Here is a 57,094-nt window from a genome sequence, read left to right as displayed (position 1 = left end):
GTTCGAGGTGGAAGTGCAGCAATGCATGCAGCTGACGAATACTAATCGGTCGAGGGCTTATCCTACGAACATTCGCTCGGATGTTCAACTTCGGATCAAGATCAGCTAAATAAGACCTTCGCAAAGGTTCGTATCCAGTTTTCAGGGCGTAAGTTAACCTGATTATTGCGGCTGCCTCAGCCGTGATGGACAAGCAGTACTTTGAGGCAATTGTGTGGCGGTGTAGCTCAGCTGGCTAGAGCATTCGGTTCATACCCGGAGGGTCGGGGGTTCGAGTCCCTTCGCCGCTACCACACCTATATGGAGGCTTAGCTCAGCTGGGAGAGCATCTGCCTTACAAGCAGAGGGTCGGCGGTTCGATCCCGTCAGCCTCCACCATAATTTTTAAATGCGGAGCCGTGGTGTAGTGGCCCAACATGCCTGCCTGTCACGCAGGAGACCGCGGGTTCGAATCCCGTCGGCTCCGCCATTTAACTAAACTGTAAGGCTCGGTAGCTCAGTCGGTAGAGCAGAGGACTGAAAATCCTCGTGTCGGCGGTTCGATTCCGTCCCGAGCCACCATTTTCTTGTGGAGGGCTAGCGAAGTGGCCAAACGCGGGAGACTGTAAATCTCTTCCTCACGGTTCGGTGGTTCGAATCCATCGCCCTCCACCATTCCTTTAAAGTAAGAGCCATTAGCTCAGTTGGTAGAGCACCTGACTTTTAATCAGGGTGTCGTAGGTTCGAGTCCTACATGGCTCACCATTTCATAAACCATTCACCTGTAGGTCATTGACCTGCAGGTTTTTTTGTTGTTTTCTGCACAATATTACATGGGAAGTCAGAGTATTTCATACTGCTGCGGGTAAACTGAACACAAAGGGCTGTTCAGGGGGTACAAACAGAGATGAGATACGTATTAGCTGCCGTGCTTTGTTTTGCGATTGTTGCTGTATTGGTGCCGATTCTGAGGAAATACGCGATTCGTATGGGATTTGTAGACAAGCCATCTTCGCGTAAAATCCACCGTACCCCCATTCCGCTGATGGGCGGGGCTGCGCTTTATGCCGGGATCGTAATAACCTTGTTTATATTCCAAGGGGCAACCCCGCTAAGCATGACGATCAGTATTGGGGGCTTGATTCTCGTCATCATTGGTTTAGCGGATGATGCGGCGAAAGCGAATGGAGCAGAATTCCCGGTATGGCCACGGGTACTGGTTTATTTGGCTGCGGCGATCCTGCCGTTGTTCTTTGGGATTCGAATCGAGGGACTGTCGAGCCCGAACGGCTTGATTCATTTTCCGACATGGCTCGGCATAATAAGTTCAATAATATGGGTGTTTGCCCTGATCAATATGATTAATTTCATTGACGGTGTGGATGGACTTGCTTCAGGTGTTTCGACATTATCTTCATTAACTTTATTTATAGCCGCGCTGTTGAAGCATCAGCCATCGACTGCAATGCTCGCCGTTATTCTGGTTGGAGCCTGTTTGGCGTTTCTGATCTATAATTTCTATCCGGCAAGAATCTTCATGGGGGATGCCGGCGCGGCCTTCCTCGGCTATGCACTTGCTGTTACTGCGGTCGATGGTGCTTTCAAGAGCGCTACGCTTGTCACCGTAGCTGTACCACTGCTTGCGCTTGGCGTGCCTATTCTGGATACGGCAGTCGTCATGCTCCGCAGACTGCTTTCCGGCAAAGGGCTACATCGTGCAGACAAGCTGCATACTCACCATGTGTTGATGCGCTGGGGGTTAACCCAGATTCAAACCGTATCCTTTATCTACCTTATTGCGGCGCTTTTCTCCTTATTATCCATTGTTCTACTGCTTGCCCTAAGCTGAAATAGATCCCAATCTATGGTACAATGTCCCAAGAAGAAACAGCTTTCGCCATCAACATATGGTGGTGATATCCATTTCTTCCTAGAATATATAAGCGAAGGATGATCAGTACTTATACTTCCTTATATAATAAAGCGCATTTTTGCGTGGATAGGATAGGGGCAAGCCGATGAGTGAAGCAAAATGGATAGCGCAATTGCAAACTGTTCTGGATTGCCCGGTCCGAGAGCATCAATTGCCAATGCAAGATTGGAGAATGCTGGCCGAAGATCGGACAAGCACAGAAGAGCAATCATCACTTAAAAATAATACGGTTTCCATTGGCGATTATGTCCATGGCACCGAAGGTACCGTTTGGTTCGTCATGAATGTTAATTTGCATACGGTCGATCTGCTTGAAATCGAGCGGAGTCAGCTGTCTGAGAAAGAACAGCGTCTTATCAGCTGGACGTTATCCGAAATGCTTGCCGTACGCTCTAAGAGCTACGAGGGCGTTACGGAATCTGAGCGTTATGCGCGAGAACTCGGTGCTTGGATTGATGAGCAGCTGGACTCCGCTGAGCCGAAGCATTCGCTGCCTGAACGACTAATTGCACGCGGAAGATTATTCTCTTCCATGATTCCATTCATGCTCGTCTGTGAGCAGGCCGAATCCGGGCGCTCAAACTACAGCGAATTGGAGAAGCTGCTGCGTACGTTCCTAGCGGAAGAGGTCATTATCATTCCGCTTAAGGAGCAGGAGTGGCTTGTACTGGGTCCGGTTTCGCTTATCCACGAAGCCCAGTCTGAAGAACGCGATGATGAAGAAGAGGAATCCGTCGAGGAAAGCTTGGCTTCCATCGTCAATGGTTTGAATGAAATGCTGACCAGCGAGTGGATGGGGGAGTGCCATCTTGCTGTTTCTCAGCCGATCTCTCCTGCTAATTCATTAGTTGGAACGACTGCACTGCTGCGTGAAACTGTTCACCTTGGGAGAACATTTCATATCGGATCCAATATTCATTTGCCATGGCTGCTTCATTTAGAGCGTCTGCTAAACACCATTCCTGAAACGCACCGTCTTAAGTTTGTAGAGCAAGCGTTGAAGCGTACGGATGCTTTTCTAGACCCGGAGATCTTAACGACGTTGGAAACCTTCTTCAGTCTAGACTGCAATGTAAGCGAAACCGCGAAGAAACTCTATATTCATCGGAATACACTTCTGTACAGACTCGATAAGCTAAAACAGGAGACAGAACTCGATGTTCGGCAGTTCCGTGATGCGGTATTAGTCAAAATTATTTTACTATTGTATAAAGTGACGAAAAGGTCGTAGTTTTTTTGTAAAGTATGTGCATAGTCATTAGGACAGCACTGATATACACTAAGGTTATTGAATTACACTATTTCTTTTAGGGGGAAATACAATGGCTGGTGTACGCTTAGAGCACGTTTACAAAAAATACGCGGGAACTGATCTCGCTTCCGTAAAAGATTTCAACCTCGACATTAAAGACAAAGAATTTTTGGTTCTTGTCGGTCCATCGGGTTGCGGTAAATCCACAACACTTCGGATGATCGCAGGTCTGGAAGAAATCTCCGAGGGTAAACTGTTCATCGGCGAGCGTCTTGTTAATGACGTTGCCCCTAAAGACCGCGACATCGCGATGGTATTCCAATCCTACGCTTTGTACCCACACATGAACGTATACCAAAACATGGCTTTTGGTCTTAAACTTCGTAAATTCAAAAAAGCGGAAATCGACAAACGTGTTCGTGAAGCCGCTAAAATTCTTGATATCGAGCATTTGCTTGACCGTAAACCAAAAGCATTGTCCGGTGGTCAACGTCAGCGTGTTGCCCTAGGCCGCGCAATCGTTCGTGAACCACAAGTATTCTTGATGGATGAGCCGCTTTCTAACTTGGATGCTAAACTTCGTGGTCAAATGCGCGCGGAGATCTCCAAACTGGCTAAACGTCTTGAAACAACTGTTATCTACGTAACGCATGACCAAATCGAGGCAATGACAATGGGTGACCGTATCGTCGTTATGAAAGACGGTATCATTCAACAAGCTGCTTCCCCGGAAGAGCTGTACAACCACCCAGTTAACATTTTCGTAGCAGGCTTTATCGGCGCTCCTTCGATGAACTTCATCACGGGTACGCTTAGCGAAGCTAACGGTGCAATTCGTTTCAAATCGACTGGTATCGACGTTCTTGTTCCAGACGGCAAAGCACAACAATTGAAAGATAAAGGCCTTCTTGGTAAAGAAATCATCCTTGGTATTCGTCCTGAGGATCTTCACGAAGAGCCTGTGTTCCACGAAGCTTCCCCGCAAACAATCGTGAACGCTCACGTTGAAGTTGCTGAGAACCTTGGTCACGAAATGTTCTTGTACCTGAACGGTCTTGGCAAAGACACAGTTATCGCTCGTGTTGACGGCCGCTCCGGCGTTAAAGAAGGTACAAACGTGAAGCTTGCTCTTGATATGAACAAAGTTCATGTCTTCGACAAAGAGAGCGAACTGAATGTATTTGAAGTATAAGATAAGGCGCTGAGCCTTTACTGACAACCGCCCGAATTATCGGGCGGTTGTTTTTATTTGTTATTTCCGATACGATAACGATATCTGGTTAATTAATCTAACAACTCGTAGCTGGCTGCGATTTTGAGGAGGCCGAAATAGTGGCTAAGAAAGTGAAAGTGTCCGATCTGGTAAGTCAATTTCAGCTCGAAATACTAAGTGGAGAAGACGGACTCCGCCGCAGCATTACGCTAGACGATTTATCACGCCCAGGCCTTGAGGTAGCAGGTTATTTCGACTACTATCCGAAGGAACGCGTACAAATTCTGGGGAAAACCGAAATTACGTTTATGGACACGCTTAGCAAACAAGAACGGGTAGATCGCATGGAACGTCTATGCGATGATGAAACGCCATGTTTCATTATCACTCGTGGGATGGAGGCGCCGGCTGAGCTGCTCGAGCAATCGAATTTGAAGCAAATTCCGGTACTTCGCAGCAACGCGGCTACGACGATATTTTTAAGCCGAATTACCAACTTCCTTGAACGGAAATTGGCACCATCGGCTACTATTCATGGTGTTCTTGTCGATGTCTATGGCGTCGGTATGCTCATAACGGGCGGCAGCGGGATTGGTAAGAGCGAGACAGCACTTGAGCTCGTGAAGCGAAGCCATCGCCTTGTAGCGGATGATGCTGTTGAAATTCGTCAAACCTCCGATGGACAATTACATGGTACGGCACCTGAACTTATTCGCCATTTACTTGAAATTCGCGGTCTGGGTATTATCAATGTCATGACGCTGTTCGGCGCGGGCGCTGTTCGCAACATGAAGAGGATCAGTGTAGTTATCAAGCTCGAGAACTGGCAAGCGGACAAGCAGTATGACAGACTCGGCTTGGATGAGGAAACAACGAGAATTATCGATACGGATGTACCGATCGTTACAGTGCCGGTTCGTCCGGGCCGAAACTTAGCGGTTATTATCGAAGTGGCTGCGATGAACTTCAGGTTGAAACGGATGGGCTACAATGCGGCGCTGCAGTTTACGAACAAGCTGACAGAAACCATTGCCGAGGATTCCGATGATTTTGATTGATTCCGATGGATCCAAATGATCATGATGATTTAATTTCGAAAATGGAGAGAGAAGGAGCCGTTGACGCATGTATGGATTACGTTTAGATCCGATTGCTTTTTCGCTGGGCCCTATTACTGTGCATTGGTACGGTATTATCTTGGGTACGGCAGCGCTTGTGGGATTGCTGCTTGCAGTTCGTGAAGGTAAACGATTCGGGTTATCGCCGGATTTCTTCATGGATTTACTGCTGCTTGGTGTACCGTCTGCTATTCTAGGCGCGCGGATCTATTTTGTGGCGTTCAAGTGGGATGAGTATAAGGGCAATCTGCTTGATTTCTTCAAGATTTGGAATGGCGGTATTGCGATATTTGGAGCGCTCATAGGCGCTTTCATATGCGGTATTATTTATTTCCGATATAAGGGCTACAGCTTCTGGAGAATCGCGGATATCTGTGCGCCATCGCTTATTGCCGGTCAGATGATTGGGCGTTGGGGAAACTTCGTCAATCAGGAAGCCTATGGCGGACCTGTTGAAGAGAGCTTCCTGCGTGACACGCTTCATTTGCCGAATTGGATCGTAAACGAAATGAATGTGAACGGCGTATTCCACCATCCGACGTTCCTTTACGAATCGCTCTGGAACCTGCTTGTACTTGTAGTGCTGCTTGTCCTTCGCCGTCGTCCGTTCTTGCGGGCAGGCGAACTGCTGATGACTTACTTTATCGGTTACTCCATCGGACGTTTCTTTATTGAAGCGCTGCGTACAGACAGCTTGGCTTTCCATGGCGCTTCGTGGGCGGCTTCCGTTATGAATGCATTATGGTCCCCAATGGGCATTGTTTTCGATCAAGGTTATTTGAATCCTGCAGAAGGAAACATTCGGATTTCGCAGCTGGTTTCGGTATTGCTGATTATCGCAGCGATCGCTATGATCATTGGACGCCGTACTACGGGTGAAGCGAATGTCCGTTATAACGATCCGATTATCAATTACAAAACCGGTTTACCGGCAGGGGCAACACCTGAGAAAAAGGCTGATCGTACGGGATTGGATAAGGAATCCGCCGGCGGTCACGGAGAATCGACATTAAAGGAGTAATTAACAATCGCATGGCAGCAGTAGTGAAAACAATGTTGTTTGACTTAGACGGCACGATTATGGATACGAATGAGCTGATCATTCAGTCGTTCTTGCATTCGCTTAAAGGAATTGTTCCTCCTGAGTTTGATCGGGAGCATATTATACCAAGCATGGGACAGCCGCTTACGATGCAGATGCAGCTGTTCTCAGGCCGTGAAGATGTTACGGACCTCGTTGCAGCTTACCGTGAAATCAATCTTCAGATGCATGATGATTACGTATCGGCATTCCCACAAGTAGTGGAAGTGTTCGCACGGCTTCATGAAGCTGGGATAAAGATCGGAATCGTTACGACCAAAATGAGATTGACGACTGAGCGCGGGTTACGTTATGTAGGCTTATACGATTACGTAGAGCCGGGCGCGATCGTAACGATTGAAGATGTTGAGCATCCGAAGCCGCATCCGGAGCCGGTTCTGAAAGCGTTAGAAGCAATAGGCGCAGATCCGGCGACGACATTGATGGTTGGCGATAGTGTTGTCGACATCGAAGCTGCTGAGGCGGCAGGGGTTATCTCCGTTGGCGTGGCGTGGTCACTGAAGGGTGAAGCGAAGCTGAAGGAAAGCGGTGCGCGTCATGTGATTCATAACATGCGCGAGCTGTACGCATTCGCGGGATTGGAGTAGAGCACCACTTGAGAAACGTTGAGCGTTATCCGGTAGAAGGGCCTAATGCCCTGTGGCAAGTATACCGTACGGTCAGCAGATTTAAGGCCGTACGGAATTTTATCTTCATCCAGATAGCGCGTTATTGTCCCTCATTGCCAGTGAAAAATTGGATTTATCGGCATGTGCTTGGCATGAAAGTAGGGCGCCACTGTGCGTTTGCACTCATGGTAATGGTGGACGTGTTCTTCCCGGAGAAGATCAGTATCGGGGAGAACTCCATCATCGGCTACAACACGACGATATTGACGCATGAGTATTTGATCAAGGAATACCGCCTAGGCGAGGTTCGAATCGGTTCGGGTGTCATGATCGGTGCGAATACTACGATTCTTCCCGGCGTTGTCATCGGAGACGGTGCGGTTATCGCGGCTGGATCGGTTGTTCATAAGGATGTGCCGCCCGGAGCTTTCGTTGGTGGCAATCCGATTGCGGTTATACGCAGTGGGATGGATCAAGGTACATAATGGCACTCTTTGCGGGTCAGAAACGGAGAGCGATGCTCTCCGTTTTTTCTATATCTACAGGCTTCGGCAGTTGGATACAACCGGTTGCAGGTGTATTGACGAATAGGGGGACGCGTGTTATTATTACGACTAATCCTTTATTTTGGCAGTATGGTAATATGGTAACACGTTAACTAACTAAAGCATTGTGGGTGAAAATAGAATGTCTAAACCGAAGGTATTTGAGAAGCCGATTGGCGTAAAAGATTATTTGCCTCATGCCGTCACGAAGCTGAGACAAATTGAGAATCAAGTGCTTGCCTGCATGAGCTCTTGGGGATATGAACAAATCATGACCCCTACTATGGAATATTACGATACAGTAGGTGTCGCCAGTTCGACCTCCGACCAGAAACTATTCAAGCTGCTTAACAATCGCGGTACGACGTTGGTGCTTCGCTCCGACATGACGGCGCCGATTGCACGTGTCGTTAGTTCCGTATTGAAGGATGCGCAGTTCCCAGTGCGTCTCTCCTATCATTCCAATGTGTTCCGGGCGATTGAAGAGGAAGCCGGCCGTGAGGCGGAATTCTTCCAAACCGGCGTTGAGCTTGTCGGAGACGCTTCCCCTGAGGCGGATGCCGAAGTGGTCGCGCTTGCGATCGCATCGCTTAAAGCAGCAGGCGTGAACCGTTTCAAGATAGCCATCGGGCATGTTGGCTTCCTGAACGGACTGTTCGAGGAAGCATTGCCGGGGCAGGCGGCTGCTCAAGAAGAGCTGAAGGCTTATTTGCTCGGGCGGGATTATGTCGGGTACCGCGAGGGCCTGCGGAAGCTGACGCTGCCTGATGCGATGCGCAGCGAGCTCGAAGGCATTACCCGTTTGCGCGGTGGGCAGGAGATTTGCAGCCAAGCGATGGCGCTTAGCCTCGATCAGACGGCGCAGGCTTCGATTCAGCATCTCTGCGAGATGTGGGATGTGCTTGAGGCGTATGGCGTGTGCGAGCATGTGTTGATTGATTTAACGATGATTGGCGATTTTAAATACTACACCGGCATGACGTTCGAAGGCTATGCGGCGGATCTTGGATTCCCGGTAGCGAGCGGCGGCCGCTATGATAACTTATTGAAACAGTTTGGTCGTCCTGCGCCTGCAACAGGTTTTGCGCTTAAGACCACTCGAATTCTGGAGCTAATCGGGGACCATGCAAGCGAAGCGAGAACGGAGCGCGTACTGATTGGCTATGACGCTGCCGGTCGTGCTGCGGCGCTCAATAAAGCGCGTGAACTGCGTGAAGAAGCAGAAACGGTTAGCAGCGGGAACAGTGGCGATGCGATTATAGTGGTGACGGAGAAAATGGACGGGGCTGATGCTCAGCAGGCAGTGCTAGCTGCATCGGATTCGGTCGACGGACAGGTGAACTACAAAGGCGTCACGTTTACGAAGCTGTTGACGTTCTTCGGCGGCGCACAGGGAGGGACTTCAAGATGAGCAACGGTATATACACCGGCGAAACATCGGGACGCGAGCTGCTCAAGGTCGCGATGCCGAAGGGGCGTATCTATAAAGTGGCATCGAATCTGTTTCGGGAAGCAGGCGTGCCGATCCCAAGTGATTTTGACGACACGCGGAAGCTTATTATCGAACTGCCGGAGCTGGGCATGTCCTTCATCATGGCGAAACCCGTCGATGTACCGACCTATGTCGAGTACGGCGTCGCGGATATCGGCATCGTAGGCAAGGATGTGCTCATGGAAGAAAATAAAGACGTCTATGAACTGCTTGATCTTGGTATCGCCAAATGCCGCATGTCCGTTATCGGACTGCCGGATTGGAAGCCGGTCATTCAGCCTCGTGTGGCGACGAAGTATCCGAATGTGGCCTCGCAATATTTTCGCGAATTGGGGCAGCAAGTGGAAGTGATCAAGCTGAACGGCTCTATTGAGCTGGCGCCGCTGATTGGGCTTGCTGACCGTATAGTCGATATGGTCGAGACGGGGCAAACGCTTCGCGAGAACGGACTCGTGGAGATGGAGACGATTTTTGGCATTACAAGCCGGTTGATTGCCAACCGTGTAAGCTACCGGATGAAAAATGATGCGATTCAAAGCCTGTGTGATAAGCTGCAGACTGCGATTGCGGCTAAAGCAGGCGTATAGATAGCGAAAAAGAGCGGCCGCTAAGCATAAGCTAGGCGCTTATGAGGCGGTGAAGTGAAAAGGAGCGGGTGGCGTTATGCGGAAGCTGCGTGCGGAGCAGTTTGGATTAACACGTAAGGTGGACTACGGCTCACCGGAGCAAAATGAATCGGTACGTCAAATCGTAGATGCGGTACACACCGAAGGAGATGCGGCTTTGCTGCGTTATACAGAGCAGCATGACCGCGTAAAGCTGGATGAGTCGCAGCTGCGTGTCACGGAGAACGAGATACAAGCCGCTTATGATCGCGTGGATGAGGGCTTTCTGACGGCGATTCGTGAAGCGGCGGCGAACATTCGGAAGTTCCATGAGAAGCAAATGCGCCAATCATGGGTAGATGTACAGCCGGACGGCACGATGCTGGGACAATTGCTTAGACCGCTCAAGCGTGTAGGCGTCTATGTCCCAGGCGGGAAAGCAGCTTATCCTTCTTCGGTGCTCATGAACGTCATTCCGGCACAGGTTGCCGGTGTACCGGAAATCGTGATGGTGACGCCTCCGGCAACGGGCGGTAAAGCAGGAATCGATCCTTATATTCTTGTAGCGGCTGCAGAAGCGGGCGTGAAAGAGATGTACCGCGTTGGCGGTGCGCAGGCGATAGCGGCACTGGCTTATGGCACAGCGACGATTCCGCCGGTTGATAAAATTTGCGGACCGGGCAACATCTACGTAGCTCTCGCAAAGCGTTCGGTATATGGCGTTGTCGCGATCGATAGCATCGCCGGACCGAGCGAGATCGTTGTATTGGCCGATGAGACGGCCGACCCGGCTTATGTGGCCGCGGATCTGCTGTCGCAGGCCGAGCATGATGAGATGGCGTCTGCGATTCTTGTGACGACATCGGAAGCACTTGGCGATGCAGTCGCTATTGAAGTTGAGCGGCAGCTGGCGCTGCTTCCCCGCGAAGGCACAGCTAGGCAGTCTATTGACGGCTACGGCGCCATTCTGATCGCCGAAACGATGACTGAAGCGATCGACGCGGTGAACCGTATGGCGCCTGAGCATTTGGAAATTATGACGGCAGAGCCGATGGCGCTGCTCGGCCGGATCGAGAACGCCGGTGCGATCTTCGTCGGACCGTACAGCTCGGAGCCGGTCGGCGATTATTATGCCGGTCCGAATCATATTTTGCCAACGAACGGCACGGCTCGATTCTCGTCTCCCGTGAATGTGGATGACTTCGTGAAGAAGTCTAGCTTGATTTACTATAGCAAGGATGCGCTGCTCGCTAATGGCGATAACATTATGACGCTTGCCCGGCATGAAGGGCTTGAGGCGCACGCCAGGGCGATCGAAATTCGACTCGAGCGGGAGCGTAACGCTTAATCTAGTCATTCGTGATGAACATCATCGTCAAAAATATAGGGTAGAGCGGAAAGAAGGATGAGTGCTACATGGCAGAGAACCTCGCAGTCCGCGCGGCTGAAGTTGCGCGTAAGACGAATGAAACGGACATTAAGCTGGCTTTTGGAGTGGACGGAACCGGGATCTCCAAGATCGATACCGATGTTCCTTTCCTGAACCACATGCTGGATTTATTCACGAAGCACGGTCAATTCGACCTTACCGTGGAAGCGCGCGGCGATGTAGATATTGACGATCACCACACGGTTGAAGACATCGGCATTTGCCTAGGTCAAACGCTTCGCGAAGCACTGGGCGACAAACGCGGCGTTAAGCGTTACGCTTCCGTGTTCGTACCCATGGACGATGCGCTGGCACAGGTTGTCATTGATCTGAGCAACCGACCGGCTTTCGAATATCGCGCGCAGTATCCGTCCCAGCAAGTAGGCAGCTTCCAAGTCGAGCTGGTTCACGAGTTTCTGTGGAAGCTGGCGCTTGAAGCGCGCATGAACCTGCATGTAATCGTTCATTACGGGGTGAATACTCACCATATGATCGAAGCGGTATTCAAGGCGCTTGGCCGTGCGCTGGATGAAGCGACAAGCATTGACCCGCGCGTGCAAGGAGTGCCTTCGACGAAAGGAGTGCTGTAGGATGATCGCGATCATCGATTACGGCATGGGCAATCTGCACAGCGTCAGCAAAGCCGTTGAGCGGCTCGGGTATGAAGCGGTCATTACCGCCGATGCCCAGGTGATCATGGAGGCGGATGGTGCGATTCTGCCGGGAGTTGGCGCTTTCGGCGACGCGATGCAGAATTTGCAGAATACCGGCCTTGAAGAAGTGACGCGCTTCTACGCTGCATCCGGCAAACCGCTGCTAGGCATTTGCCTTGGCATGCAGCTGCTGTTCAGCGAAAGCGAGGAGTACGGACAGCATCAAGGCTTGGGGCTGCTCCCCGGCAACGTCATCCGCTTCCGCGGCGACTTCAAGGTGCCGCATATGGGCTGGAACAAGTTGTCGTTTAAGCAGCAGGAAAGTCCATTGTTTAAAGGGCTTGAGGAGGGACATGTGTACTTCGTCCATTCCTTCCATGCGAAGCCGCAGCGCGGCGATGATCTGCTCGCCATTACCGACTATAACGGTCCGGTGACCGCCATTGTCGGCAGAGGCAATGTGTACGGTATGCAATTCCATCCGGAGAAAAGCGGCGAGCTCGGCATGAGCCTGCTGCGGAATTTCCTCGCGTTGACGACGGAATCTAGAGAAACCGCTCGATAGATGCGAGTGGTGTTCTACATATCAAGCTAGAAGGGAGGCGGTATTCGGATGCTGGCTAAACGTATTATTCCATGTCTGGACGTGAAGGACGGCCGGGTCGTGAAAGGCGTCAACTTTGTCAACTTGCGCGATGCAGGCGATCCCGTGGAGCTTGCGGCAATTTACGACAAGGAAGGCGCGGACGAGCTTGTTTTCCTTGATATCTCCGCTTCGGTTGAAGGCAGAGCGACAATGATCGAGGTCGTCAAACGAACGGCCGGAGAAATTACGATCCCGTTTACGGTAGGTGGAGGCATCTCTCACGTCGATGATATGAAGCGGCTGCTTCGTGCCGGCGCCGATAAGATCGGCATCAATACGGCAGCGGTCAAGAATCCGTCGCTTGTGAAGGATGGCGCGCGCAAATTCGGTTCGCAGTGTATCGTCGTTGCAATCGATGCCAAGTTCAACCCGGCTTGGGGCGAATGGGAAGTGTACACGCACGGCGGCCGTACAGCGACCGGTATTAAGGCGCTTGCTTGGGTGAAGGAAGTGGAGTCGCTTGGAGCGGGAGAAATTTTGCTCACGAGTATGGATGCGGACGGAACGAAGGACGGCTTCGATATTAAGCTGACACAAGCGGTATCGCAGTCGATCAGTATTCCGGTTATCGCATCCGGCGGTGCGGGCAAGGTGGAGCATTTCTACGATGTATTTCAGCAGGGTCATGCGGATGCGGGTCTTGCGGCAACGATTTTTCATTATAAAGAATTGACGATCCGCGATGTGAAGGATGACTTGCGGCTGAAAGGAGTCGAGATCAGATGAGTACTGGACAAGGAAATGAAACAGTTGCTGCAGCGATTAAATGGAACGAGGCTGGCCTCGTGCCGGCAATCGTGCAGGATGCTAACAGCAAAGAAGTTCTCATGATGGCTTATATGAATGAGGAATCGCTTGGTCGTTCAATCGCAACGGGCGAGACCTGGTTCTGGAGCCGTTCGCGCAATGAATTGTGGCATAAGGGAGCGACAAGCGGCCATACGCAGCGAATCGTCTCGATGCACTATGATTGCGACGGCGACACACTCTTGCTTCGTGTTGAGCAGACCGGACCGGCTTGCCACACAGGCTCGTACAGCTGCTTCACGAATGAAGTGAACGGCATTCAAGGTGTGGATGCGAATGCGACAACGCTGACTCGCGACCGTTTCGCCATGCTGAATCAGCTCGAAGCCGTAATCGCGCAGCGTTATACAGAGCGCCCTGAAGGTGCGTATACAACGTATCTGTTCGAGAAGGGCGTCGATAAGATTTTGAAGAAGGTCGGCGAAGAATCGGCAGAGGTCATTATTGCGGCCAAGAACAAAGACAATGATGAGCTCCGCTGTGAAACGAGCGATCTGATCTTCCACTTGATGGTGCTGCTCCGCGAGCGCGGCTTGTCCTTGGATGAGGTCATGGCTGAGCTTGGCCGCCGTCACAACAAATCCAAGCAGCCGAAGTAAATTAAGCCGCAGCTGCTAATATGAGGAACCGAGCCTGATTGCCAGTGCTCGGTTCTACGACGTTTTGCCATAAAACGTTCATAAATCGGGACAAACCGCGCTAGATGTTGAAAGACGCCGAGAACGCGCAATTGTAGCGGATAATGGGTCTTTTTGCGCATTTGATCGTTTTTTGAAATATTACGATTTCCATGTATAATGAAGGGTGTCGAATCAAGCGGTGTTTTTGATGCATGTAAATAAAAAGTGGTCTAATCGCTCAGGAGGGTATTATGTTGTTTAGCGACAAGCTGCGTATTTTCTCGGGGTCCTCGAATCCCAAACTTGCGGAACGGATCTGCGAGAATCTAGGTATGGAGCTCGGTAAAATCAAAGTGTCTCGTTTCAAAAGCGGTGAAATTTATGTTCACTACGAGGAAACGATCCGTAATTGTGATGTATTCCTTGTACAGTCGTTCTCACATCCGATCAATGATCATTTTGTCGAATTGCTCGTCATGATCGATGCGGCGAAGCGTGCTTCCGCGCGTACCGTCAACATCATTGTGCCGTACTACGGTTATGCACGCCAAGAGCGCAAAGCTGCTCCGCGTGAACCGATCTCGGCTAAAATGCTTGCGGACGTACTGACGACCGTTGGTGCAAACCGCGTTATTACGATTGATCTGCACGCACCGGCGATCCAGGGCTTCTTCAATATCCCAGTGGATCATCTGACGGGTCTTGATCTAATCAGTGATTACTTGAAATCGAAGAACATTAAGAATCCGATTGTAGTATCTCCGGATGCGGGCCGTGCCTCAACTGCTGAGAAGCTGGCTAACTATCTGGATGCTCCGTTTGCGATTATGATTAAGAAACGTCCGGCACACAATGAATCCGTTATTACCCATGTTATCGGTGATGTTGAAGGCCAGACTCCAATAATCATCGAGGACTTGATTGATACGGGCACAACAATCGTCAACGTTGTGGAAGGTCTCAAAGAACGCGGCGCTGAAGATGTGTACGTGTGTGCAACGCACCCGCTCTTCTCCGGCCCTGCAGTGCAGCGATTAGACCATCCGAATATTAAAGAAGTCGTGGTAACGGACTCTATTGCGCTGCCGGATAACTGTTCCGACCGCTTCACAGTATTGTCTGTAGCGCCAATCTTAGCCGAAACGACTCGCATTATTATCGAGGGCGGCTCCATCAGCACGCTCTTCAAGAATGCCGGAATCTAGGCGACATACGGCCTGTACGTAAGGCCAAACTCCGAAATCGCGGGCGAATGCCCGCGATTTCCCACATATTCTTTCGTGTAAGGATAGGCCGCGCTATGGTATAATCGTAGAATATTTGTTTGTACCGGGGAGGTGCCTTTTGTTATGAAAGAAAAGAAAATTGCGGTAGCCAGCCACAGCACGAAAGTCATTCCGATTCAATGGGACGCAACGTTCTTCTTCGAGCGAGCGGTTCGGTCGATGGATCGTTATCATTATGACAAGGCACTGAAGTATTTCCGCCGCGCGGCCGAGTATGAACCGGATAACCCGGTGAATCATTGCAATATGGCCGGCATTTTGTCAGAAATGGGCAATTACGAGGAATCGAATCGAATCTTGTCGTCGATTGTGAACGAGCTCGATCCGGAGATGACGGAATGCCATTTCTATATGGCGAACAACTTCGCCAACATGGAGAATTACGAAGCAGCTGAGGATTCACTCGTGCGCTACCTGGAGGAAGATCCCGAGGGTCAGTTTCTCGATGAAGCCGAAGAGATGATGGAGCTGCTCCAATTCGAATTGGAGCGCCCGATGAAGCTGGCGTATATTAAGGCTCGCGAAGGATTCTTCGAGCATGACCGCGCGAGGTCCATGCTGGAAGAAGGCAAGTTTGTCGAAGCGGTGCGACTGCTGGAGAGCATTGTCGAGAAGAACGGCGAATTTCTCGCGGCTCGCAACAATCTAGCGCTAGCTTATTACTATATGGGGATTTTCGACAAAGCGATGGTCACCATTCATCAGGTGCTGGACATTGAACCAGGCAATTTGCATGCATTATGCAACCTGGCGATCTTCCACCAGCATGCCGGTGACCAGGAGCAGTTGAAACCGCTCGTGGAGATGCTATGCAGAACCGTGCCATTCCATCAGGAGCATGTGTTTAAGCTGGCTACCACAATGGGTATTCTAGGGGAACACGGCGAGGCCTATCGTCACTTCATTCGTCTTCTGAAGGACAATGCGCTGAAGTCGGATCCGTGTCTATACCATTATGCAGCCGTTGCGGCCTGCAATATGGGGCGCTACGAAGAGGCTAAGAAGCTATGGCATCAGGTCAGCAAGCTGGACAGTGAGTCGCATGTACCGGGCTACTATCTGGAACAGCTTTCGCTTATGGAGAAGGGTTTGAATGCGGCGCCTACAAGCTACCATTATCATCTACCCTTCGAAGAGCAGTTTAAGCTGTGGGAGAAATCAACCGAAGCGCTGCCCGATCATATGAAGCGGGATCCGCTCGTTCGTTCTTCCTTCTTCTGGGCGCTGCGCCATGGCGACAGACATACGAAGCTGCAGGTTATCCAAGCTCTTGGTATGATTGCCGACAATGAAGTGAAGGATGCGCTGCGTGATTTCATCGTGGAGCCGCAGGAAGATGACTATTTGAAACGGATTGCGATCTTCGTGCTTCGTTCCATCGGTGTGCATGAGTCCCTTAAAGCGGTGCTTGAAGGGAAAGAAACGGTTATCGAACATAGCCGGATGCCTTCAAGACTTCCGATTTGGGAGGATAAATGGCAGTCGGTCCTTGAAGCAGCACTGATGCGGATGAACAAGCATTATGATCTGGTTCAGCAACATGACCTGTTGACGCTTTGGATTGAGTTTCTTTCGCGGATTTACCCCAATGTGCCGAAGCTTGGAAAAGTGGAGGGCTGGGCTGCAGCGCTCGAGTATTTGACGGCCAAAATGCACCGGAGAGAAATTTCGTACCATGAGGTTTCCCAGCGGTATGGGACGTCGATTGCGACTGTAAGTAAATGCGCCAAACGCATTGATGAAATATGTGGCATTAAAGAAAAAATGAGAATGACATTCCCGGGACTTGCGGAACATCGCGACTAGGGGAGTCCATGTTTAGGAGGTAACAACTGTGCATAAAGCAATTATTATCGGAACAGGCCCCGCAGGGCTGACAGCCGCGATTTACTTGGCTCGTGCGAACATGAACCCGCTTATTATTGAAGGTCCTGAGCCGGGCGGTCAATTGACGACAACGACAGAGGTTGAGAACTTCCCGGGTTTCCCTGAAGGTATCATGGGTCCTGATCTGATGGCCAACATGCGTAAGCAAGCGGAGCGCTTCGGTGCAGAATTCCGTACAGGCTGGGTTAATTCGGTAGACACTTCGAAGCGTCCGTTCACCCTTCAAGTTGAAGGTCAAGGCGAGCTTCAAGCAGAATCCCTTATTATCTCGACAGGGGCTTCGGCTAAATACCTCGGTATTGCTAACGAGCGCGAGAACGTTGGACGCGGCGTAAGCACATGTGCAACTTGCGATGGATTCTTCTTCCGCGGTAAGAAAATTATCGTGGTTGGCGGCGGCGACTCTGCCATGGAAGAAGCTAACTTCTTGACTCGTTTCGCATCGGAGGTTGTACTCGTTCACCGCCGCGCAGAAATGCGCGCATCCAAGATCATGCAGGATCGCGCGCGCGCGAACAGCAAGATCACTTGGTCGCTTGACCGTACACCGCTGGAGGTTGTCGCGAACGACATGGCTGTAACCGGCCTTAAAGTGCGCAACAACCAAACGGGTGAAGAGGAAGTTATCGAAACCAACGGTATCTTCGTTGCAATCGGCCACACGCCGAACACGAAATTCCTTGGCGGCCAGCTGGAAACGGATGAGACAGGCTATCTGATCGTGAAGCCGGGTACATCGGAAACGAACATTCCTGGTATCTTCGCTTGCGGCGATGTACAGGACAATAAGTACCGCCAGGCGATTACAGCTGCGGGAAGCGGTTGTATGGCTGCACTCGATTGCGAGAAATTCCTTGAAGGTCATGCCGTGCATGACTGGAGTCAATCGGTATAATAGCAAGCCGGCAAGCTGCATCAAGAGTGTATCTGCACAAGTGAATGACGTAGGGATGACGCTGTCCGTAGCAACGGACAGCGTCACTTCATGTTAGCGCGGACGGGGCATTTTCATCCTATTTTATTCCATACCATAGACCCGTTAAAGTATTCGTTCTCCGGATTGAAACACGTTGTGCCGTCGAAGGGAAGGCGGCAGTCGTTTCACCTTGACCAGTTGGAAGCGTTCGCTTATAGTTTAGTTGGAACAGAAGTAACCCCAGATCCTTATATTATAGAGGTGGCCTATTATGTCTGAGAAAATAGTCGTTGGTGTAGATATTGGCGGTACAACAATTAAAGTTGGTATTTGCAGTATGGAAGGCGCTTTGTTGCATACGTATGAAGGAGCAACTGAGGTTGAGAAAGGCTCTGACGTCGTTTGCTCGAATATCGCTGATTATGCCAAGCTGATCGTCGAACAGTCCCCATACTCGTGGGAGCAAGTAGAAGGCGTAGGCATCGGTATTGCCGGTTTCCTCGATATCCCGAACGGGATCGTGAAGCAGTCGGTTAATCTGTTCTTTGACCATGTCCCTCTGAAAGCGATCCTTGAAGAGAAGCTTGGTAAAAAGGTACTAGTCAATAATGACGCGAACGTTGCAGCACTGGGCGAAGCATGGGCAGGAGCAGGCCGTAACATTTCGGATTGCGTATGCTACACGCTTGGAACAGGTGTAGGCGGCGGTGTAATTATAAACGGTAAAATCGTAGAAGGCTTCGCAGGTATGGCGGGCGAGCTTGGTCATATTCCAATCGTGCCGGATCTGGAAGCTATTCAATGCGGCTGCGGCAGAATGGGCTGCTTGGAGACGGTATCTTCCGCAACGGGTATTATCCGCATGGCGAAAGATGCTGTCGAACGTGGAGATCGCACTTCGCTTTCGTTCGTTCCGAACATTATGGCGAAGGATGTCGTAGATGCAGCTAAAGCCGGCGATGAAGTAGCAGCACGCATCGTAGCTCGCGCAGCTCATTACTTGGGCAAGTCGATGGCTACCGTAGCGGTTGTTCTTAACCCGCAGCGTTTCATCATCGGCGGCGGCGTATCCAAAGCCGGCGAGTTCCTGTTTGAACAAATTCGCGAAGCTTTCAAGAAGTCAGCTCCTGAAATGGCGCAAGAAGGCGTTGAAATCGTGCCAGCTATTCTTGGTAACGATGCAGGCGTTGTTGGCGCAGCAGGTCTAATTATTCGTGCGTAGAAAGTCATGGTAGACGGTGGGAGGGATTGAGTGTGGAAGCGGGAACAGCGATGGCAAAGCTAGTCATCATTACAGGCATGTCCGGTGCAGGTAAAACGATTGCGGTACAGAGCCTGGAGGATCTCGGATTTTTCTGCGTAGATAATCTTCCGCCGGTGCTCATTCCGAAGTTTGCGGAGCTCATAGAACAGTCCAATGGCAAAATCGGTAAAGTCGCACTCGTCATCGATTTACGAGGACGCGAGTTTTTCACGGCCTTGTCAGAGTCGCTGAATTATATGAAAGAGCACTACACGATTGGGTACGAGATTCTCTTCCTGGATGCAACGGATGGCGTGCTCGTGCAGCGTTATAAGGAAAGCCGCCGGCTTCATCCGCTGGCTCCGGAAGGATTGCCGCTGGAAGGCATCAAGCTGGAGAGACGTATTCTTGAGGATTTGAAAGGCTGGGCGACGCAGGTTATTGATACAAGTAATCTGAAGCCGGCTCAACTGAAAGAACGAATCATGTCTCGCTTCACGAACTCGGACCTTAATACGATCTCTATCAATGTCACGTCATTTGGATTCAAATATGGAATCCCAATCGATGCCGATCTCATATATGATGTTCGTTTTCTCCCGAATCCGCACTATGTCGATCATCTGCGTCCCAATACAGGTCAAGATCCTGAAGTGTTCGAGTATGTGATGAAATGGCCGGAAACACAGGCGTTCCTCACGAAGCTGCTCGACATGCTGCAGTTTCTTATTCCCCTTTATCGGAAAGAAGGCAAGAGCCAAGTGGTCATCGGGATCGGTTGTACGGGCGGGAAACACCGTTCGGTCGCCATTGCCGAATATTTAGGCCGCATGCTTGGCAGCAGTGACACAGAGCTCGTTCGAGTCAGTCATCGAGATTCAGATCGTGATCGGAGCTGAGGTAAGCGTGGCAGAACGGAGAAAAGAACAGAAGCCCCGAATTGTCGTCATCGGCGGGGGCACAGGGCTATCGGTCATGCTGCGCGGATTGAAAGAGAAGCCGCTTGATATTACGGCCATCGTCACGGTGGCAGATGACGGCGGAAGCTCCGGTATTCTGCGTAATGAACTGCAGATGCCGCCTCCGGGCGATATCCGCAACGTTTTGATTGCCCTTGCTGACGTTGAGCCGCTTCTCTCCGATTTGCTGCAATATCGGTTTAATACCGGAACCGGACTTGCGGGTCACAGCTTAGGCAACTTGATGTTAGCTGCTATGACCGACATATCCGGTGATTTCGTGTCCGGCGTCCGGATGCTCAGTAAAGTACTTGCAGTTCGCGGACGTGTGCTGCCGGCTGCAGGTGAAGCGATTGTGCTGAAGGCGGAGACGGTGGATGGCACCATTATTACAGGCGAGTCGAATATTCCGAAGGCAGGTAAAGCGATCAAGCGGGTATTTATTGAGCCCGCAGATGTCGAGCCGCTGGAAGAAGCCGTTGAGGCGATCCGTGAAGCCGATGCGATTTTGATCGGTCCGGGCAGTCTCTACACCAGCATTATCCCGAATTTGCTAGTGCCTAAACTGGCGCAAGCCATTGTCGATTCGAATGCGGTGAAGATGTTCGTCTGTAATGTGATGACGCAGCCGGGAGAAACGGACAATTATTCGGTAAGCGACCATTTGGCTGCAGTACATGCGCATATCGGTCATCATCTGTTCGATTATGTTATCGTCAACGACGGTGAGATTCCCGAACAGGTGCAAAATAAGTACGCCGAACGAGGTGCAAAAGCTGTACATCTTGATCTCGAAGAAGTGAAACGGCGCGGCTATGAAGTTATTGCAGACCGGCTCGTCCTTTTTCGCACGTATTTACGTCATGATGCAGCTAGGTTAAGTCATCATATTTATCAGCTTGTGGAAAACTGGATGGAACGAAAGAGGTGAGTTACATTGTCTTTTGCGGGACAAACCAAAAAAGAATTGACGCTCATCGAAGCCGATCCGTGCTGTGAGAAGGCGGAGCTCTCTGCACTGATTCGAATGAACGGCTCGGTTTCGTTGTCGAGCCGAAAGGTTATACTCGATATATCGACGGAAAATGCGGCGATCGCAAGACGGATCTATTCACTCATTAAGAAGCAATTCGCGGTTCATACGGAGCTGCTGGTGCGCAAGAAGATGAGATTGAAGAAGAACAACGTTTATATCGTGCGGATTCCGGCCAACGTGCAAGAGATATTGAGCGACCTCAAAATTGTCTCCGAGGGCTTTATGTTTAACCAGGGCATCGACCGAGACATAATTCGCAAGTCATGCTGCAAACGCTCCTATCTGCGCGGCGCGTTCCTGGCCGGGGGTTCCGTAAATAACCCGGAAGGATCGTCCTACCACCTGGAGATTGCCACCATGTATGAGGAGCACTGTCAAGCGCTTGTGGAGCTGGCGAATAAGTTTGATCTCAACGCCCGCTGCATCGAACGTAAGAAAGGGTTTATCTTCTACATGAAAGAGGGCGAGAAAATTATTGAGCTCCTCAGCATCATCGGTGCCCACCAAGCGCTCTTCAAATTCGAGGATGTGCGTATCATGCGTGATATGCGTAACTCCGTCAACCGGATCGTGAACTGCGAGACGGCGAATTTGAATAAGACGATTGGTGCCGCTGTGAGGCAGATCGATAATATCAAGCTGCTCGAGCGTGAGGTGGGGCTGGATACACTGCCTGATAAGCTTCGCGAGGTGGCCAATATACGGCTTATGCATCCGGATTTGAATTTAACGGAAGTCGGCGAGATGCTCAAAGGCAAGGTGAGCAAGTCAGGCGTGAACCACCGTTTGCGCAAAATCGACGAGTTGGCCGAAAAATTAAGGAACGGTTAGGCAGAAGGCTAGTGTAGACTTTAGAAAAGTGATATAATAGCGAATAAAATGACTTGGTGCAAATGATCGCAGGATTGAATTTCGTATAGGGGGTAAGGTTTCCATGACAAGGCATCCGGTTGTCGTTCGACTGAAGACAGGTCTTCATGCAAGACCGGCCGCACTTTTTGTTCAGGAAGCGAACAAGTTTTCTTCCGAGGTGTTCGTAGAGAAAGACGATAAAAAAGTGAATGCAAAATCGATTATGGGTATTATGAGTCTTGCTATCAGCTCAGGTACTGAGGTTACAATAAGCGCGGAAGGTTCCGACGCCGATCAAGCTGTAACCGCTTTAGTCAACCTGGTTAGCAAGGAAGAGCTAGAAAACCAATAATCAGACATAAACGACTCGAAGAAGCTCCCTATTGGGGGTTTTTTCTATTTTATGGTCCAATTTATGGATGTACGGCGCAACAAAGCGTGAGGGAGCAGCGTCTGAGTAGATAGAACCAAATATGGAGATTGAAGGGGGCTGAACGTGATGAAGAAGATGCAATCCAAATGGCTGTTGGTACCTGTACTGGCACTGGCGGTAGGTGTAGGGGCTATGTTTGGAGCAAGCGGTCATGGCAGCAATGAGGTGTATGCGGTGGATAATGGGAGTCTTGTTCAGAAAAGCACGATTACTGTAGCAGGTACAGGCAAGCTGGAAGCGGCACCGGATGTGGCGTACTTGAGCGTGGCGGTTGAGGCGCGCGCGGCAACGGCGAAGGAAGCTCAGTCGAAGAATGCGACACAGTTTGCAGGCTTGAAGAAAGTGCTGTTCGATACGTACAAGATGAATGCCAAGGACGTGAAGACGGTCGGCTTCTATGTGCAAGCGGAATACGAATACAACAGCAAAGACGGCACAAACAAAATCAAAGGCTATGTATCCGTGCATAACATTCAAATTACGACACGTGACTTAGAGGGTATCGGCAAATTGCTGGATGATCTGTCGGAGAATGGCGCAAATCGGGTAGATGGGGTACAGTTCAACACAGAGAAGCAGGAGCAATATGAGATTCAAGCGCTTGAGAAAGCAATGGCTAATGCCAAAGCGAAAGCGGCAGCGCTTGCGAAGGCTGCAGGCAAACAAGTGAAGGAAGTCATCAGCATCTCGCAAAACGGCACTAGCAGCGGACCAATCTACTATGGCCGAGATCAAATGGCTCCGGAAGCAGCAGGTATGGCCGATAAAGCGGAGACAAGTGTGCAAACAGGCGTCATTAACGTTTCTGCAGACGTTACAGTCGTCTATGAAATGCAATAATAATACAGCGGATTATTAGGCGAAAAAATAAGGCAGACCTCTCTCCGGCGTGGAGAAGGGTCTGCCTTATATGATGAACTGGCAGTTATGCGATCTGGAACATAAGTTAGGCTAACGATTTCCGATCATCAGTGGTGGACAAGCCGCGCTGCTCAATGGCATGTTCAATCAATGCAATAAACTCTTCGGATAAACGCATCGCTCTAGCTTCATGGTAGACTTCAATTAAGTGAGTGTCGCTAAGCGGACGCAGCAGGAGAGACTTGTCCTGCATGGGCAAGAAGAGATTCTGATTATCTGTGTTAACTGGGGCATGCTGAAAAGTAGGCTCAAACGATGGCGTGTAAGAAGTATATACGCTGCCAGAATCACTGGATCGAATGAAATTTCGCACGCTTGCGAATGGGTTCGTAAGTTTCATGCGTGTGCAACTCCGTTTATATTAGATTTCCGAAACGTAACCTAAGTGACGGTGGATATGGAATCATTTAGTACATCTTATCATGATTTATTGGAGCAGTCCGCACCCATTCAGCGCTTCAAATTGTCATTGACAGACTGTGTGAACTGTGTTAATGCAAATAAAAAGAGCGTTAATCCGGCGAAGGATTAACGCTCTTTCATGTTCTTATGAACAAAGACTTACAGTTTCTCGATAACCTTGTCAACGAGGCCGTAAGCTGCCGCTTCAGCAGCGGACATGAAGTAATCACGGTCGGTGTCGCGCTCGATCTTCTCAAGCGTTTGACCCGTGTTCTCCACCAAAATCCGGTTCAGCGTATCGCGAGTTTTCAAGATGTGCTTCGCACGGATCTCGATATCGCTCGCTTGACCTTGCGCACCGCCAAGCGGCTGATGAATCATCACTTCGCTGTTAGGAAGCGCGTAACGCTTGCCTTTGGCACCGGCCGCAAGCAAGAATGCCCCCATCGAAGCAGCCATGCCCACGCAGATGGTGGAAACAGACGGTTTAATGAAATTCATCGTATCGAAAATGGCGAGACCTGCAGAGACCGAACCGCCAGGGCTGTTGATGTAAAGCGAGATGTCCTTATCCGGATCGTCGGCTGCAAGGAATAATAGCTGCGCGATAATGGAGTTAGCTACCATATCGTTGACTGGCGTGCCTAGGAATACAATTCGATCCTTCAGCAAACGGGAGTAAATGTCATATGCGCGTTCGCCGCGGTTGTTCGATTCGATAACCATTGGTACGAAACTCATCGTAAGTCCCTCCTCAAGAACATTCATTTAGTGGTGAAACGCAGAACCGGCAATCGGAGTGGAATAGCCTTCGATTGTGGAGCTGCTAATAAATTCATCATAACGGATTACGGATTAAAAGTCAAAGATGGTCAAATTGTCTGTAAACAGGCAAATAAGGCCCAGATGAAGGTTACATTCAAGCAGAAATGGGGATGCTGTTTGAGGTGAGCTTTCTGCCTGGAACATGAAGAAGGACCCTCCGATTAATCGGAAGGTCCTTCATTATGAGTCATTCATTATTGTTATAATGGCGCGCCCGCGAGGAATTGAACCTCGATCTCAGGCTCCGGAGGCCTACGTCATATCCATTGGACCACGGGCGCAAAGTGACAGCGAAGATAAGTATATGTGATTGAGGGTAGAAAAGCAAGATCATTAGATAAATTAATTTTGTGCAAATCGTGACGGGAAACGGTTTCATTAGGCAAACTGATCTTGCCCCTGCCATGAGTTTGGGTTACAATAGGTGTGGGACTTAAAAAGAGCATATGGGACGAAACGTGTCCCTGCAATTGTCCCAAGAGATACGAAGCCTCTCTCTGCAACAGGAGTTGATGTTGGAAGATGCAATCTCTCATCGAAATACAGCAGCAGCTTCTGCCAGACTTACTTATCGTCATGAGGAAAAGGTATCTTATTCTCCGTCAGGTCATGCTATCAGATATGATCGGCCGGCGCACATTAGCAGCTTCACTCGATATGACAGAGCGGGTGCTGCGCGCGGAAACGGATTTTCTCAAAGCACAGGAGCTTCTCCTCATTGATGCTGCAGGGATGCGGATCAGTGATGCCGGTAAACGGCTGCTTGAGGATATGGAGCCTTTCTACAAAGCGATGTTCGGATTGTCGGAGCTGGAAGAGAGAATTCGCAAGCATTTTGGATTAAAGCAAGTTGTGATCGTCTCGGGCGATTCCGATGCTTCCCCTCATACGAAGCGGGAGCTGGGCCGAGCAGGATGCGCGGTGCTGAGCAAAGCGATGAAGAACGACGATGTCATTGCCGTAACCGGCGGATCGACATTGGCCCAAGTCGCTAACCAGCTGAATTCGCAAACACCGCTCAAAGGCAATTGGTTTGTACCGGCACGCGGCGGACTGGGCGAAAGCTTGGACTACCAAGCTAACACGATTGTTTCGACAATGGCTAAGCGAACAGGTGCGCAATACCGGATGCTTCATGTGCCGGATCACTTGGGCGAAGAAGCGTACACCTCCTTGATGCAGGAACCTAATGTGAGGGAGATCGTGGAAGTTATTCGCAAAGCCCGCATCGTCATTCATGGGATCGGGGACGCTATGGTAATGGCTCGTCGCAGACGGGTGGATGCGGCGGTTGTCGACGCACTCAAGGCAGAAGGAGCGCTTGCGGAATCATTCGGGTACTATTTTGACCGGAGCGGTTCTGTCGTTCATAAGATGCTTACCGCGGGTCTTCGAATCGAAGACATTATGGAAACTGAGGTTGTCATTGCGATTGCAGGCGGCCGCAGTAAAGGCGAGGCGATCGCAGCGGTGATGCGCTTCGGACATGATGATGTACTCGTCACCGACGAGGCAGCTGCCCTTGAAATTGCAGCGATCATCGATCAGGAACAGTAAGTGATGTGATCTTGACGAGTGGACCGCCGGAAACCGGTGTCCAACGCCTCGTCTTGAGATAAATGAAATTATGCCTAGGAGGAAACTAAAATGGTAAAAGTTGGTATTAACGGATTTGGTCGTATCGGCCGTAACGTGTTCCGCGCAGCATTGAACAACCCGAATGTACAAGTGGTGGCTGTTAACGATTTGACAGACACCAATACACTGGCTCACCTGCTTAAATATGACACTACACATGGCAAGCTGGAAGCTACTGTAGAAGCTAAAGAAGGCGCGCTGATCGTAAATGGCCGTGAAATCAAGGTTTTTGCTGAACGTAACCCTGAGAACCTTCCATGGGCTTCTGTAGGCGCTGAAATCGTTGTTGAATCCACTGGTATTTTCACAGCGAAAGACAAAGCTGAGCTTCACTTGAAAGGCGGCGCGAAGAAAGTAATCATCTCCGCTCCAGCTACTAACGAAGACATCACAATCGTAATGGGCGTTAACGAAGATAAATACGATGCTTCCGCTCACACAATCATCTCCAACGCTTCTTGCACAACGAACTGCCTTGCACCATTCGCTAAAGTAATCAACGACAAGTTCGGTATCGTAAAAGGTATGATGACTACAATTCACTCGTACACTAACGATCAATCCGTATTGGACGTTCCACATAAAGACCTGCGCCGTGCTCGCGCTGCTGCAGAAAACATCATTCCTTCATCCACAGGCGCTGCTAAAGCAGTATCCCTTGTACTGCCTGAGCTGAAAGGCAAACTTAACGGTATGGCTATGCGTGTTCCTACGCCTAACGTATCCGTAACCGATCTGGTTGCTGAACTGAAAGTTAACGTAACTGTTGACGAAGTAAACGCAGCATTGAAAGATGCAGCCGAAACTTCCCTTAAAGGCATCATGAACTACTCCGATGAGCCGCTTGTATCGAGCGACTACAACAGCGACCCAGCTTCCTCCACAATCGACGCTTTGTCGACTATGGTTGTTGAAGGCAACATGGTTAAAATCATTTCTTGGTACGACAACGAGTGGGGCTACTCCAACCGTGTAGTTGACCTTGCTGCTTACATCGCATCCAAAGGTCTGTAAGACATCCCCTTAAGTCCCCCTTGAATTTGGGGGTACCAAGGGACTCTATGAGGACCCAATAACCGTCGAAGGAGCTGCTTGTGGCAGCTCCTTCGCGATAGTTTGCGGATGCCTGCCATACGACTTAGAGTTCAAGAGATTTTAACGCATCTGCGGGTCCCTTTATTGGGATCCGGATGCTTCTTTTTATTAACGGTTGCCCGTTGCAACCTGCAAGAGCCGGTTTCCCTGGGGGAAACTAGAGCAAAAACATATAGATATAAACCTGCAACAGACTGCGGGATGGATAGCAAGCGGAGAATTTAAATATACTTAAGACCTTTATCATGGGGTTCCCGGGAGGATTTCACTAATGAACAAGAAGAGTGTGCGTGACGTTGAAGTAGCCGGTAAACGTGTATTTGTTCGTGTGGATTTTAACGTACCAATGGAGAACGGTGCGATTACGGATGATACGCGTATTCGCGAGACGCTGCCTACCATCAAGTATCTGATCGAGAACGGTGCGAAAGTGATTTTGGCGAGCCACCTGGGACGTCCAAAAGGTCAAGTCGTTGAAGGCATGCGTTTGACTGAAGCCGGCGTGCGGTTATCGCAATTGCTTGGCAAGCCGGTTGTCAAAACAGACGAAGCGGTTGGCGAGTCTGTTAAAGCGCAAGTAGCTGCTCTTAAAGAAGGCGACGTGCTCTTGCTGGAGAACGTTCGTTTCTATGAGGGTGAAGAGAAGAACGATCCGGAACTGGCGAAAGCTTTTGCCGAGTTGGCTGATCTGTTCGTAAATGATGCTTTCGGCGCTGCTCACCGCGCTCATGCATCGACTGAAGGTATCGCACACTATCTGCCGGCTGTATCCGGTCTTCTGATGGAGAAAGAGCTTGACGTGCTTGGCCGCGCGCTCTTGAAACCGGAACGTCCATTCACGGCGATTGTCGGCGGATCTAAAGTTAAAGACAAAATCGACGTTATCAACAAAATGATCGAAATCGCGGATAACATCATTATCGGCGGCGGTCTTTCCTATACGTTCTTCAAAGCACAAGGCCATGAAATCGGCCAATCGCTCTGCGACAACTCCAAGCTTGACCTGGCACTTGAGTTTATCGAGAAAGCCAAATCGATGGGCAAGCAGTTCCTGCTGCCGGTTGATATTGTCATTACGGACGAGTTCAGCGCGAAAGCAAACACGCAAATCGTTGATGTTGACGGCATTCCTGCTGAATGGGAAGGCATCGACATCGGTCCGAAAACACGTGAGCTGTATGCAGATGTAATCAAAAACTCCAAGCTGGTTGTATGGAACGGACCGATGGGCGTATTTGAAATCGAGCCATTCTCGCACGGTACGCGTGCGGTTGCGGCAGCTTGCGCTGATACAGCAGCTTACACGATTATCGGCGGCGGCGATTCCGCGGCAGCTGCAGAGAAGTTTGGTCTGGCTGACAAGATGGACCACATCTCCACTGGCGGCGGCGCATCTTTGGAATTCATGGAAGGCAAGGCGCTTCCGGGCGTTGTTGCACTGAACGACAAGTAAGGGATAAGAGGAGCGAATAACGATGCGTAAACCAATCATTGCAGGCAACTGGAAAATGTTCAAAACGGTTTCTGAAGCGACGGCATTCTTCGCAGACGTTAAAGGCAAAGCAGAGGTTGACGGTGTTGAAACGGTCATCTGCGCGCCATTCACAACATTGCCTGCGCTTGTAGAAGCGGCTAAAGGCACAGCGATCGCAATTGGCGCACAAAACGTTCACTTCGAGGACAACGGTGCGTTCACGGGCGAAATCAGCGGCGTTATGCTGAAAGACCTCGGCGTTCAATATGTCATTATTGGTCACTCGGAGCGCCGCGCATATTTTGCGGAATCCGATGAGATTGTAAATAAGAAAGTCCATGCTGCATTCAAACACGGCCTAACGCCTATCGTATGTGTGGGGGAGAAGCTGGAAGAGCGTGAAGCAGAGCAAACGAAATCGGTTTGTAAAGTTCAAACCGAAGCTGCCTTCCAAGGCTTGTCCGCAGCACAAGCGGCAGAAGTAGTTGTTGCCTATGAGCCAATCTGGGCGATCGGCACAGGCAAATCTTCGACTTCCGCTGATGCGGAAGACGTAATCGCGTTCATCCGCGATGTTATCGCCGGCCTGTACGATGCGGCAACAGCAAACGCGGTTCGCATTCAATACGGCGGCAGCGTGAAGCCGAACAACGTAAGCGAATATCTGGGTCAATCCAATATCGACGGCGCATTGGTCGGCGGTGCAAGCTTAGAGCCTGCATCCTTCATCGCACTTGTCGAGGGGGCGAAGTAAGATGACAGCTCCGGTTGCACTCATTATTTTGGACGGATTCGGTTTGCGTAACGATGTTACCGGCAATGCGGTTGCACAAGCGAATAAACCGAACTACGATCGCTACTGGAACACCTACCCGCACACGACATTAACGGCGTGCGGAGAGGCGGTAGGCTTGCCGGAAGGTCAAATGGGCAACTCCGAGGTTGGCCATCTGAACATCGGCGCAGGTCGTATCGTATATCAAGACCTGACTCGCATCAGCAAGTCGATCCGCGACGGTGAATTCTTCGACAACGAGACGTTGATGGGCGCCATCCGCCACGTGAAAGAGAATGGCAAGAAGCTGCACTTGTACGGCCTGCTGTCTGACGGCGGCGTACACAGCCATATTGCGCACTTGTTCGCATTGCTTGAGCTTGCGAAGAAGGAAGAAATCGAGGAAGTGTACATCCATGCGTTCCTGGACGGCCGCGACGTGTCGCCGGACAGTGCAAAAGGATACCTCGAGCAGCTAACGGCGAAGATCGCAGAACTCGGCGTAGGCAAAATCGCGACTGTACAAGGTCGCTACTACGCGATGGACCGCGACAAACGTTGGGAGCGTACCGAGAAATCGTACCGCGCCATGGTTTATGGAGATGGACCGCAATATAAAGATCCGATCCAAGCCGTTGTGGAATCCTACGAGAAATCAGTCTATGACGAGTTCGTCATGCCGACTGTAATCGTGAAAGAAGACGGCAGCCCGGTAGGCGTCGTGGAATCCGAAGATGCGGTTATCTTCTTCAACTTCCGTCCTGACCGTGCCATTCAGCTGTCGCAAGTGTTTACAAACAGCGACTTCCGCGGTTTCGACCGTGGTCCGAAAGCGCCGGAGAATCTCTACTTTGTCTGTTTGACGCTGTTCAGTGAAACCGTAGGCGGATTCGTTGCGTATAAGCCGAAGAACCTCGATAACACGCTGGGTGAAGTGCTCGTGCAGAATGGGAAGCGTCAGCTTCGCATTGCCGAGACGGAGAAATACCCGCATGTGACGTTCTTCTTCAGCGGCGGCCGCGACGCAGAGCTTCCGGGCGAGACACGTATTCTGATTCCTTCTCCGAAGGTAGCCACGTACGATCTTCAGCCGGAAATGAGCGCCTATGAAGTAGCGGCTGCAGCCGTGAAAGAAATCGAAGCAGATCGTCAAGATGTGATCATCTTGAACTTCGCGAATCCGGATATGGTAGGCCACTCCGGTATGCTTGAGCCGACAATCAAAGCGGTTGAAGCGACTGACGCGTGTCTGGGCCAAGTAGTAGAAGCGGTGCTGGCAAAAGGCGGCGTATGTCTGATTACGGCTGACCACGGCAATGCTGATATGGTGATCGATGAGAACGGCCGTCCGTTCACAGCCCATACGACAAACCCGGTTCCATTCATCGTGACGAAGCAGGTTGGACCTCTTCGTGAAGGCGGCATCCTTGCGGATATCGCGCCGACTATTTTGTCTCTTGCAGGTCTTCCGAAGCCTGAAGAGATGACAGGCACACCTCTTGTGCAAGGATAAGCCACGCCACCGATGGATGGCGACAGCCGGTTCACCGGGTTTACTATAATCATTCATGCGTTTAATGGTTAATGACGATAAAAAAGTAAAGAATCAATCAAAATTAAAGGAGTGTTTTCGAATATGTCTATCATTACTGACGTTTATGCACGCGAAGTACTTGATTCCCGCGGTAACCCTACAGTTGAAGTTGAGGTTATGCTGGAGTCCGGCGGCAAAGGCCGCGCAATCGTTCCATCCGGTGCTTCCACTGGTGCCTACGAAGCTGTTGAGCTTCGTGACGGCGACAAATCCCGTTACCTGGGTAAAGGCGTTCTTCAAGCAGTAGAGAACGTAAACACAATCATCGCTCCTGAAATCATCGGCCTGGATTCGCTTGACCAAGTACTGATCGACCGTAAAATGATCCAGCTTGACGGCACGCACAACAAAGGCAAATTGGGTGCTAACGCAATTCTTGCCGTATCCATGGCTTGCGCGCGTGCAGCAGCTGACGCGCTTGATGTACCTCTTTACACATACCTTGGCGGATTCAACGCGAAAACACTGCCAGTACCAATGATGAACATCGTTAACGGCGGCGAGCACGCAGACAACAATATCGACGTTCAAGAGTTCATGGTTCTGCCGGTTGGCGCTGAAAGCTTCAAAGAAGCGCTTCGTATCGGTACGGAAATCTTCCACAACCTGAAATCGGTTCTGAAAGATAAAGGCCTGAACACAGCAGTAGGCGACGAAGGCGGTTTCGCACCGAACCTTGGTTCCAACGAAGAAGCAATCACTACAATTATCTCCGCTATCGAGCGCGCAGGCTACAAGCCGGGCGTTGACGTATTCCTCGGTATGGACGTTGCTTCCACTGAGTTCTACAAAGACGGCAAATACCACCTCGAAGGCGAAGGCCGTTCGTTCACTTCCGCTGAGTTCGTAGACCTGCTTGCTTCGTGGGTTGAGAAGTACCCAATCATCACAATCGAAGACGGTTGCTCCGAAGACGACTGGGAAGGTTGGAAATTGCTCACTGACAAATTGGGCGGCAAAGTCCAACTCGTTGGCGATGACCTGTTCGTAACAAACACAGAGCGTCTGTCTGACGGTATCGACAAAGGTGTAGGTAACTCCATCCTGGTTAAAGTAAACCAAATCGGTTCCCTGACGGAAACATTCGATGCGATCGAAATGGCAAAACGCGCTGGCTACACAGCTGTAATCTCCCACCGTTCCGGTGAGTCCGAAGACAGCACAATTGCAGACATCGCAGTAGCGACAAATGCTGGCCAAATCAAAACAGGCGCTCCGTCCCGTACGGACCGCGTTGCAAAATACAACCAATTGCTTCGCATCGAAGACCAATTGGGTTCCACAGCACAATACGCGGGCAAAAGCGCGTTTTACAACCTGAAAAACTTTAAGTAAGTTTCAAAGGAAAAACGGCTAAAGCCAAAATGGCATAAGAGTGTCCCAAAAGGTGAGGTAGTTTAAGCCTAGGCATTCGCTATAATTAGGGAGAGATAACAGGGCGCAAGACCTGTTGCTCTCCCTTTTTGCATGGAAAGAACAGGAAGGGCAGAACAAAAAACTATAGAGCTATGAGGTGGAAGCATTGGCTAAACCGGTTGTTGGCTTACAGTTGTATACGCTTCGTGATCAAACGGAGAAGGATTTCATCGGTACGATTCGCAAAGTAGCCGAAATGGGCTACAAAGCAGTAGAATTTGCAGGGTACTTCAATACGCCTGCGAAGGAATTGAAAGCATTGCTGGACGAGCTTGGCTTGCAGGCGCCATCGGCGCATGTCGGACTAAACTTCGGTGAGCCTGAGAAAATCGAAGCCGATCTGGCAAAGCAAATTGAATATGCGAAAGAAATCGGCCTTCAATATATCGTGACACCATGGGCACCGCTGCCTGAGAACCCAACGGCAGAAGACGTGAACAAGCTCGCGGACATTCTGGCTGCAGCTGGTAAGCAAGTAAAAGAAGCCGGACTGATCTACGGCTATCATAATCATGATTTCGAATTCAAACTGGTTGACGGCAAGCCGGTTATTGATCTGCTTCTGGAGAAAGTGCCTGCAGAATACCTCATAGCTGAATTTGATTTCGGCTGGGTACACATGGGCGGACAGAATCCGGTTGATTATGCAAACCGTTATGCGGGCCGTTTGCCTTTGGCGCACTTTAAAGATTTTGGCCAAGGCCGCAGCGACACCGAGGTGGGCAAAGGGATCGTGAATTTGAAAGGCGTCCTGGATGTAGCCGAGCAATCGGGCATTCAATACATTTTCGTGGAACAAGAACAGTTCGTTTCTTCGTCGCTGGAGAGCGCGAAGATCAGCCTTGATTTCTTCCGCGAGAACGGCTATCTATAAGCGATCAATGAGAAAGGCTCTGCGGTTCCCGTTTAGGGGACTGCGGAGCTTTTTTTGGCATGGTGCTAAATAAACCGGGAAAGCTTGCGGAATTGGCCAGGAGGCACACCGGTGTGCTGTTTAAACCATTTGGTAAAGTTGTGGATGGAACCGGCTTGAAGCTCATCGGCGATGGTAAGGAGCGAGTGCTCGGAATGAGCGAGCAGCTCCTTGGCAAGCTGCAGCTTACGGCTCATGAAATATTCGTAAGGCGTTGTTCCCAGCTGTGCGCGGAAGAGTCTTGCAATATGATCAGGGTGGTAGGAGCTCCACTGTCCAAGCCAGTTGTGGCTGTAGCGCTCGCGTGCGTGTTCGTCGCATTTGGCCGCAATCGCGCTGATGATCGGGGATAGCGGCTGCTGATTGCTGACCGTGCGAAGTTCCTCTTGCTTCATTGCAGCAAGCAGCTCCAGCAGCAGACCACGAAGCAGGGGAGCCGTATACGCTCGCGGTTCGGCACTATAGCATTCGGCTAGGCGAGCGAAGCGGGACTCGAACCGCTCAACAGACAGCTGGCGCACATCTTGGAACAAGAGGCTGTCCTCCGGTTGCAGAGCGCTTCCAACCAGCATCCGGTTATCTTGCTTCGTGTCTTGCGCCGGGTCGAATTTGGCGGTATCGCGAATCTTAATCCCTGTGCTTCTTTCGGAGGGGTTATATTCTTCCCAGCTGAAGTGTAAGCCGTACAAGAGAAACGGAGCTGCTTCATCGGCGATGAAATGATGTACCGTATCAGGGCCATAGTAGAATAAGCTCCCGGGGAGAGCACTATAATGCTCGCCTTGTATATTGGCTGTTCCATGGCCAGCGGCAACGAATATAAATTGATGCTCATCGATGACCCTGGGACCGAAGGAGAAGCCCGGCAGACACTGCAGTTTATTGGCATACCACACAGCAGGCTGAAGCGACTGCCAGCTTACAGCCGGCATGGAACTATAATTCAAGATGACTGCCTCCTCAAAGGAATCAGGATGTCGGTAAGAGTTAAAAAGGCGTCGGATGCAAATAAATACACCGCTTTCACCTAAGCATATAATGGAATTATGAAGTCGACAATCGACAAATTCCTAATGGGATGAAAGGGCGGGATGGCGATGGATCCGGCGATCAAACCGGCAACGCGGTCTTTCGAAGATGCAACACCTTTATTGGCGGTACCTGAGGAATTGAGACGTGAAGCAGAGAAGAAAGGGTATTTGTTCTTTAAGCATTTCTTCACACGAGAAGAAGTGATAGAGCTTCGGGGGCAAATGCTGAATGTTCTGCATGATGAAGGGCTCCTGGACCCTGCGGCGCCGCTGCTTGATGGTATTGGCAATCAACCAATCATTGACGAAATGACGGTCGAAGAGCTGAACTGGAATGGGATCGGGACGACGCAGCAGGTCTATCATAAGGTTCAGAAGCTGGAATCGTTCCACGCTGTAGCTCATCATCCCAAGCTTCTCGGGTTGTTTGACACGTTATTCGGAGAACGCACCTTCCCGCATCCCCGTAATATTGCCCGTATCATGCTGCCAAGCGACAAGCTGAACGTAACGCCGCCTCATCAGGATTTTCTCCATATTCAAGGCAGTTACACAACATGGACCTGTTGGGCTCCGATCGGGGATGTGCCTAGAGCACTCGGCGGTCTATCGGTTCTTGAAGGCAGCCATGATACCGGTTTGCTTGGCGTTACGGCTAATCCAGGTGCCGGCGGACTGGAGTCGATTCTGTGCGGGCTTGGCTATGAGTGGGCAGAGACGGACTATGAAGCGGGCGATATTCTGATTTTCCACAGCTTGACGGTGCATAAGGCGCTTGCGAATACGATCCCGGGACGGGTGAGGCTGTCACTGGACTTGCGTTTCCAACCTGCGAGCCAGCCGATCGAGAATGCATCCTTGCTGCCGCACGGGCCTTTCGAATGGGATGAACTGTACGAAGGCTGGACACGCGAGGAGCTGCAGTACTATTGGAAGAAGGAGCAGTTCACGTTCCTGCCGTTCAACGAGGAGATCCGCTGGCAGAAGGACAAAATCTGTTAGCTTGTATTAGCCACCTTGCTATGGTACAATAATATTGCTGTTTCTAGGTCTTGTCTCCTTAGGCAAGGCACGGCAAACTTTAAATTTGCTCCTTGTGCGCAGGAGGTGGAACTATGGAAATCACTTTTAAAATTTTGCTTATCATTTTCTCCTTGGCTCTGATCTCAGTTGTACTTTTACAAAAAGGGAAGAGCGCTGGGTTGTCGGGTGCTATTTCCGGCGGTGCTGAGCACTTGTTCGGTAAAACGAAAGCACGCGGCTTGGACCTATTCTTGCAGCGTATGACAATCGCAGTCGCAGCAGGCTTCTTCATTACTGCTCTGATTGTTGCGTACCTAGTTAAGGCGTAAATGAAATAAGATGTACAGAAAGCGGGCTTAGGGCTCGCTTTTTTTGTTGCTTATGCAAACTGGAAAAAGTTTACTCAATACATGCGGCAGGCGAAAAATGTTATTTTTGCCGGGCTGGCGCGGATGGTGGCCATACCTTTCGTGTATACTATATAGTATATGGCAATCTATCAACCGACTGCTGCATAAACGTTGATTGGATTGAACGAACCTCGGGATCGTTCAGCATTCAGCAAAATGGGATTGACGGCATCGCGGTACATGAGGTGAGAAGTTATGGTAACAGAGCAGCAGCTGCTGGAGTTTATGCGTGAGCAGGCGTACAAGCCGATGACCTACCAAGAGCTAGATAAGCAGCTGGGCGGAGAGGGAGATGCGGCGTCGTTCCGCAATTTCCTGGTAGTCTTAAACGAGCTGGAGAATGAGGGTAAAATCGTACGGAATTCCAGCGACCGCTACGGGCTTCCGGAGCGGATGAATTTGGTGCGCGGACGGGTACAGGCGCATGCGAAAGGTTTTGCATTCCTAATCCCTGAGGACAAGGGACATGGCGATGTGTACATTAACGCCAACGATTTGAAGAGCGCGATGAACGGCGATATCGTGCTCCTGCGCGTCACTTCGAAGAGCGCATCCGGCGGCCGCATGGAAGGCGAAGTCGTGAAGATTATCGAGCGTGCCGTGACGCAAATTGTCGGAACATTTGATCATCATGAATCGTACGGGTTCGTGCTGCCGGATGATAAGCGGATTAATCGGGATATTTTTATTCCGCAAGGTCAATTTAAAGGTGCGGTAACCGGTCAAAAGGTCGTCGTGCGCATCGTGTCCTATCCGGAAGGCCGTTCGGCGGCCGAAGGTGAAATCGTCGAGGTGCTCGGTCATAAGGATGACCCGGGCATCGATATTCTCTCGATTATTCGGAAGCATCAGCTTCCGGAGAGTTTCCCTGCCGACGTTATGGCAGAAGCCGAAGCAGCGCCGGATTCCATCACAGAGGATGAGCTTGTACGTCAAGGCCGCCGCGATCTGCGCGACAAGGTCATTGTGACAATCGATGGCGAGGATGCAAAAGATCTGGATGATGCGGTCAATGTTGAACGCCTCGAGAACGGTAACTTTGTGCTGGGCGTGCATATCGCCGATGTCGGCTATTACGTGAAGGAAAACTCGGCGCTGGACCAAGAAGCGTACCGCCGCGGATGCAGCGTGTACTTGGTTGACCGTGTTATCCCGATGCTGCCTCACCGGTTATCGAACGGGATCTGTTCCTTGAATCCGAAGGTGGATCGATTGACGCTTTCCTGCGAAATGGAGTTTGATGCAGCAACGCTCAAACGCGTGCGCCATGAGGTGTTTACGAGCGTCATTCGGACGAAAGAGCGGATGACTTATACGAATGTACGCAAAATCGTGGCCGACGAAGATCCTGAGGTTATGGAGCGCTATGCCGAACTGGTGCCGACGTTCAAGCTGATGGAAGAGCTTGCGATGCGCCTGAGGGGCATGCGGATGAAGCGGGGCGCGATTGATTTTGACTTTATCGAGTCCAAGGTCATTGTGGACAGCGATGGCAAAGCGGTTGACATCGTGAAACGCGAACGCTCGATTGCGGAGTCGATTATTGAAGAATTCATGCTTGCGGCGAATGAAACGGTTGCGGAGCATTTCTATTGGCTCAAGGTACCGTTCCTGTACCGGACGCATGATAATCCGGATCAAGAGAAGCTGCTGCATTTCGTGCAATTTGCGGCTAACTTCGGTTATACGATTAAAGGCAAGGGCGGAAGCGTCATTCATCCGCGTGCGCTCCAGACGCTGCTTGAAGATGTGCGCGGCTCCAAGGAGCAAACGGTCATTTCGACGGTGATGCTGCGTTCGATGAAGCAAGCGAAATACGATGCAGAGAGTCTCGGCCACTTCGGCCTTGCTGCTGAATTCTATTCGCACTTCACGTCGCCGATTCGGCGTTATCCCGATCTTGTCATCCATCGCGTCATGCGCGAGGTATTCGAGAACGGCGGCACGCTGACAGATGCCCGCCAGGAAGCGCTGGCCGCGCGGATGCCCGATATTGCGCAGCAGTCGTCGGAGCGGGAGCGTGTGGCGGTTGAGGCGGAACGCGATACGGAGAAGCTGAAGAAATGCGAGTATATGCTCGATAAGGTCGGCGAGGAATTCGACGGCATCATCAGCAGCGTGACGAGCTTCGGTATCTTCGTGGAGCTGCCTAATACGGTCGAGGGGCTCATTCGTTTGAGCGAGCTCTCGGACGATTATTATCACTTCCACGAGCAGCACATGCTGCTTATCGGCGAGCGGACGTCGAAGACGTACCGCATCGGCGATGAGGTGCGCATCCGCGTGGAGCGGGTGAACATGGATGAGCATACCATTGATTTTGGGATGCTCGAGAATAAGAGCGCTGACGGCGCCGACCGTGCGCGCGAGTACGGGTTTGGCGGCCGCAGCGGAGCCGGCCGCGGTTCGCGCAGCGGCGGCGGAGGCCGCGAGCGTGGCGGTGCAGCCGCGCAGCGCAGCGCCGGCGGGCGCGGAGGCGGCAGCGCGCCAGCAGCGGCGGCGCGCGAAGCGGCCGTGGGGCCGCGCGGACGCGGCCAGCGGCGCGGAGGCGCAGCTGCGGCGGAGCCGGGCGTGACGCGCAGCGGAGCGGGAGCGCCGCAGGCGGAGCGCGGCGGCAGCGAGCGCGGCGGACGCCGGCGCAAGGGCCGCGGCGGCGAAGCAGCGCGCAGCGGCGGAGCGGCGACGCAAGGCGCGGGAGTCGCGCCGGTGCGTCGCGAAGGCGATGCGCGCGCATGGAAGCCGGAGGATGATTTCAACCTCGATCGGCTTCTCGGTACGGATGGTGCTGCACGCAGTGGCGGTGAATCCGGTGAAAAGCGTAAAGCAGTCCGCACGGATATGTGGGGCTTGCCAATCTTGAACGCAGGATCACTTAAGGATAATGGGGAAGATCCGGATGCTTACCGTTCACGCGGCCGCGATGGCGGCGGCCGAGGCCGTTCCGGCGGCGGAGACCGCGGATTTGGCGGTCGTTCTTCCGGCTCCGGTCGTGGCGGGTCATCCCGTTCCGGCGGAGGGAACGGTGGCGGCGGTGCAGCTGGCGGAACCGGCTCTCGCCGCAAGAAACCAGCCGGCGACGGGTCTTCTCCTCAAGCTACGCCGGCAACTGATGCAGGCGGCACTGGCAACGCAACCAACGCCGGTACTGGCGGCGTCGGCCCGAAGCCGCGCAAGAAGAAGAAAAACGGCAACTCGACCGCAGCTTTTGTGCGGAAGAAACGCTTGTAGGACGCGGATCGAGCTTGCTTTTACCAAATCTTGATTTCAATCTGTAAAGTTGTTACAATGGACTCCTGACTGCAATGGTTAGGAGTCCGTTTATTAAGGAGAGAGGTGGGGTAGAAGTGGCGAAGAAGAGTGACGGGAAACAGCTCGCACAGAATAAGAAGGCTTCCCATGACTATTTCATCGAGGATACCTTTGAAGCGGGCATGGTGCTAATGGGAAGTGAAATTAAATCGCTTCGAATGGGACGGGCCAACATTGGCGATGCGTTTGCTACGATTCGGAACGGTGAGATCTTCATTCACAATTTGCACATCAGTCCTTTCGAGCAAGGTAACCGAAGCAATCCGGATGATCCGACAAGGACGCGTAAGTTACTGATGCACAAGGCACAGATTCACAAGCTGCTTGGGTTGTCCAAGCAAGATGGCTACGCTATTGTTCCGCTCAAGATTTACGTTCGCAATGGTTACGCGAAGCTGCTGATCGGCCTTGGTAAAGGGAAGAAACAGTACGACAAACGCGAATCGGCGGCGAAGAAGGATGCACAACGCGATATTCAGCGTGCATTGCGCGAGAAACAGAAGGTTGCCAGATAAGTTGCTCGGTTGGCTGACTGGATATAATGGCTGATCGTCGCCAACTCTTCCAGCAAGACATGCCTTCACGAAGTCGGCACCTGTGTTATACTAAGTAAGCAACGAACGAAGTATCGTTTTACATGCTCAAGTACGTTGAGACTGCCTGAACGTTAGGCGGGACCAGTCGACAGAGCGTCTTACCTGCTAAACGGAACGTATGGAGCCGTTTATGCGACATTGGGGGCGTTTATGGATTCGACGGGGATAGTTCGAGCATGGGTTGCGGGTAGTGGGGACGCGTCCACTTCATCAACGCTAAAGCCTATTAAACGGCAAATCACAAAACAACTACGCTTTAGCAGCTTAATAACCTGTTAGCGTGCTCCTCCTCAGCATCGCCCATGTGACTGGGATAGGGGCTCACATATAGTGGGATACGCCGCTTCGGTCTCCGCCTGGGGTCGACGGAAGAAGATAATCAGGCTGACCCAACGCAGAGCCGGTTACGGGGCGCTGCTCGGGTGACATCAAAACTGTGACTACACCCGTAGAAGCCTGTGTGGCGTTGTCTTCGGACAGGGGTTCAAATCCCCTCGCCTCCACCAAATGTAAACCACATCCGCATGAGGATGTGGTTTTTGCTATTTAATGGCTCAACAGATTTTCAGCAACCTTTTAGGTAGACTTAAGCTTCCTTTTAGGATCGCCCTGCATAATAGAGTCACCAAGAGCACAGGAGGATGATCCTAATGGATGCAAATAAGGAAATGAACAAAGAATTCGATAACTCCACCGAAGGCCTGACAATATATCGCTATGATTCCTCAAAGAAAGTGACAACCTTGCAGAGGATGTATGACGAAGCAATCGCGGCGAATGAGGGAGAGGGAGCTTCCGGAGGCGGCGCGAATCGATCCAGACGAACGTCGGCTAAATCGATCCTGGCAGCTTTTCTTGTCGGCGCTTTAGTAGTTGGAGGGCTAACCTATATGTCCGATCGAATGAACTTGTTCGGCGGAGGGACATCCAGTATAGTCCAGACAGTAGTGTCGAGCGGTGGCTCTAATTCCGCCGATGCCGGATTAACGACCGCTTCGCTCAAATCCTCTACGGAGAACTTCGCTTCGGTATTTAAGCAAGCGAACCCTGCAGTCGTGGAGATTGCAAATTATGGGGTGGAGAATAACCAGTCGAATCCCAACCTCTTCGGCAGAAACGGCAGTCGGTCGGGCAGTCGGCAGCAGTCGCTGCAAAGCAGCGAAGATCCAGTGCTGAAGGGAACCGGGTCCGGATTCTTTTTCAATAAAAACGGTTATATTCTGACGAACCAGCACGTCATTGCAGATGCCGCGGAGCTTAAGGTGACCGTCCCCGGATACGACGAGCCGCTTAAGGCCACGGTTGTCAACGCGAACGAAGATCTGGATTTAGCGGTGCTCAAGGTTGAAAACCCAGAGGGGAAAGGTTTTCCGGCTCTAAGTTTCGGTGATTCGGATCAGGCGAACATCGGCGACTGGGTCGTCGCGATCGGCAATCCATACGGTTTGGATCACACGATGACGATCGGCGTGCTTAGCGCGAAAGAGCGTCCGATTACGGTCACGGAAGACGATGGTTCTGAGCATCCATACAAACATCTTCTGCAAACCGACGCTTCGATTAACCCCGGCAATTCGGGCGGACCGCTATTAAACGAAAAAGGCGAAGTAATCGGAGTGAATACCGCTGTCAACTCCGAAGCGCAAGGCATGGGATTCGCCATATCGTCCAGTACGATTCTGGATGCAGTGAAGGAGATGATGGCGGGAACGACGGAAAGTTCTTTGTGACCTGCCGCGGACTAGAAGCTAGTCGCCTCCGCCAAGTAAATCCACAACCATTTGGGTTGTGGATTTTTATTATGAATATAAGATGGCTTGATATGAAAAATGAGCGCGCGAAATTCGCAGCAACCGTAAATTCGCATAAAATACTTCAAATGGCTAAGACAAACCTTCTCTCGTAAATGGTATAATCTGATATATTATGAGATTGCGTGATGATGATAAATGCTTTTAGCGTCGCTAACGAATGATTTGGATGACGTGGACATTTTACATTAAGGGAGCCGATCGTCGATGAACGTCGTTTATCAATTTGAAGAAGTAGCCAGACTTCCCTTGCCCGGGGATAACTGTGCCGTTGCGATTCGTCAATTGAACGCTGGTACCGCCATTCAATATGAAGGCCAAACCTTTGTCTTGGATTACACGGTTATGGAAGGCCACCGGTTTGCGGTGAAAGAGATTGCTCCCGGCGAAGAACTGCTTTCGTGGCAATTGCCATTCGGCGTGGCGCTTAAGCCGATTCATCCCGGGCACTATGTGATCAACGAAACCGTTTTGGGAGCGCTCGGCGTGCGCAAGTTGGCATTCGCGCTGCCGCCTGTGCCCAATTTTGCGGATCAAGTTCAACCTTATATTCTGGACGAGCAGAACTTCCGGCCAGCTCCGGCATCGCCGGCGTATACGGAGACGCGCACCTTTATGGGGTATCGCCGCCATGAAGATCGCGGAGTCGGCACCCGAAACTATATCGTACTGCTCGGTACCACCTCGCAGACGGGCAGCTTTGTGAAAAAGCTCGCCGCCCGTTTACAAGACGAATGCAAGAACTATTCGAATATCGACGGGATTGTTCCCGCAGCGCATACGGAGGGCGGCACAGAAAATCCGAATAACGTGGACTTGCTGCTGCGGACGCTCGCCGGTTTCATGGTTAACCCGAATGTCGGTGCGGTATTGGTTGTCGATTATGGCAATGAATCGGTCACGAACAAGATGGTGGAGGCTTATGCACGCGAGCACGGCTACCAAATCGATGATGTGCTTCATAAGTTCGTGTCGCTCACCGGCAGCTTCGAAGAAGAGCTCGTTAAAGGCGATGCGTTAGTCCGGGAGTGGCTGCCAGCGGTCAATGCGATGCAGCGGACGCCCGAATCCATCCGCCACCTGAGAATTGGACTGCAGTGCGGAGGTTCGGATGCCTTTTCCGGCGTATCCGCGAATCCGCTGCTTGGCTGGATTTCGGAAGAATTGGTGCGTTACGGAGGCGCGGCCAGCCTGGCCGAAACCGATGAATTGATTGGTGCGGAGCCCTATATTCTGTCGAAGGTACGCAATGTGGAGACCGCTCGCAAATTTCTGGAGCTTCTGGACCGGTTTAAGGAGCGTACGTCTTGGCACGGCACCAGCGCGGAAGGTAACCCGTCCGGCGGTAACATGTATCGCGGCTTGTACAACATCTATCTCAAATCGATAGGCGCCGCGATGAAGAAAGACCCTGTAACGCGGATCGATTTTGCAACCGAGTACGGCGAGCTCATGAAGGATGGCGGCTACTACTTCATGGATAGCCCCGGCAATGACCTGGAGAGCATCGCAGGACAGGTTGCAGCAGGCTGTAACATGATTTTCTTTACGACAGGAAATGGATCGATAACCAATTTCCCGTATGTGCCAACGGTCAAGGTGGTCACGACAACGCGCCGCTTCCAATTGCTATCGAACGATATGGATGTGAATGCAGGTAAATATCTGGAAGGGACATCGATGGATGAGCTGGGACAAGAGGTGTTCGAGCTGGCCATCCAAGTTGCCTCCGGACAGCAAAGCGTTGGCGAGAAGGCAGGCCATTCCCAGGTGCAAATTTGGCGTAACTGGCAGCAGAACGATGCGAGCCGACTGGAGACGCTGCTGCACGCTCCCGTACCGACAGGAGCACCGATAGCAATTCAAGACGATGCTGCAGCGACAGCTAACGATGCGATCCAATTTACTTTTACACGGCATCACGATCGGCTGTCCAGTGACAAAATCGGCTTGATTGTGCCGACCAGTCTATGTGCCGGTCAGGTAGCCAACATGATTACGAAGCGCTTGAACGAGCAAAAAGCGGGGCAGCCCGATCTCTCGCGTATCGTCGCATTGGCACACACAGAGGGCTGTGGCGCCTCTGGAGGAACGGCCGAATCGCTGTTTGCCCGCACGATGATCGGCTATATTACGCATCCGATGGTGGAGCACTGTTTGCTGCTGGAGCATGGTTGCGAGAAAACGCACAACGACTATATGCGCCATCAGATGGAAGTGAACGGAGTCGATGCGAGCCGGCTTGGGTATGCCAGCATTCAGCTCGATGGCGGAATTGCCAAAGTAAGCGAGAAGGTCGAAGCATGGTTCTCCGATCGATTGGCAGCGGCCGAGGCGGCGGAGAAAGTGACGGTCGGTCTGGAAGGACTGCGTATCGGTATTGTGAGCGAGGGTGCCATTGCCGACGATGCCGGCGAGCAGCTGGCGTCACTGACCAAGATGATTGTCAGCGCAGGAGGCTTGGTGGTCGTGCCTGAGAACAGCGGATTGCTTGCCGATGCCGCATTCGGTCAACATCTATCATTAGCACCTCAAGTTCGTCCGTCCATCGCCTACGGGGAACATGTTCGATCCAACGGCTTCCACATCATGGAGACGCCTACAACGCATTTGGTAGAGACAATCACAGGCCTCGCAGCTACAGGAGTGGAATTAGTGATTGCGTTGATTGGCAATCGTCCGATGCAGACGCATCCTTTTGTCCCGATGCTGCAAATGGCGTCAGGGCAAGCCGTGCAGCAGAAACATCAGCAGGATGTTGACTTGATGCTCTCGGGTGAGCCGACCTTATGGCCGAATCAAATTCTCGAGCTCAGCAAACAAACATTGGAACATACTTATGTGCCGCGTCTCTATCAGCAAGGAAATATCGATTTCCAAATGACGCGAGGCTACTTGGGTGTATCGTTATAATGCAGATATCTATGAAAAGCGAGGTCTAAACCATGTTGAATACGCTTCTATCCAAACGACCGCTTGGCAATACCGGTCTGCTCGTAACGCCGCTATGTCTAGGAGCCGCTCCGCTCGGGGATATGCCGGAAACCTTTCAATACAGCACCTCGGAAGAACAAGCATTGGTAACGCTGCGTACCGCATTTGAAAGCCCGATCAACTTTCTGGATACGGCCGCATCCTATGGCTTTGGCGAGAGCGAGCGGCGGATTGGCAAGGCCATTCAAGCCAATGGCGGACTTCCGGAGGGTTACGTGCTCGCCACCAAAGCCGACCGCGACTTTACGACGGGCGACTTCAGCGGCGAACAGATCAAACGTTCCGTCGAAGAAAGTCTTGAACGCTTGGGACTTGATCGTCTGCAATACGTTTATATCCACGATCCCGAACATACTACCTTCGAAAATGTCATGGGACCCGGCGGACCGTTAGAAGTATTGCGAAAGCTGCAAGATGAGGGAGTCATCGATCACATCGGCATGTCCGGAGGACCGATCGATATGCTCATTCGTTATGTAGAAACGGGAGCGTTTAGCGCCGTGGAAACCCACAATCGCTATACACTGCTCAATCGGGCTGCCGAGCCGTTGCTTGAAATCGCGAGTCGCATGGGCGTCGCCGTTATCAATGCCGCTCCCTATGGCAGCGGTATATTGGCCAAAGGTCCGGACGCATACGCCCGCTATGCCTATAGCGAAGCTTCGCCGATCGTACTGGAAAGAGCGCGTTCGTTCGCCAAAGTGTGCCAGGAATTTAATGTCCCATTGGCCGCTGCTGCTCTTCAATTTTCGCTTCGCGACCCGCGAATCACCAGCACGGTCGTCGGCATGAGCAAACCGGATCGGATTGCTCAGACGGTAGAACTGGCGAATTACCCGATTGCCCCTGAACTATGGCCGGCGCTTGACGCCTTCGGTTATGATACTGAGGATCCCGAAGCGAGTCGTTTTGATTAATGGGTAGTCTTACGAAAGCTGCATGTGTCAAGTGATTCGCCCGATAATCGGTTCCCCTTCACCAAAAACTCTGACCGCAGAAGGTCAGAGTTTTTTGCGTTCCCTGCATGATTTCCTTCAATTGATTGATATTAAGGAAGATGTTGATAAGAGATCCAATGGATTGAACTTCGGGGGCGAGTAAATTGAACTGGTTATGGAATGAATGGCGGACTTTCTTTGGGTCGCGGAAAATACTCGTGCCGGTAATCGCGATGTGTTTAATTCCTTCGCTTTACAGCGGAATTTATTTGTGGACCTATTGGGACCCGTACGCGCACTTGGAAAGGCTGCCGGTCGCTGTCGTAAACGAAGATCGGCCCGTTGATTACCAAGGGAAAACATTCGCGATTGGTAATGATCTCGTGAGCGAGCTTAAGAAGGATCGTTCCTTAGAGTGGCGGTTTGTCAACGCGGAGGAAGCGGATGCAGGATTCCGGAACCGGACGTATTATTTCGAAATATTCATCCCTTCCGATTTTTCCCATCGGGCTACGTCTTTGGGAGCGGCAGAGCCATCACCGCTAGAGCTGACCTTGAAGCTGAACGAAGGCCTTAATTATATCGTGAGCAAAATCGGCAAATCAGCAGTCGAAACGATCAGGCAGCAGCTGTCGGAACAGCTTACGGCAAGTTATGCCAAAGCCATTTACGAACAATTGACCCCGTTAAGTGGGGGCTTCCGGAAGGCGAGCGATGCAGCGTCTCGGCTTGATGCCGGCCTTATGCAGTCGGCTGACGGGACGAAAGCGATTCTGAACGGTTTGCGCAATGGACAAACTTCCATACTGAAGCTGGACCGGGGTGCTTCTGATTTGATGTCTGCTTCGGATCGCCTCTCGGGAGGTGCTGGGCAACTTAAGCAAGGGGCTACCAAGCTTTCAAGTGGTATAGGGAGTCTTCGTGGCGGGCTTGATCGGCTTCAAGCGGGAAGCGCAGACGCAGCTCAAGGGACGGACAAGGCGTCGTCGGCGGCTAAGCAATTGAACGACGCGTTATCGAAATGGCTTGCAGCGCACCCCAATGAGGCCAAAGACACGAATCTGGCGCTCATCGAGAAGCAAAGCAAACAGTTATCCGATGCACTCGATCAATTAAATGGCGGAAGCGACTCGCTGTCCAAGGGCATTGCGAGCGCCGGCGGCAGCGCTGCACAGCTCGCCAGCGGAGCCGAGCTCATTGCGAGCCGCTTGGCTGAGCTTGGCGACGGCGCTTCGAAGCTTCGTGACGGCGTTGCCGCCGCTGCGGATGGTATTCATAAGGTATCCGGGGGATGGAACAGCCTTACGACCAACGTTACTAAACTGTCGGTCGGCCAGCAAGCGCTCGTTCAAGGAGGTGCCGAGCTGAGCCGAGGGCTGTCGGAAGGCGCGGAGAAAGCGGCAAGTATTCATGCATCGGACCCAGTATTCGCGATGCTCGCCAATCCCGTCCGTTTGAAGGAGCAGGCCGTTCATCCTCTTCCGAACTACGGAACGGGGGTGGCACCGTTCTTCATTGCGCTCAGTCTCTACATCGGCGCTCTCTTGTTTGGCAACATTTATTCATACCGAGCGACGATAGCGCCGCCTCCGTCCGGAATATTGTGGTTTATCTCGAAATTCGGCGTGCTCGCCGTCGTATCGCTCGCTCAATCCGCTATCGCCAGCGTAATTCTGATTCCGGGGGTCGGCTTAAGTCCCGCGTTCCCGTTCCGATTTTTCGCGTTCGCCTTTTTATCCAGCCTTGTATTCATGGCAATTGTTCAATTGCTGATTACAACATTCTCGGACTTCGGAAAGCTGCTGGGCATTATCGTTCTCGTCCTGCAGCTGACGGCTACGGGAGGAATCTTCCCGGCGGAGTTGACGCCGAACCTTATGCAGATGCTTCACGGGGCATTGCCCATGACGTATGCGGTTGAAGGATTCCGCGCGCTGCTTTCGACGGGGGATTATGCGCTTGTAAGGCACGATGCGCTGGTGTTGGCTATATTTGGGGTAGGTTTCGTGTTGTTCACTTGGTTCATTCTGTCGTATTTGCGATCGAAACAGATGGCGACCAAAGGCAGACTCGCGGAAGGCACCTGATTGATTGTCTACATCCAGCATGTAAGTTCGCTTCCATGATCCGTAACCCGGCCGCATCAGGTCGGGTTATTTTTAGGAGGAGGCTATGCTCCGAGATTTATTACTTGACCCCATTAATTTTGACTGCCAAAAGGCTCTGAAATCTTTACAAAAACCATATCTAGCGTTCATATAAAGCCCAAATTCCTTTTATAAACTGAAAGGGTCCGAGAGACTCGAATCATAAGGAGTAGGGTGGTAGTTCACATACTTAAACAACTTGATTTGCATGAATGCCATTCCCTGCATGACTTAATGGTGGACCCTGCCGTATTCCCTTACGTCCGTAATAAAAGCCGATCCTACGAAGAATACTTGTTCATCACGAAACAGTTGATCGCACAGGAGTTACAAGGTACATCGATTTCGAGAACGATTTTGAACGAGCTTGGACATCCCATTGGCACGATCCAGTTATACGATATTGTGAATCGTACGGGCTTCTTGGCGACATGGATCGGAGCTCCCTACTTTGGACAAGGGTACAATGGGCGTGCGAAAGAACTTTTCATGACTGAACTGTTTCTTGAGCATCAGATCGAGACGGTATATTTGAAAATTCGCAAGCACAATATTCGTTCGAAAAAGGCGGTAGAGAAGCTGCCGTATGTTCAATTAGCGAATGATCTTAACCCGCAAATCTATGAATCAATCAATTCGGCGCAGCAAGTTTATGACCTGTATCAAGTGGAGCGGGCAAGCTTCTTAGAAGGACATAATCAAATCAATCAATGCCGGATGAAGAGCATGGTCTGAGTACCGCTGCTGCTGCGACCGCCGGTCCCTCTCCCCAAGGAGGGATAAACGCGACATATGGCGAATATTGTTCCAGACTTGATGTAATGTCCCATACTCGTTGTGAGGTGGCGGAGGTGCTCGGCATACGCTCTATAAAGACTACCAGAACGGTTCATAGGAAAATAAGCTTCATGCATGTGCTGCTTAATCGATTCGGTTTCTCCTCGCTGCGCAAACGCATAATGATGCTTCTGACGATTGGCTTAGTGGGATTCGCCATCTTAATGGCAACTGTTTCTTACAATGCGATCTACACGATGCAGCATGATAAGATCAAGACTTCTATGGCATTCGATCTGTACCAGCAAACAACCAAGCTGAACCAAATGTACAATAACTTGCTTCAGGTTACGCAGCAGATGACGCCGGAAGGCACGGTAGGCAATCTGATGGAGTCCTACCTTTCTGCCAAAGACTCTTATAGCCAGCGAATTCTCTCACGTGATATATCCTACAATATTGGATTAATCACATTTTCCAACCCGGCAATGGAACTCGTGATGTATTATCATCCCGAAACCGGACAGCCTGCTTTATCGAATTTGCCGCTGCGCGGAGACTTTACGCTGCAATCCTTGCCTGATGTCTCTGGAATGGGCCAGCTGAAATACCAGTCCCCGCATAAATCGTTATGCCGCTTCAGCGATGATCAGGTAATATCCGTGACAAGGGAAGTGAAATTCTCGGACGGAACGCAGTTAGTCGTTTATGTTGAAGCCAAGACGGACATTTCGACAGATATGAATTCGCTTTCAGAGAGCCTGAATATGCCATACTCGCTCGTTTTCACGGATTCAACGGGCTTGGTCACTTATAACAGCAGCAATTCAACGGCTTTTGCCGCTGGCCAACAGCTCATGCTAAACGGGCAATCGGGTGTGACAGACGGCTATGTTTGGAACCGGATGACAGGCGATTACGGCTATGGAATCACGCTGCTTCTTCCCGTCTCCTACTACAATCACGAGCTCTATACGTGGAAGAACCATATGTATTGGATTCTCGCCATTGCCCTTCTGATGATGTTTTTGCTTACGCTGCTGCTTCGGCGGCTTATTAACGGACCCTTTCAATTAATTGAGAGGGAAATGAGGACATTTGGTAAGGGCTATATGGGCACCAGCCAATATCGTACGGGGATTGATGAGTTTGACCGGATATTCGATCAGTTCAATATTATGAAACGGCAAATTCAGCAGCTCATTATTGATGTGGAGCAGAAGGAGAAGCGGAGACATCAGCTGGAGATCGAGAAGCTTGCCTACCAGATCAACCCGCATTTTCTGATGAATACGCTCAATTCGGTGCGCTGGTTGGCGGTCATGCATAAGCAAGCGAAGATTGAGAAATTTGTTTCTTCTCTAATCAATTTGTTGAATTATAACTTAGGCAAGTCTAAGGAATCGGCTACCTTCCGGTCAGAAATCGAAGTCATGCGCACGTATTTGGAGCTGCAGCAGATGCGGCATGATTTTGAGGTGGGATTGGACATTGAGGAAGGGGTCTACTTGGATAGCCCGGTTGCAAGGTTCATCCTGCAGCCTATCGTGGAGAATGCCGTCTGTCACGGCCTTGATGATCACGGAAAGCTGGAAATCTCCATTTCTCCGGATGAAACGGCACAGATGGTGCACATCACAATCCGCGACGATGGCAAAGGACTCAGCCAGGAGACGCTGGCCTTACTGCAGCGCGACACGCCGGATCAGCAGCAGACGGGGTGGGGAATCGGACTTCGATACGTGCGATCCATGTTGGAATCATTTTATGGCAACCATGCTCGTATGGGTATAGAGAGCACTCCGAATCAAGGCACGACGGTAACATTAGATCTTCCTTATCTTCAGCATAGAGAGGAGAAAGCGATTTGATCCGAGTATTAGTCGTTGATGATGATAAACTTGCGCGTAAAGGCTTGATTTCGATTATGCCATGGTCGAGCCACGATATGGTTGTTGTCGGAGAAGCGGCGAACGGCGCGAAGGCGCTGGAGTTCATGGAAAGGCATGAGGTGGATCTCATGTTCGTGGATCTCTCCATGCCGGTTATGTCGGGAATGGAGCTGCTTCAGGTCACCAGACAACGATTTCCGGGGCTGCGCTCCGTGATATTATCCTTTCATGAAGAGTTCGAGAACGTGCAAACGGCATATCGGATGGGGGCACTCGATTATCTATCTAAGGTCCGGTTAGAGTCGGAGGACGACGAGCAAATCTTGAAACGCATCCAGCAGCAAATGACTGGCGAAATGTCGCAGCGTGCGGCAGCCAAGCCTCCTACGTTAGCGATTGCCTCTCCGGCTCCTGAGCAAAATACTCGCTCTCAGGAAGAAGAGGTCTGGTCCAGCCTGGAGCAGGAATGGCGCTCTCACTACTGGCTGTATAATGAATCGGTCTTTCAGCGCTTATGCAAGCAGACCATAGATGCCAAGGTTTCTTTTCGCCGTGTGGAAGGGATGTTCATGCGCGTGCTTTCCCAATTGGAGACCATCGTAGCCCTCGATATCGAGCTCCGTTCGGATGCGAATGATGTCCGGTCAGCGGTCGAATGGCTGCGCGATTACAGGAAACGCGTGTATGTGCAGGTTGCGGCATCCTCTGATTTCACCAATACGACTACCAGTATTCTGAAGGCTGTATTGTTCATTCGCGAGCAGGCTTCGAATACGCTGCATGCCGAGGAAGTCGCGGATCATGTGCATATGAGTCGAAGTTATTTCAGCCAATGCTTTAAGAAGCTGACGGGTTCGACGTTCAATGATTACTTAAGGCAAGAGCGGATGAGAGCGGCCGAGCGGCTGCTGTGCGAAACCAATCAGTCCATCGCATGGGTTGCCCATGCCGTAGGCTATAATGATTCCAAGTATTTCTCTCAGCTCTTCTATGAACAGACACGTCTATTGCCCTCCGAATTCCGAGCTCAATTCCACAAGGGGGACGATTGATTGCAACCGATCGAACAAATATCTACCTCAGTCTTGAATTCATCGCAAAACACGGCACATCCGTCTGACTTTTTTTCTCCGCTTCCCATGTACAATGAGAAGGCAAGAAACAAAGGGGAGGGTTAAGATGAAAAGGAAAATGGCATTGTTGCTTTCCACCGCATTACTTGGTTTAACTGTGACAGCATGTACTTCCAATGATTCATCGAATAACAATTTGAAAGCGTCTTCAAATTCAGACTCGAACTCCGCAAGCCCGGCACTGACGGGAGACGATTTGGCCTTCTCAAAATTCCCGAAACCTGTTGATGTTCACATCGGCATGGTGGTGGATCCGACCGACAAGACGCTGCCGGAAGGCGACAGTGTAAGCAACAACCCGTACACACGGTATCTGAAGGACAAGTACAACATCAACATCATTGTCGATTGGACCGCGGCAACCGGTAACGACTTCAAGCAGAAAGTCAGCTTGACGATCGCATCGGGCAAACTGCCTGACGGTATGGTCGTTGACGACCGTTCCTTTATGACCAAAGCGGCTAGTTCGGGACTGCTGTATGATATCACCGATATTTTTAATCAATATCAATCTTCGCAGGTGAAGGAGATCATGGCTAGTACGGAGGGCCGTGCACTCGAGAATGCAAGCTATGACGGTAAAATGGTAGCGCTTCCGAATATCACGGTAGATACCGACGGTGTTCACGTGCTCTGGATTCGCAAGGATTGGCTGGATAAGCTGCAGCTGCCTGTGCCGAAGACGCTGTCCGATATCGAGAAAACGGCGAAAGCGTTTATTGATAACAAGCTTGGCGGGGACAAAACGATCGGTATCGCCGGTCCTTCCAAAAACTCGTTCCCTTATTCAACCTTCCTCGTTTCCTCCAATAATATGGGCGGCTTCGATCCGATTTTTGGCGCGAACGATGCATACCCGGGCTACTGGCTTGATAATGGAGACGGTACGGTATCGTACGGAACGACGTCGGACAATACGAAGAAAACGTTGGCTTTGCTGGCGGACTGGTACAAAAAAGGACTTATCGATCCGGAAGTGGGCACCCGCGATAACGTAGGGGATCCGATCAATGCCAATCAGACGGGGATTTTCTTCGGCCCTTGGTGGAATGGCGGCTATGGCAACGGGGACTCCTTCAAGAACGATCCGACTGCGAACTGGCAGGCTTATCCCGTTTATACGGCAGACAACAAGTGGAATACACATATGAAGACAACAGGCAGCACCTACACGGTTATTAGCAAGAATGCTAAGCCGGATGTCGTCAAGGCAATCATGATCATGAACAATGCACTTGTACGCGATGAATCGACGTTCGATTTGTCGGTTAATGTGGGCTGGTATCCGCTCCGCAACGTTATGGCCGCAGCCAACGAGACGGAATACGAGTATACCGAGCTTCTGAAAGTACTGAAGGGCGAAACTAAGGCAGAGGATTACAATAAGCCTAACAGCTTATACAAACTGATGTACGCCGATGCCAAAAAGGTGAAAGACGTCGTTAAGCCTCCATACGATAATTTGAATGTGAGCAACTTTAATACGACGAACTTCGGTGACTTCCAGCGTTTGTATTCCCTCCTAATTGGCGATCGTCCGTTCACGACGGTTCCAATTGATAAGAAGGTCTTCAGCGTAACCTACAACCAAACGCCGACCATGGAAACCAAATGGGCGAATCTGAAGAAGATGGAAGATGAGACGGTTATGAAAATCATCCTTGGTCAAGCGTCCATCGACTCCTTCGACAAATTTGTGAGCGATTGGAAGTCTCAAGGCGGAGATGAGATCACGGCGGAAGTTGCAAAACTCTTGAAGAAGTAATGATGCAGAAGCTTGCGGAAGGCACTGCCGGTCGGTGCCTCTCGCAAGCTTTACTATCCTGCTAGGGAGAAGGAGGTTAGCCGGAATGAGAAAACTGGGCCATCAGAAGCACTATTATTTGATGCTGCTGCCGGGTATGATCTGGCTTGTCATGTTCAGCATTGTGCCTATGTTCGGAATTCTGATGGCATTTCAGAATTATAATCCGGGAGCAGGGCTGTTCAAATCCGAGTGGGTCGGGATGGAAAACTTCAAGTATATGTTTCAGCTCAATGACAGCAAGACGGTTATCGTCAATACCCTCATTATCGCTGTCGGCAAAATCGTGCTCAATCTAGTCGTGCCGCTTATCTTTGCGATTCTGCTAAACGAGCTTCGCAGCTTGCGTTACAAGAAGCTTGTTCAGACCGTTGTTTACCTGCCGCACTTTCTGTCCTGGGTTATTATGTCCACGATTGTAATTGGGATTTTCGGCTATTATGGCGTTATCAATACGGTTATCGGGATGTTTGGCCACGATCCAAAACTATTTATGGCGGATGCGGGGATCTTCCGGCAAATCGTCGTTGGCAGCGATGTTTGGAAGGAATTCGGCTATAACGCGATTATCTATCTTGCGGCACTGACAGGCATCAATCTCAATCTGTACGAAGCGGCCTCCATTGACGGCGCGAATCGCTGGCAGTTGATCAGGCATGTCACGCTCCCTGCACTGTCGACCACGGTTGTTTTGCTGGGCGTGTTAAGTTTAGGAAACGTACTGAACGCCGGTTTCGATCAAGTATATAACCTGTATAACCCGCTCGTATTTTCAACCGGAGATATTTTGGACACATGGGTATACCGGCTGGGCTTGCAAAATCTTCAGTTCTCGCTGGCGACGGCTGCTGGATTGTTCAAGTCGGTCATTAGCTTTGTACTGATTTTCATATCCTATCGTCTGGCTTATCGCTATGCCGATTACACGGTATTCTAAAGGAGGACGCTGCATTGGTCAGAAATACAACGTTAGGCTCGCGGACGTTTGAAATAGCCAATATTATCGTCCTCGGTCTCCTGCTTATCAGCTGCATATACCCGCTGTGGTACACGTTCTGTGTATCGATCTCCGTCAAGTCCGCCGCTAATGCAGGCTTGGTTACCATTTATCCCATCGGCTTTTCCTTGACTCCGTATAAGGAGATTATCAACGACAGCCTATTCTTTAACGCATTCTGGATCTCGATCCAACGTACCGTGCTCGGGACATCGTTCTCCTTGCTGATGACCGTATTAATGGCGTACCCGCTGGCTCGTCCTAAGAGAGATTTCAAAATGCGCAATACCTTCATGTGGGTCCTTGTCTTCTGTATGTTGTTTAACGGGGGATTGATTCCATGGTATCTCACGATTCAGAACTACCATATGATCGATACGATTTGGGCCTTGGTGCTGGGCGGAGGTGTACCGGTATTCGACGTCATCCTGATCATGAACTTCTTCCGCAATCTGCCGAAGGAGCTGAATGAGGCGGCCGTAGTCGACGGTGCAGGTCCTTGGTCCGTACTATTTCGGGTGTACATCCCATGCTCCATCCCCGTGCTTGCTGCGGTGGCGTTGTTCCTGGCCGTGTATCACTGGAACGAGTTCTTTAACGGCCTGGTGCTGATGAACACGGCTGCGAAATATCCGCTCCAAACCTATATCCAGCAGTTAGTCGTCAACATTCCGGTTGGCACGAGCCTGACCCCGGAACAATATAAGAAGCTGTCGGAGCTGTCTAACCGGACGCTGAACTCGGCCAAAGTGTTTATCGCTATGGTGCCGATGCTGATCGTATATCCATTCCTGCAAAAATACTTCGTATCCGGCATTATGCTCGGCGCCGTGAAGGAGTAGGGGCGAGCTAAGCGATTTGTGGTCGCAAGGCTGACTATTGGCTCCACCGAGAAGGACTCAACCGCGCGAGGTTGGGTTCTTCTTTTTCGTTTGGTAAAATAGGGGGATAGCTGAGCTGTTATATGAAAGGTGTAGAAAGGAAAGGAGTCTCACAAATGAATACATTTGAACGGATGCTTAACAAGTATGCGGAGTTGGTCGTCAGGGTTGGGGTGCATATTCAAGTCGGGCAGGTGCTTATCGTCCATGCTCCGATCGAAACGGCTGAACTTACCCGATTAATCGTGGCGAAGGCTTATGAAGCGGGAGCTAAATTCGTCATTGTGGAGTGGGACGATGATGCGGTTACTCGTGCCCGCTATGAGAAGGCCTCAGAGGATTCCTTTGATTATTATCCGCAGTGGCTGGCAGACAGCATGGTACGGTTTGCCGAAGAAGGCGGGGCAATCCTTCATATTAAAGTTCCTAATCCGGATCTGTTCCAAGGAATCGATTCTTCCAAAGTATCGGCAGCGGTTAAGTCAGCGGCTATCGCGCGTAAAGAATATTCCGCATATACGCGCAATAGCAAGATCAGCTGGTCGTTGATCAAAGCTCCGACGCTCGCATGGGCAAACAAAGTGTATGCCGATCTTCCGGAAGGGCAGCGTGTAGATGCGATGTGGGAAGCGATATTCGCCATGGTACGCGTGAATCAAGACGATCCGATCGCCGCTTGGCGCGAGCATATCCAGCATTTGAAGACGAGGCAAGATCTACTGAACGCCAAACGTTACAAGAGTCTCCATTATCGTGCGCCGGGAACGGATTTGCGGGTGGAGCTGCCTGAAGGCCATATTTGGCGCGGCGGCGGAGGCGAGAATGATCAAGGCGTCTATTTCGTCGCGAATATGCCGACTGAAGAAGTGTACAGCATGCCGCATCGTACCGGCGTGAACGGAACGGTAAGAAGTACATTTCCGCTCAATCTGAACGGTAGACTTGTTGAAGGGATTACATTTACATTTAAGAACGGGAAGGTGGTTGCCTACGATGCCGAGTCAGGGCGTGAACATTTAACATCGCTGCTGGAAACGGACGAAGGAGCCTCCTATCTCGGCGAATTGGCATTAGTGCCGCATGATTCTCCGATATCGAACTTGAACCGAGTATTCTATAACACAGGCATCGATGAGAATGCTTCCTGTCATTTTGCGCTTGGCAGTGCTTATCCTGTAAACCTAGAAGGCGGCACGAAGCTGTCCGGTGAGGAGCTTCTGGAGCGGGGCGCTAATGTAAGTTTGACGCACGTTGACTTTATGATCGGCTGCGCTTCTCTCGATATTGACGGAGAGCTGCCTGACGGATCAATCGAACCCGTATTCCGCCAAGGGAATTGGGCGTATTAATAGATAGTAGCTCAGAGTTGATCTGATGGAGGACTTCATGGAAAACGGCCATTCCCGGAGATCGAAGCGGGGGTGGTCGTATTAATTTCAAAAAAGACTTGCCATATGATGTCGAACCATGATATATTCTATTTCTGCCTCCGAGACATCAACTTGGAAGCGGCGATCGAAGCCAAAACAAGCTGAAAAATAAAGCTTGCAATCATGTTTCGATTCATGGTAAGATCTAATTCCGGTCATGAGCCGGAAGGAAATAAACCAAGTATTTGTTCTTTGAAAACTGAACAATGAGCGACCAGTCAAATGGTCATAAATCGCGAAACGAACGTTTCGCA

Annotated in this window: 49 protein-coding genes, 7 tRNA genes and 1 other RNA gene; 52 read left to right on the top strand and 5 right to left on the bottom strand. The window is 51.0% G+C overall.

Annotation, left to right across the window (positions count from 1 at the left end; all coding sequences use genetic code 11):
- Nucleotides 1–216: 216 nt before the first annotated feature.
- From AC6ESO_RS29635 to AC6ESO_RS29495, 29 genes are all read left to right on the top strand, one after another.
- Nucleotides 217–293 (top strand) — tRNA-Met (locus AC6ESO_RS29635).
- 9 nt (nucleotides 294–302) lie between these two features.
- Nucleotides 303–378: transfer RNA gene (locus AC6ESO_RS29630), tRNA-Val, on the top strand.
- Between the two features lie 14 nt (nucleotides 379–392).
- A tRNA-Asp gene (locus AC6ESO_RS29625) sits at nucleotides 393–469 on the top strand.
- 16 nt (nucleotides 470–485) lie between these two features.
- Nucleotides 486–561, top strand: a tRNA-Phe gene (locus AC6ESO_RS29620).
- Between the two features lie 9 nt (nucleotides 562–570).
- A tRNA-Tyr gene (locus AC6ESO_RS29615) sits at nucleotides 571–654 on the top strand.
- Between the two features lie 14 nt (nucleotides 655–668).
- A tRNA-Lys gene (locus AC6ESO_RS29610) sits at nucleotides 669–744 on the top strand.
- Between the two features lie 142 nt (nucleotides 745–886).
- Nucleotides 887–1,828 (top strand): MraY family glycosyltransferase, encoded by a 942-nt coding sequence (locus tag AC6ESO_RS29605; RefSeq protein ID WP_494822233.1) that lies wholly within the window; start codon nucleotides 887–889, stop codon nucleotides 1,826–1,828.
- Between the two features lie 169 nt (nucleotides 1,829–1,997).
- A complete protein-coding gene (locus AC6ESO_RS29600; protein ID WP_497094476.1) occupies nucleotides 1,998–3,143 on the top strand; it encodes a PucR family transcriptional regulator in 1,146 nt (381 codons plus the stop codon).
- 91 nt (nucleotides 3,144–3,234) lie between these two features.
- Nucleotides 3,235–4,356 (top strand): ABC transporter ATP-binding protein, encoded by a 1,122-nt coding sequence (locus AC6ESO_RS29595; RefSeq protein ID WP_091225587.1) that lies wholly within the window; start codon nucleotides 3,235–3,237, stop codon nucleotides 4,354–4,356.
- A gap of 140 nt (nucleotides 4,357–4,496) precedes the next feature.
- A complete protein-coding gene (gene hprK, locus AC6ESO_RS29590; protein ID WP_497094475.1) occupies nucleotides 4,497–5,435 on the top strand; it encodes an HPr(Ser) kinase/phosphatase in 939 nt (312 codons plus the stop codon).
- A 67-nt stretch (nucleotides 5,436–5,502) separates the two neighbouring features.
- Nucleotides 5,503–6,516, top strand: a complete 1,014-nt coding sequence (lgt, locus tag AC6ESO_RS29585) for a prolipoprotein diacylglyceryl transferase (protein ID WP_497094474.1) — start codon at nucleotides 5,503–5,505, stop codon at nucleotides 6,514–6,516.
- Between the two features lie 11 nt (nucleotides 6,517–6,527).
- Nucleotides 6,528–7,184 (top strand): pyrophosphatase PpaX, encoded by a 657-nt coding sequence (gene ppaX / locus AC6ESO_RS29580; protein ID WP_497094473.1) that lies wholly within the window; start codon nucleotides 6,528–6,530, stop codon nucleotides 7,182–7,184.
- 8 nt (nucleotides 7,185–7,192) lie between these two features.
- Complete coding sequence (locus AC6ESO_RS29575; protein ID WP_497094472.1) at nucleotides 7,193–7,690, top strand: acyltransferase; 498 nt, start codon at nucleotides 7,193–7,195, stop codon at nucleotides 7,688–7,690.
- A 202-nt stretch (nucleotides 7,691–7,892) separates the two neighbouring features.
- Nucleotides 7,893–9,161 carry an ATP phosphoribosyltransferase regulatory subunit gene (locus AC6ESO_RS29570; RefSeq protein ID WP_497094471.1) on the top strand — a complete coding sequence of 423 codons (1,269 nt, stop codon included), beginning with the start codon at nucleotides 7,893–7,895 and terminating at the stop codon, nucleotides 9,159–9,161.
- Nucleotides 9,158–9,829: an ATP phosphoribosyltransferase gene (gene hisG / locus AC6ESO_RS29565; RefSeq protein WP_497094470.1), complete on the top strand. Its 672-nt coding sequence runs from the start codon at nucleotides 9,158–9,160 to the stop codon at nucleotides 9,827–9,829. Before AC6ESO_RS29570 ends, hisG begins: the two co-directional genes overlap by 4 nt.
- A gap of 76 nt (nucleotides 9,830–9,905) precedes the next feature.
- Entirely contained in the window at nucleotides 9,906–11,195 is a 1,290-nt protein-coding gene (gene hisD / locus AC6ESO_RS29560; protein WP_497094469.1) for a histidinol dehydrogenase, read from the top strand.
- Between the two features lie 68 nt (nucleotides 11,196–11,263).
- Nucleotides 11,264–11,866 carry an imidazoleglycerol-phosphate dehydratase HisB gene (gene hisB / locus AC6ESO_RS29555; RefSeq protein WP_494822225.1) on the top strand — a complete coding sequence of 201 codons (603 nt, stop codon included), beginning with the start codon at nucleotides 11,264–11,266 and terminating at the stop codon, nucleotides 11,864–11,866.
- Between the two features lies 1 nt (nucleotide 11,867).
- Nucleotides 11,868–12,494, top strand: a complete 627-nt coding sequence (gene hisH / locus AC6ESO_RS29550) for an imidazole glycerol phosphate synthase subunit HisH (RefSeq protein ID WP_497094468.1) — start codon at nucleotides 11,868–11,870, stop codon at nucleotides 12,492–12,494.
- A 48-nt stretch (nucleotides 12,495–12,542) separates the two neighbouring features.
- A complete protein-coding gene (gene hisF, locus AC6ESO_RS29545) occupies nucleotides 12,543–13,301 on the top strand; it encodes an imidazole glycerol phosphate synthase subunit HisF (RefSeq protein ID WP_497094467.1) in 759 nt (252 codons plus the stop codon).
- On the top strand, nucleotides 13,298–13,981 hold the full coding sequence (gene hisIE / locus AC6ESO_RS29540) for a bifunctional phosphoribosyl-AMP cyclohydrolase/phosphoribosyl-ATP diphosphatase HisIE (protein ID WP_497094466.1): 684 nt from the start codon (nucleotides 13,298–13,300) through the stop codon (nucleotides 13,979–13,981). The genes hisF and hisIE overlap by 4 nt, the downstream gene beginning before the upstream one ends.
- A gap of 275 nt (nucleotides 13,982–14,256) precedes the next feature.
- Nucleotides 14,257–15,207, top strand: a complete 951-nt coding sequence (locus AC6ESO_RS29535) for a ribose-phosphate diphosphokinase (RefSeq protein WP_497094478.1) — start codon at nucleotides 14,257–14,259, stop codon at nucleotides 15,205–15,207.
- A gap of 144 nt (nucleotides 15,208–15,351) precedes the next feature.
- Nucleotides 15,352–17,094 (top strand): tetratricopeptide repeat protein, encoded by a 1,743-nt coding sequence (locus AC6ESO_RS29530; RefSeq protein ID WP_497094465.1) that lies wholly within the window; start codon nucleotides 15,352–15,354, stop codon nucleotides 17,092–17,094.
- 28 nt (nucleotides 17,095–17,122) lie between these two features.
- A complete protein-coding gene (trxB, locus tag AC6ESO_RS29525; RefSeq protein ID WP_497094464.1) occupies nucleotides 17,123–18,070 on the top strand; it encodes a thioredoxin-disulfide reductase in 948 nt (315 codons plus the stop codon).
- A gap of 292 nt (nucleotides 18,071–18,362) precedes the next feature.
- Nucleotides 18,363–19,313: an ROK family glucokinase gene (locus tag AC6ESO_RS29520; RefSeq protein WP_494822219.1), complete on the top strand. Its 951-nt coding sequence runs from the start codon at nucleotides 18,363–18,365 to the stop codon at nucleotides 19,311–19,313.
- A gap of 50 nt (nucleotides 19,314–19,363) precedes the next feature.
- On the top strand, nucleotides 19,364–20,233 hold the full coding sequence (gene rapZ, locus AC6ESO_RS29515; RefSeq protein ID WP_091225630.1) for an RNase adapter RapZ: 870 nt from the start codon (nucleotides 19,364–19,366) through the stop codon (nucleotides 20,231–20,233).
- 7 nt (nucleotides 20,234–20,240) lie between these two features.
- Nucleotides 20,241–21,224 (top strand): uridine diphosphate-N-acetylglucosamine-binding protein YvcK, encoded by a 984-nt coding sequence (locus AC6ESO_RS29510; RefSeq protein ID WP_494822218.1) that lies wholly within the window; start codon nucleotides 20,241–20,243, stop codon nucleotides 21,222–21,224.
- A 6-nt stretch (nucleotides 21,225–21,230) separates the two neighbouring features.
- On the top strand, nucleotides 21,231–22,160 hold the full coding sequence (whiA, locus tag AC6ESO_RS29505) for a DNA-binding protein WhiA (protein ID WP_497094463.1): 930 nt from the start codon (nucleotides 21,231–21,233) through the stop codon (nucleotides 22,158–22,160).
- Nucleotides 22,161–22,263: 103 nt separating this feature from the next.
- Nucleotides 22,264–22,533: an HPr family phosphocarrier protein gene (locus tag AC6ESO_RS29500; protein WP_090583454.1), complete on the top strand. Its 270-nt coding sequence runs from the start codon at nucleotides 22,264–22,266 to the stop codon at nucleotides 22,531–22,533.
- 147 nt (nucleotides 22,534–22,680) lie between these two features.
- On the top strand, nucleotides 22,681–23,454 hold the full coding sequence (locus tag AC6ESO_RS29495; RefSeq protein WP_497094462.1) for an SIMPL domain-containing protein: 774 nt from the start codon (nucleotides 22,681–22,683) through the stop codon (nucleotides 23,452–23,454).
- A 106-nt stretch (nucleotides 23,455–23,560) separates the two neighbouring features.
- Here AC6ESO_RS29495 and AC6ESO_RS29490 read toward each other — a convergent pair whose 3' ends face one another.
- The 3 genes from AC6ESO_RS29490 to AC6ESO_RS29480 form a co-directional block, all read right to left on the bottom strand.
- Nucleotides 23,561–23,875 carry a sporulation histidine kinase inhibitor Sda gene (locus tag AC6ESO_RS29490; RefSeq protein WP_494822215.1) on the bottom strand — a complete coding sequence of 105 codons (315 nt, stop codon included), beginning with the start codon at nucleotides 23,873–23,875 and terminating at the stop codon, nucleotides 23,561–23,563.
- Between the two features lie 221 nt (nucleotides 23,876–24,096).
- On the bottom strand, nucleotides 24,097–24,678 hold the full coding sequence (clpP, locus tag AC6ESO_RS29485; protein ID WP_091225604.1) for an ATP-dependent Clp endopeptidase proteolytic subunit ClpP: 582 nt from the start codon (nucleotides 24,676–24,678) through the stop codon (nucleotides 24,097–24,099).
- Between the two features lie 290 nt (nucleotides 24,679–24,968).
- Nucleotides 24,969–25,043 (bottom strand) — tRNA-Arg (locus AC6ESO_RS29480).
- A gap of 241 nt (nucleotides 25,044–25,284) precedes the next feature.
- Between AC6ESO_RS29480 and AC6ESO_RS29475 the strand changes: the two genes are divergently transcribed.
- From AC6ESO_RS29475 to AC6ESO_RS29445, 7 genes are all read left to right on the top strand, one after another.
- Nucleotides 25,285–26,319, top strand: coding sequence for a sugar-binding domain-containing protein (locus tag AC6ESO_RS29475; protein ID WP_494822214.1), 1,035 nt, complete (start codon nucleotides 25,285–25,287; stop codon nucleotides 26,317–26,319).
- A 90-nt stretch (nucleotides 26,320–26,409) separates the two neighbouring features.
- Nucleotides 26,410–27,414, top strand: coding sequence for a type I glyceraldehyde-3-phosphate dehydrogenase (gap, locus tag AC6ESO_RS29470; protein ID WP_475784701.1), 1,005 nt, complete (start codon nucleotides 26,410–26,412; stop codon nucleotides 27,412–27,414).
- 352 nt (nucleotides 27,415–27,766) lie between these two features.
- A complete protein-coding gene (locus AC6ESO_RS29465; RefSeq protein WP_497094461.1) occupies nucleotides 27,767–28,948 on the top strand; it encodes a phosphoglycerate kinase in 1,182 nt (393 codons plus the stop codon).
- 22 nt (nucleotides 28,949–28,970) lie between these two features.
- Entirely contained in the window at nucleotides 28,971–29,723 is a 753-nt protein-coding gene (gene tpiA, locus AC6ESO_RS29460; RefSeq protein WP_497094460.1) for a triose-phosphate isomerase, read from the top strand.
- Between the two features lies 1 nt (nucleotide 29,724).
- Entirely contained in the window at nucleotides 29,725–31,257 is a 1,533-nt protein-coding gene (gene gpmI, locus AC6ESO_RS29455) for a 2,3-bisphosphoglycerate-independent phosphoglycerate mutase (protein WP_497094459.1), read from the top strand.
- 123 nt (nucleotides 31,258–31,380) lie between these two features.
- On the top strand, nucleotides 31,381–32,673 hold the full coding sequence (gene eno, locus AC6ESO_RS29450; RefSeq protein WP_497094458.1) for a phosphopyruvate hydratase: 1,293 nt from the start codon (nucleotides 31,381–31,383) through the stop codon (nucleotides 32,671–32,673).
- A gap of 187 nt (nucleotides 32,674–32,860) precedes the next feature.
- Complete coding sequence (locus AC6ESO_RS29445) at nucleotides 32,861–33,628, top strand: sugar phosphate isomerase/epimerase family protein (RefSeq protein WP_497094457.1); 768 nt, start codon at nucleotides 32,861–32,863, stop codon at nucleotides 33,626–33,628.
- A 65-nt stretch (nucleotides 33,629–33,693) separates the two neighbouring features.
- On the opposite strand, the gene AC6ESO_RS29440 is transcribed toward AC6ESO_RS29445, so the two are convergent.
- Nucleotides 33,694–34,614 (bottom strand): AraC family transcriptional regulator, encoded by a 921-nt coding sequence (locus AC6ESO_RS29440; RefSeq protein WP_497094456.1) that lies wholly within the window; start codon nucleotides 34,612–34,614, stop codon nucleotides 33,694–33,696.
- A 144-nt stretch (nucleotides 34,615–34,758) separates the two neighbouring features.
- Here AC6ESO_RS29440 and AC6ESO_RS29435 point away from each other — a divergent pair, with 144 nt between their 5' ends.
- The 16 genes from AC6ESO_RS29435 (at nucleotide 34,759) to AC6ESO_RS29360 (ending at nucleotide 56,759) form a co-directional block, all read left to right on the top strand.
- The gene (locus AC6ESO_RS29435) at nucleotides 34,759–35,700 is read left to right on the top strand and encodes a phytanoyl-CoA dioxygenase family protein (RefSeq protein ID WP_497094455.1); all 942 of its coding nucleotides are present in this window, start codon (nucleotides 34,759–34,761) and stop codon (nucleotides 35,698–35,700) included.
- A 113-nt stretch (nucleotides 35,701–35,813) separates the two neighbouring features.
- Nucleotides 35,814–36,050 (top strand): preprotein translocase subunit SecG, encoded by a 237-nt coding sequence (gene secG / locus AC6ESO_RS29430; protein WP_091225614.1) that lies wholly within the window; start codon nucleotides 35,814–35,816, stop codon nucleotides 36,048–36,050.
- A gap of 276 nt (nucleotides 36,051–36,326) precedes the next feature.
- A complete protein-coding gene (gene rnr / locus AC6ESO_RS29425; protein ID WP_497094454.1) occupies nucleotides 36,327–39,359 on the top strand; it encodes a ribonuclease R in 3,033 nt (1,010 codons plus the stop codon).
- Nucleotides 39,360–39,475: 116 nt separating this feature from the next.
- Nucleotides 39,476–39,955, top strand: a complete 480-nt coding sequence (gene smpB / locus AC6ESO_RS29420; RefSeq protein WP_494822206.1) for an SsrA-binding protein SmpB — start codon at nucleotides 39,476–39,478, stop codon at nucleotides 39,953–39,955.
- Between the two features lie 221 nt (nucleotides 39,956–40,176).
- Nucleotides 40,177–40,542: a transfer-messenger RNA gene (gene ssrA, locus AC6ESO_RS29415) on the top strand.
- A gap of 144 nt (nucleotides 40,543–40,686) precedes the next feature.
- Nucleotides 40,687–41,766 carry a S1C family serine protease gene (locus tag AC6ESO_RS29410; RefSeq protein WP_497094453.1) on the top strand — a complete coding sequence of 360 codons (1,080 nt, stop codon included), beginning with the start codon at nucleotides 40,687–40,689 and terminating at the stop codon, nucleotides 41,764–41,766.
- A 288-nt stretch (nucleotides 41,767–42,054) separates the two neighbouring features.
- Nucleotides 42,055–44,760 (top strand): UxaA family hydrolase, encoded by a 2,706-nt coding sequence (locus AC6ESO_RS29405; protein ID WP_497094452.1) that lies wholly within the window; start codon nucleotides 42,055–42,057, stop codon nucleotides 44,758–44,760.
- Between the two features lie 32 nt (nucleotides 44,761–44,792).
- Nucleotides 44,793–45,758, top strand: coding sequence for an aldo/keto reductase (locus tag AC6ESO_RS29400; protein ID WP_497094451.1), 966 nt, complete (start codon nucleotides 44,793–44,795; stop codon nucleotides 45,756–45,758).
- Between the two features lie 185 nt (nucleotides 45,759–45,943).
- Nucleotides 45,944–47,866, top strand: a complete 1,923-nt coding sequence (locus AC6ESO_RS29395) for a YhgE/Pip family protein (RefSeq protein WP_497094450.1) — start codon at nucleotides 45,944–45,946, stop codon at nucleotides 47,864–47,866.
- Nucleotides 47,867–48,112: 246 nt separating this feature from the next.
- On the top strand, nucleotides 48,113–48,661 hold the full coding sequence (locus tag AC6ESO_RS29390) for a GNAT family N-acetyltransferase (protein ID WP_497094477.1): 549 nt from the start codon (nucleotides 48,113–48,115) through the stop codon (nucleotides 48,659–48,661).
- A gap of 173 nt (nucleotides 48,662–48,834) precedes the next feature.
- On the top strand, nucleotides 48,835–50,574 hold the full coding sequence (locus AC6ESO_RS29385) for a sensor histidine kinase (RefSeq protein WP_497094449.1): 1,740 nt from the start codon (nucleotides 48,835–48,837) through the stop codon (nucleotides 50,572–50,574).
- Nucleotides 50,571–51,647 carry a response regulator transcription factor gene (locus AC6ESO_RS29380; protein ID WP_497094448.1) on the top strand — a complete coding sequence of 359 codons (1,077 nt, stop codon included), beginning with the start codon at nucleotides 50,571–50,573 and terminating at the stop codon, nucleotides 51,645–51,647. Before AC6ESO_RS29385 ends, AC6ESO_RS29380 begins: the two co-directional genes overlap by 4 nt.
- Nucleotides 51,648–51,774: 127 nt before the next feature.
- Nucleotides 51,775–53,493, top strand: a complete 1,719-nt coding sequence (locus tag AC6ESO_RS29375) for an extracellular solute-binding protein (RefSeq protein ID WP_497094447.1) — start codon at nucleotides 51,775–51,777, stop codon at nucleotides 53,491–53,493.
- Between the two features lie 85 nt (nucleotides 53,494–53,578).
- On the top strand, nucleotides 53,579–54,469 hold the full coding sequence (locus AC6ESO_RS29370) for an ABC transporter permease subunit (protein ID WP_494822197.1): 891 nt from the start codon (nucleotides 53,579–53,581) through the stop codon (nucleotides 54,467–54,469).
- 14 nt (nucleotides 54,470–54,483) lie between these two features.
- Complete coding sequence (locus AC6ESO_RS29365) at nucleotides 54,484–55,371, top strand: carbohydrate ABC transporter permease (RefSeq protein ID WP_497094446.1); 888 nt, start codon at nucleotides 54,484–54,486, stop codon at nucleotides 55,369–55,371.
- Nucleotides 55,372–55,526: 155 nt separating this feature from the next.
- Nucleotides 55,527–56,759, top strand: coding sequence for an aminopeptidase (locus AC6ESO_RS29360; protein WP_497094445.1), 1,233 nt, complete (start codon nucleotides 55,527–55,529; stop codon nucleotides 56,757–56,759).
- Between the two features lie 87 nt (nucleotides 56,760–56,846).
- Here the strand turns inward: AC6ESO_RS29360 and AC6ESO_RS29355 are convergent.
- The coding region (locus AC6ESO_RS29355) for a hypothetical protein (RefSeq protein WP_497094444.1) at nucleotides 56,847–57,094 on the bottom strand (248 nt) is incomplete at its 5' end.

It is taken from the genome of Paenibacillus rhizoryzae, from assembly GCF_059686995.1.
Note: the sequence above shows the minus strand (reverse complement) of the source record. Positions and strands in the feature narration are given on the sequence as shown.

What these genes read in the sequence shown, in the direction of transcription:
- AC6ESO_RS29405 (WP_497094452.1), top strand. Translation starts at nt 42,055, where the DNA reads ATGAACGTCGTTTATCAATTTGAAGAAGTAGCCAGACTTCCCTTGCCC.
- lgt (WP_497094474.1), top strand. Translation starts at nt 5,503, where the DNA reads ATGTATGGATTACGTTTAGATCCGATTGCTTTTTCGCTGGGCCCTATT.
- hisD (WP_497094469.1), top strand. Translation starts at nt 9,906, where the DNA reads ATGCGGAAGCTGCGTGCGGAGCAGTTTGGATTAACACGTAAGGTGGAC.
- hisIE (WP_497094466.1), top strand. Translation starts at nt 13,298, where the DNA reads ATGAGTACTGGACAAGGAAATGAAACAGTTGCTGCAGCGATTAAATGG.
- AC6ESO_RS29600 (WP_497094476.1), top strand. Translation starts at nt 1,998, where the DNA reads ATGAGTGAAGCAAAATGGATAGCGCAATTGCAAACTGTTCTGGATTGC.
- AC6ESO_RS29490 (WP_494822215.1), bottom strand. Translation starts at nt 23,875, where the DNA reads ATGAAACTTACGAACCCATTCGCAAGCGTGCGAAATTTCATTCGATCC.
- eno (WP_497094458.1), top strand. Translation starts at nt 31,381, where the DNA reads ATGTCTATCATTACTGACGTTTATGCACGCGAAGTACTTGATTCCCGC.
- gpmI (WP_497094459.1), top strand. Translation starts at nt 29,725, where the DNA reads ATGACAGCTCCGGTTGCACTCATTATTTTGGACGGATTCGGTTTGCGT.
- rapZ (WP_091225630.1), top strand. Translation starts at nt 19,364, where the DNA reads ATGGCAAAGCTAGTCATCATTACAGGCATGTCCGGTGCAGGTAAAACG.
- AC6ESO_RS29435 (WP_497094455.1), top strand. Translation starts at nt 34,759, where the DNA reads ATGGCGATGGATCCGGCGATCAAACCGGCAACGCGGTCTTTCGAAGAT.
- hisB (WP_494822225.1), top strand. Translation starts at nt 11,264, where the DNA reads ATGGCAGAGAACCTCGCAGTCCGCGCGGCTGAAGTTGCGCGTAAGACG.
- AC6ESO_RS29530 (WP_497094465.1), top strand. Translation starts at nt 15,352, where the DNA reads ATGAAAGAAAAGAAAATTGCGGTAGCCAGCCACAGCACGAAAGTCATT.
- AC6ESO_RS29475 (WP_494822214.1), top strand. Translation starts at nt 25,285, where the DNA reads ATGCAATCTCTCATCGAAATACAGCAGCAGCTTCTGCCAGACTTACTT.
- AC6ESO_RS29410 (WP_497094453.1), top strand. Translation starts at nt 40,687, where the DNA reads ATGGATGCAAATAAGGAAATGAACAAAGAATTCGATAACTCCACCGAA.
- clpP (WP_091225604.1), bottom strand. Translation starts at nt 24,678, where the DNA reads ATGAGTTTCGTACCAATGGTTATCGAATCGAACAACCGCGGCGAACGC.
- hisG (WP_497094470.1), top strand. Translation starts at nt 9,158, where the DNA reads ATGAGCAACGGTATATACACCGGCGAAACATCGGGACGCGAGCTGCTC.
- rnr (WP_497094454.1), top strand. Translation starts at nt 36,327, where the DNA reads ATGGTAACAGAGCAGCAGCTGCTGGAGTTTATGCGTGAGCAGGCGTAC.
- AC6ESO_RS29360 (WP_497094445.1), top strand. Translation starts at nt 55,527, where the DNA reads ATGAATACATTTGAACGGATGCTTAACAAGTATGCGGAGTTGGTCGTC.
- AC6ESO_RS29375 (WP_497094447.1), top strand. Translation starts at nt 51,775, where the DNA reads ATGAAAAGGAAAATGGCATTGTTGCTTTCCACCGCATTACTTGGTTTA.
- AC6ESO_RS29570 (WP_497094471.1), top strand. Translation starts at nt 7,893, where the DNA reads ATGTCTAAACCGAAGGTATTTGAGAAGCCGATTGGCGTAAAAGATTAT.
- AC6ESO_RS29520 (WP_494822219.1), top strand. Translation starts at nt 18,363, where the DNA reads ATGTCTGAGAAAATAGTCGTTGGTGTAGATATTGGCGGTACAACAATT.
- AC6ESO_RS29605 (WP_494822233.1), top strand. Translation starts at nt 887, where the DNA reads ATGAGATACGTATTAGCTGCCGTGCTTTGTTTTGCGATTGTTGCTGTA.
- ppaX (WP_497094473.1), top strand. Translation starts at nt 6,528, where the DNA reads ATGGCAGCAGTAGTGAAAACAATGTTGTTTGACTTAGACGGCACGATT.
- AC6ESO_RS29370 (WP_494822197.1), top strand. Translation starts at nt 53,579, where the DNA reads ATGAGAAAACTGGGCCATCAGAAGCACTATTATTTGATGCTGCTGCCG.
- tpiA (WP_497094460.1), top strand. Translation starts at nt 28,971, where the DNA reads ATGCGTAAACCAATCATTGCAGGCAACTGGAAAATGTTCAAAACGGTT.
- AC6ESO_RS29500 (WP_090583454.1), top strand. Translation starts at nt 22,264, where the DNA reads ATGACAAGGCATCCGGTTGTCGTTCGACTGAAGACAGGTCTTCATGCA.
- hisF (WP_497094467.1), top strand. Translation starts at nt 12,543, where the DNA reads ATGCTGGCTAAACGTATTATTCCATGTCTGGACGTGAAGGACGGCCGG.
- AC6ESO_RS29495 (WP_497094462.1), top strand. Translation starts at nt 22,681, where the DNA reads ATGAAGAAGATGCAATCCAAATGGCTGTTGGTACCTGTACTGGCACTG.
- secG (WP_091225614.1), top strand. Translation starts at nt 35,814, where the DNA reads ATGGAAATCACTTTTAAAATTTTGCTTATCATTTTCTCCTTGGCTCTG.
- AC6ESO_RS29385 (WP_497094449.1), top strand. Translation starts at nt 48,835, where the DNA reads ATGCATGTGCTGCTTAATCGATTCGGTTTCTCCTCGCTGCGCAAACGC.
- AC6ESO_RS29465 (WP_497094461.1), top strand. Translation starts at nt 27,767, where the DNA reads ATGAACAAGAAGAGTGTGCGTGACGTTGAAGTAGCCGGTAAACGTGTA.
- gap (WP_475784701.1), top strand. Translation starts at nt 26,410, where the DNA reads ATGGTAAAAGTTGGTATTAACGGATTTGGTCGTATCGGCCGTAACGTG.
- hisH (WP_497094468.1), top strand. Translation starts at nt 11,868, where the DNA reads ATGATCGCGATCATCGATTACGGCATGGGCAATCTGCACAGCGTCAGC.
- AC6ESO_RS29400 (WP_497094451.1), top strand. Translation starts at nt 44,793, where the DNA reads ATGTTGAATACGCTTCTATCCAAACGACCGCTTGGCAATACCGGTCTG.
- AC6ESO_RS29595 (WP_091225587.1), top strand. Translation starts at nt 3,235, where the DNA reads ATGGCTGGTGTACGCTTAGAGCACGTTTACAAAAAATACGCGGGAACT.